Origin of the sequence: Streptomyces sp. ST2-7A (assembly GCF_021390475.1) — a bacterium.
Lineage (GTDB): Bacteria > Actinomycetota > Actinomycetes > Streptomycetales > Streptomycetaceae > Streptomyces.
Window position 1 is genome coordinate 1 of the sequence record NZ_JAJUWS010000038.1, and the last position, 56891, is coordinate 56891.

Genomic DNA, 56891 nt, shown 5'->3' on the forward strand with positions numbered 1-56891 from the left:
GGGGCGTGGCAGATCCACAGCAGGGCCCGTGTGAGGACGAGGTGGGCGCAGGCCGCCAGAACGCACAGCGGGTTGTCGACGAGGTCCCTCCGGTGGGGGGGCCAGGGGGAGTCGCCGCGCCACGGGTGTTGCCGGTGCGGGTGGTGCGGGTGGTGCGGGTGGTGCGGGTGCTAATTCGTACTACAGGAGACCGTTGGCCAGGTGTGGTTGCCGTTGTGTCTGATGGTGACGCCGAAGTTGTTGCCGTTCCCGTTGGGCCTGGCGGTCATCACCTGTGAACTGGGCCAGTTGGCGCTGACGTTCCAGGTGGCGATGATCGATGCCGGTTGTGGCACGTTCATCGTCACGGTCCAGTTACTGGATCCGGAGACCGAGACGTTGAGGTTGTACCGGTCGTCCCACCGGTCCCCGGCCGACAGCGTCGCGGTGCAGCCGTTGTTCCCGCCGCCACCGGTGTTACCTCCGGTGTTGCCCCCGGTGTTCCCTCCGGTACCGCCGCCGGTGCCGCCCACGGTGATGTTGGAGCTGCCGCTGCTCTGGTAACCCTCGGTCGCCATGATCATGTAATCGTGGTTCCCGAGGGGCATTCCGTTCCGGGCCCACGCGTCGAAGTGGTTACCGGTGGTGATGGTGCCGCCGGTCCGCTTGGACTGCCGGACGCTCCAGTACTGCTTGAAGGTCTGGGTGCCGTCGATCGAGGGGGAGTTGTACCGCGTCGTCTCGTAGATGTCGTAGGTGCCGCCGTCGCTGGTCACCGTGCCCTTGAAGGTGCCGGTGGGCCGGTAGGTGCCCCAGTTGTCGACGATGTAGTACTCCACCAGCGGGTTCCTCGCCCAGCCGTAAAGAGCCAGGTAGGCGTTGCCGGAGGGGTTGAAGGTGCCCGAGTAGTTCACGCTCATCCGGCTGCCGGTGCGCCAGCCCTTGCCGAGCACGAAGTTACCGGTGTTGGTCCACGAGGTGCTGTAGTTGCCGCCGGATCCCATGTTCATGGAGACCGACCCGCCGCCGTCGGTCCAGAACGAGTAGAAGTACCCGCCGTGGGTGCCGGTCTGGTTCGAGTTGATGGGGTTGGCGTGGGCGGAGCCCATCGGGAGCATCACCGTGGCCACCAGCGCGGCGCAGACGCCGGCGATGAGCAGGCGGATACGCCCGTTTCCGCGGATTCTCGACCGTCCGAAACGGCCGCCGATGCGGCGCGTCGGACGGGTGGGGTTGCCGTTCATGTGCGTGCTTCCTCCTTGTGAAGGCCGGTGGAGAAGCCCGGGCGACGTCACACGGAGCCGACGGCGCGTCGGTGCCCGGGGAAGCGGGCACCGTGCGTCGGCATCGCACGACGACAGTGGGGGGTTGCCCGGTCGACACAGGTGCGGCGACCGGTGGATCGGAGCACGGGAAGTGTTCCGAATCGATGACTGTGGGGTGTCTTCGATGGCGTTAGTGTTGAGTCGACTCCGATAGTTGTCAACAGTTCACGGAAATATTTCGAGGATTTCGGCGGGAGTAAAGCCCGACGAGGAGAGCATTCTCGCAGTTCAGAGCGGTTCTAAAGAACGACGCCGAGCCGGAGTGCCCACTGATCCGCCGTCACATGATCGTCAACCGGAACGATGGGCTGGAAATTTTCCGGAAATATTCCGGAGACACTTCGAAGATTTCGACACCTGAATCCACCGCTCCGGGGGAGAGCGATCGGTGCCTTCGGCCGACACGACCCGATGTGTCCGCGAGGGGGCGGTCCGGACATCGGGGAGTGGGGCGCGTCTCCCGACAGGGAGTCGCGCCCCGGAGGACCACCCTCGTCCATACCGACTCCACCGATCGGGCGGGGCGGCGGCCGCCAGGGGAACGGGGCCGATGTCCGGGCCCCGGGCGGGGACCCGGAGGGCTCCGGTGGGAACGGCTCGGCCGCCACCCGCGCCCGGAACCGCCCGGGCCCGGGGCCCGTTCCCGTTCGGGACCCGAAACCGCCCACCGGTCAGCGACGGCCGCTCCCCGTCCCGACCGCCCCGTCCCGAGACGCGCCGTCCCGAGACGCGCCGGGGCGAGACGCGCCGGGGCGAGACGCACCGGGGCGAGACGCGCCGGGGCGAGACGCGCCGGGGCGCCCCCTTCCGTCGGAAAGGGGCGCCCCGGGGTCGGCACGGACCGTCCGTCACCCCGCCATCGGTCACGTCACCGGGCGAGCACGGCTATCCGGCGCCCGCCGTCTCCGCCCCGGGCGCGGGGACCTCCGGCTCGCCGATGGTCGCCACCTCGCGGGCGGCGTCCGGCCCCCGCTCCAGCAGGACCGCGAACCCGTCCTCGTCCAACACCGGCACCTTGGCCTGCACGGCCTTGTCGTACTTCGATCCGGGGTTCTCCCCCACCACCACGAAGCCGGTCTTCTTCGACACCGAGCCGGTCACCTTGGCGCCGAGCCCCTGCAACGCCTCCTTGGCACCGTCCCGGGTCCACCGCGCCAGGGTGCCGGTGACCACGACCGTGACGCCCTCCAGCGGTCGGGGACCGACCTCCTCCCCGCCCTCCTCGGCCATGCGCACCCCGGCGGCCCGCCAGCGCTCGACGATCTCGCGCCGCCACGGCTCGGCGAACCACTCCTTCACCGAGGCGGCCACCGTCGGCCCGACACCCTCGACGGCCGCCAACTCCTCCTCGTCCGCCTCCGCGATGCGGTCGATCGAGCGGAACTCCCGGGCCAGTTCGCGGGCCGCGACCGGCCCGACGTGTCGGATGGACAGCCCGGTGAGGATCCGGTCCAGGGGACTGTCCCGGGCCTTGTCGATGGCCTCCAGCATCCCCAGGGTGTTCTTCTTCGGTTCACCCTCCTTGGTGGCGAAGAAGCTGACCACCTTCGGCTCGCCGGTCTCCGGGTCCCGCTTGGGCAGGCCGGTGTCCATGTCCAGCACGTGGGTGCGGATCGGCAGCAACTCCTCCAACCGCAGGTCGAACAGGCCGCCCTCGTCGCGCAGCGGCGGCTCGGCCGGCTCCAGCGGCTGGGTCAGCGCGGTGGCCGCGACGTACCCGAAGTGGTCGATGTCCAGACATTTGCGTCCCGCCAGGTAGAACAGCCGCTCCCGCAACTGGGCCGGACAGGAGCGGGCGTTGGGACAACGCCGGTCCACATCCCCCTCCTTCATGGCCTGCAGCGGCGTGCCGCACTCGGGACAGTCGACGGGCATGACGAACTCCCGCTCGGTGCCGTCCCGCAGATCGGCGACCGGACCCAGGATCTCGGGGATGACGTCCCCCGCCTTGCGCAGCGCCACCGTGTCACCGATCAGCACACCCTTGGCCTTGACCACGTCCTGGTTGTGCAGGGTGGCGAACTCCACCTCCGAGCCGGCCACGGTCACCGGCTCCACCACCGCGTACGGGGTGACCCGGCCGGTGCGGCCCACGCCGACCCGGATGTCCAGCAGGCGGGTGTTGACCTCCTCCGGCGGGTACTTCCAGGCGATCGCCCAGCGCGGCGCCCGCGAGGTGCTGCCCATCCGGCCCTGGAGCGGGATCTCGTCGACCTTGACGACCACGCCGTCGATCTCGTGCTCCACCGAGTGCCGGTGCTCGCCGTAGTACGCGATGAATTCGCGGACCTCCCGCGGGGTCTCCACCACCCGGGCGGCCCGGGCCGTCGGCAGGCCCCACTCCTTCAGCAGGTCGTAGGCGTGCGAGAGCCGGTCGATGGCGAAGCCCTCGCGGGCGCCGATGCCGTGCACGACCATCTGCAGCGGTCGGCCGGCGGTGACCCGGGGGTCCTTCTGCCGCAGCGAACCGGCCGCCGCGTTGCGCGGGTTGGCGAAGGGCTTCTCGCCGGCCCGCACCAGGCGCTCGTTCAACTCCTGAAAGCGCTCCATGGAGAAGAAGACCTCGCCGCGGATCTCCACCAGCTCCGGGATCCGCTCCCCCTCCAGGCGCAGCGGGATCTCCCCGATGGTGCGGACGTTGGGGGTGATGTCCTCGCCGGTACGGCCGTCGCCCCGGGTGGTGGCCCGGGTCAACCGGCCGTGTTCGTAGGTGAGGTTGACCGCCAGGCCGTCCACCTTCAGCTCGCACAGGTAGTGGTACCGGATGCCCCGCAGCTCCTCGGCCACCCGGTCCGCCCAGGCCGACAGCTCCTCGTCGTCGAAGGCGTTGTCCAGCGACAGCATCCGCTCGCGGTGCTCGACGGAGGTGAACTCGGTCTCGTAGCTGCCGGCCACGCGCTGGGTCGGGGAGTCGGGGGTGCGCAGCTCCGGATACGCCTCCTCCAACTCCTTCAACCCGATCATCAGCGCGTCGAAGGCGGCGTCGCTGATGATCGGGGTCTCCACGTAGTAGCGGAAGCGGTGCTCCTCCACCTGCTCGGCGAGGCGGGCGTGCCGCTCGCGGGCCTCCGGGGGCGTGGCCGCGCCGGCGGCGGCCGCGTCGAGGGAGGACGCACCCGCGTCGGTGGCCGGAGACGCCGCCGCGTCCCCCTCGCTGCCGGGGGTCGGCGGGGTGTCCACTCGGTCTTCGGCACCGGTCACGGTCGGCTCTCCCGTCACTCGGGGTTGTCGGCAAGGGATCGGGCGGCCCGGACGCAGTGGGCGAGCGCGGCCCGGGCGTACGCCGGGGAGGCACCCGCCAGACCACACGCCGGGGTCACCACCACCAACTCCGGAAGGAGCGCCGGTGGCAACCCCGGGTTGCGCCAGAGCGACCTGACTCCCATGACGGTAGCGCCGGGGTCCGACAACTCGGTGGGATCCGCGCCGTCGCCGGGCAGGACACCGATGAAGAGGGTGGTGCCCGCCTCCACGCTCTCCGCCACGGCGTCGTACTCGCGTTCCGTGATCAGGGAGAGGTCGAAGGAGACGCCGTGTGCGCCGGCCCGGCGCAGCAGGGCGAAGGGCACCTCCGGCGCGCAGCTGTGGACGACGACCGGGACCCCGGCCGCGTCGATCACCCGCCGCAGGCCCTCCTCGACCTCCTGCCGATCCACCGCCCGGTGGGTGCGGTACCCGCTGGCGGTCGGCACCCGGCCGGTCAGCACCGACACCACGGAGGGCTCGTCGAGTTGCAGCACGGGGCTCGCGCCCGGGACGCGCCGACGCAGGGTTCCCACCAGCTCCCCCGCGGTCTCGGCCAGCGCGGCGACCAGATCGCGGCGGGCGCCGTGGTCGCCGACCATCGCCTCGCCGTTGCGCCGCTCCAGGGTCGCGGCCAGCGTCCAGGGGCCGACCACCGAGACCTTGAGTGCTCCGGACCACCCCTGGGTGAACTCCTCCAGGGTGTCCAGGTCCTCCGAGAACCGGTCCCGGGCACGGCGCGAGTCGCGACCGGGGCGGTCGGCGATCCGCCAGCCGCTGGGTTCCACCCGGGCGTGCAGGTCGGGCAGCAGGCCGATGGTGCGGCCGAGCATGTCGGCGCCGGGGCCCCGGGCGGGCAGCTCGGGGAGGAACGGCAGCGCGGGAAGGGTCTCCAGCACCATCCGGGCGGTCTCCCGGACGTCCGTGCCCGGCATCGAGCCGATGCCGGTGGCGGCGGCCGAACCCCAGGGACGGGGGTCGAACGACCCCCCGTCCCCGTCGGCGGTGTCGGTGGCGGTGCCCGGTGCGGTCCCGGGTGCGGCGGCGGCGTTCACGAGCCGAGATCCTATGAGGTCGGCGGGGTGTGCCGCCGCCGCGGGGCGGCCCGGCGGGTCGACGGCCCCGCTCGGGCGGGAAGGGGGCCGACGGAGCCGGCCCCGGGACCCGGCGCCCGTCCGGAGGTCGGGTTCGGAAGTTCGGGGGCCGGGGGCGGGTCCGGGTCCGGGGGCGGAGTGCGGGGTCCGGTGACCGGGGTCAGGGTCCGGGGCGCACGCTCAGGTCCAGAACCTCCGCCGGCCGCGGCAGGTCCAGGGCCATCAGGATCGTCTCGGCCACGGCGGTCGGCGGCATCCACTCCCCCGCGTCGTACTCCCGCCCCTCCAGCCGATGCACCCGCTCCTGCATCGGGGTGGCGGTGCGACCGGGGTACACGGAGGTCACCCGCACCCCGTGCTCGCGCTCCTCGGCGCGCAGCGCGTCGGCGAGCGCCTTGAGGCCGTGCTTGCTCGCGGCGTAGGCGGCCCAGTGCGGGTTGGCCCGCAGCCCCGCACCGGAGTTGACGAAGACGACGTGCCCGGCGGCACGACGCAGGGCGGGCAGCAGGAGCCGGGTGATCTCGGCGGGAGAGGTGAGGTTGACGTTCAGGGCCGCCTGCCAGGTCGCGACCCTGAGTTCGGCGATCGGCCTCAGGTCCACGGCACCGGCGCTGTGGATCAGTCCGTCGACCCGGTCGGGCAGTTCCTGCTCGGCCAGCGCCCGTTCCATGCGGTCCGGGTGCGCGAGGTCGCAGGCGAGGGTGCGGGCGCCGGGGAAGCGCTCGCGCAGCTCGTCGGCACGGGCGGTGTCCCGGGCCCAGAGCCACAGCTCGTCACCGCGCTCCACGAGCCGTTCGGTCAGGGTGGCGCCGATGCCGGATCCGGCACCGGTGATCACGTGGGTTGCCATGCCGCCATGGTGTCGCACGGCGCCGATCCCCCGGCGACCGCCCTCCGGAGGAGCACGGGTCACCCACCCGTTCGGCGGCGTCGGTCCGCGCTCCGCCGCTCACGGATCCCCGTCGGCCGGACGTCGGGTGAGGAGGAAACCCTGCCGGCCCGCCCGGGGACCGTCGGTCGGGTCCGGTTCGCGGATCCATCGCGCCTCCTCGGACAGCCCGGCCTCCCCCGTGAGGGCGGCCATCCGGTCGGGGTGCGTCCGGTGCACCTCCAGACGGACCTCGTGGCCGTAGGCCCGCTCCAATCGCCGCACCTCTCCCCCCGCCTCCCCGGAGACCTTGAAGCCGAGCAGCATCCGGCCACCGGGCGCGAGGACCCGCCGGAACTCCGCGAACACCCTGGGCAGGTCGGCCGGCGGGGTGTGGACGGTGGAGTACCAGGCGAGGACCCCGCCGAGGGAGCCGTCCGGAAGACCGGTGTCGGTCATCGAACCCACCTCGAAACGGAGGCCCGGATGCCGGCGGCGGGCGACCGCGATCATGCCCGGCGACAGATCGACGCCGAAGACGTCCACACCGAGGTCGCGCAGGTGGGCGGTGACCCGGCCGGTCCCGCAGCCGAGGTCGGTGACCGGCCCGGGGTCCGCCGCCCGCACGAGGTCGGCGAAGGCGGCGAGCACCGCGCGGTCCAGGGGTTGGCCGGCCAACTGGTCGGCGAGCAGGTCGGCGTACTCCTCGGCGACGGTGTCGTACACCGTCCGCACGGTGGACGGCGGGCCGTCCGGCGCGGCCCCGGCTTCGGTGTTCTCGGTGCTCCCGGTCACACCCGCCGACGTTACCCCCGCCCACCGGCGGGGGCGGCCGGATCCGGCCGGCCTCAGCGCACCAGGGGGGAGGCGCGGGTGACGAATGCCTCGATCGCCTCGCGGGACTCCCGGTCGCGCTCCCGGTGCCCGTCCTCCTCCGTGGCGGTGGAGATCTCCCGCGTGTTGACGTAGGCACGGTCGGCGGCGAGGACGACCTCGGCGTCGACGGTGAGCAGCTTGACCCGGTAGAGGGCCTGGCGGGCGGCCGTCCGCAGGTGGTGGGCCCGGTCCCGGACGGCGATGTACTCCGGGCCCCCGGGGTCGCGCCGACTGCCGTACCACCGGTCGGCCTGGCCCCGTCGGTACTCCTCCACGGCGGCGGCGAAGGCGCTGTAGGTCGCGATGCGCTCCTGACGCAGCGCCTCGGAGCGCGCGAACTCCTCACCGCGCACGGTCGCGCGGCGCTGGAAGTGGTGGGTGACCACCACGCCGAGCAGCGTTCCGACGACCGCCACGACACTGGTCCAGATGGCTTCCACCCGCTCAGGGGATCACAACTCGCCGAATTCAGGCGGGTGTTCGGGTCACCTGCCCGGCGGCACGTATCTCTCCGGCCTCTCCGACACCGCCGACCCGGGGCACCTCGGGGATGGGCTCCGACGGGGATAATGCGGGGGGAGGCCCCGACCCGGACCTCCCCGATCCGCCGACCACCATCCGGGAGCACCATGCGCATCGCGCTCGCCCAGACGCTGTCCGGCACCGACCCCGCCGGGAACCTCGCGCTGCTCGCCGAACGGGCCGAGGAGGCCGAGGAGGCGGGTGCGCGGCTCCTCGTGCTTCCCGAGGCCGCCATGGTGCGTTTCGGCGTCCCGCTCGAACCGGTCGCCGAACCGCTGGACGGCCCCTGGGCCGACGGTGTGCGGAAGGTCGCCGAACGCACCGGGCTGCTGATCGTGGCGGGGATGTTCACCCCCACCCCCGACGGTCGGGTGCGCAACACCCTGCTGATCACCGGCGCCGGGGTGGACACCCGGTACGACAAGCTGCACCTCTACGACGCCTTCGGCTTCCGGGAGTCCGACCGCGTGGCGCCCGGCGACCACACGGTGGTCGTGGAGGTGGACGGCCTGCGGATCGGCTTCGCCACCTGCTACGACATCCGGTTCCCCGAACTGTTCCGGAAGTTGGCGGGGGACGGGGCCCAACTGATCGTGGTCCCCGCCTCCTGGGGCGCGGGGACGGGCAAGGTCGAGCAGTGGGAGGTGCTGGCCCGCGCCCGGGCCCTGGACAGCGGGTGCTGGGTGACCGCCTGCGACCAGGCCGACCCGCTCTCCGTCGGCGCGGAGACGGGGCGGGCGCCCACCGGGGTGGGGCACAGCCTCGTCGTGGATCCGTTCGGCGCCGTGCACGCCCGGCTGGGTGCCGAACCGGGCCTGCTGGTCACCGACATCGACCCGGACCGGGTGACCGCCGCCCGGGAGGCGATCGGTGTGCTCGCCAACGCCCGGCTGCCGCTGCCCGACGGGAGGTGAGGAGCGGCGCCCCGAGGGCCCCGACCCGGCCGCCGCCCGGCGACCGGGTCCCCGACGGGACGGGGCGGGGTCCCCGTGCGGCACGACCGCACGCGCACGCCGGCGGCCCCGGGTCCCGCCCGGGCCGGCGGCCTCAGCCGGCGGCGGCCCGGGCGCGGGTGGTGGTCGCGATGGTTCCCGAGCCGACGACCCGGGCCCCGTCGTACAGGACGACGGCCTGCCCCGGCGCCACACCGCGCACCGGCCGCTCGAACCGCACCCGCAGTTCCCCGTCCACCGGTTCGGCGGTGACCGGCACCTCCTCGCCGTGGGCCCGCAGCTGGGCGGTGTAGGCGCCCGGCCCGCTCGGCGGGGTGCCGCACCAGCGCGGACGGATCGCCGTCAGCTCGGCGATCTCCAGCGCCTCCGCGGGACCGACGGTGACGGTGTTGTTCACCGGGGAGATGTCCAGCACGTACCGGGGGCGGCCGTCGGGGGCGGGCCGGCCGATGCGCAGCCCCTTGCGCTGACCGACGGTGAAGCCGGTGGCACCGTCGTGGGAGCCGACCCGGTTGCCGTCCTCGTCGAGGATGTCGCCCTCGGCGGTGCCCAGGCGGTTCGCGAGGAAACCCCGGGTGTCGCCGTCGGCGATGAAGCAGATGTCGTGGCTGTCGGGCTTGGCCGCGACGGCCAGACCGCGCCGCTCGGCCTCGGCGCGGATCTCGTCCTTGGTGGTGAGGGTGTCCCCGAGCGGGAACAGGGCGTGCGCGAGCTGCCGCTCGTCCAGCACGCCGAGCACGTAGGACTGGTCCTTGGCCTGGTCGGAGGCACGGTGCAGTTCACGGCGCCCGTCGACGCCGGTGACGATCGTGGCGTAGTGACCGGTGCACACCGCGTCGAAGCCCAGGGCGAGGGCCTTGTCGAGCAGGGCCGCGAACTTGATCTTCTCGTTGCAGCGCAGGCAGGGGTTGGGGGTGCGGCCGGCGCGGTATTCGGCCACGAAGTCGTCCACCACCTCGGCGCGGAACCGCTCGGCCATGTCCCAGATGTAGAAGGGGATGCCGATGACATCGGCGGCCCGGCGGGCGTCTCGGGAGTCCTCGATCGTGCAGCAGCCCCGGGCACCGGTGCGGAAGGACTGGGGGTTCGCGGAGAGCGCGAGGTGCACACCGGTGACGTCGTGCCCGGCCTCGGCGGCCCGGGCGGCGGCGACGGCGGAGTCCACGCCGCCGGACATGGCGGCGAGCACGCGCAGACGGGGGGCTGGGGTCATCACGCCCTCCAGGGTACGGGCCCGGCGTGCCCGCCCCGGCGGGGCGGTGGCGGCTCCGTCCCCGGGTGGCCGGCGCGGGTCCGGCCCGACGGATGCCGACCGGTGCCGGCCGCGGCTGTTCGGCACGACAACGGTGGGAGACGACCGGTCGGGCCCGGGACCGCGCCGTCCGGCGCCCCCGGCCCGGCACGGTGCGATCCGACACCGTCCGGCGCCCCCGGCCCGGCCGGGCGGACGACCGGAGTCGCACCCGACCGTCAGGACAGGCCGGCGCCCCGGGCACGTTCGACGGCCGGGCCGATCGCCTCGGCGAGCGCCTTGACATCCTCCCGGACCGAGGTGTGCCCCAGGGAGAAGCGCAACGTGCCGCGCGCCAGCTCCCGGTCGGCGCCGGTGGCCAGCACGACGTGGCTGGGCTGGGCGATGCCGGCGGTGCAGGCGGAGCCGGTGGAACACTCGATACCAGCGGCGTCCAGCAGGAGCAGCAGGGAGTCGCCCTCGCATCCGGGAAAGGCGAAGTGCGCGTTGGCCGGGAGGCGGCCGGCCGGGTCGGGGTCCCCACCGAGCACGGCGTCGGGCACGGCGGCGCGCACGGCGTCGATCAGCTCGTCCCGCAGCGCGCCGATGTCCCGCGCGAAGTCGGCGCGACGGGCCACGGCCAGGTCGGCGGCGACCGCGAACCCGGCCGCGGCCGGGACGTCGAGGGTGCCGGAGCGCACGTCGCGCTCCTGGCCACCCCCGTGCAGCACGGGGGTGGGGGTCCAGTCGCGGCCCAGCACCAGGGCCCCGACACCGGGCGGCCCACCGATCTTGTGCCCGGAGACGGTGAGCGCGGCGACGCCGGAGGCGGCGAAGTCAACCGGAATCTGTCCGACCGCCTGCACGGCGTCGGAGTGCAGCGGGATGCCGTGCTCGGCGGCGATCGCGGCCGGCTCGGCGATCGGCTGGATGGTGCCGATCTCGTTGTTGGCCCACATGACGGTGATCAACGCCACGTCGTCGGGGTTCCGCCCGATCGCCTCGCGCAGCGCGTCGGGGTGCACCCGGCCCACGGCGTCCACGGGCAGCCACTCCACGACGGCGCCCTCGTGGTCGGCGAGCCAGTGCACGGGATCGAGGACGGCGTGGTGCTCCACCGGGCTGGCGAGCACGCGGACGCGGCGCGGGTCGGCGTCCCGGCGGGCCCAGTACAGGCCCTTGACCGCCAGGTTGTCGGCCTCGGTGCCGCCGGCGGTGAAGACCACCTCGCCGGGGCGGGCGCCGAGGGCGGCGGCGATGCGTTCGCGCGCCTCCTCGACCGTGCGCCGGGCCCGCCGGCCGGCGGCGTGCAGCGCGGATGCGTTGCCGACCAGCGCCAGCTGTTCGGTCATCGCGGCGATGGCCTCGGGCAGCATGGGGGTGGTGGCGGCGTGGTCGAGATACGGCATGGTGATGCCGATTCTACGTTCCGGAACGGAACCGTCCGCCTGCCGACGGCGTTCTTCCAGCCGGAGGAGAAATGAACTGGACCGGTCAGGACCCCACGCGGAACCCGTACGGCGGCGGAGCGGGTGACCCGCGCCCCGACGGCACGCGCGGGGACGACCCGGCGGCCGGCGAACACCGACCGCCGGCCGGGCCGAGCCGGCGCGGACTGCTGATCGGCGGCGCCGCCGTGGTGGCCGGGGCGGGCGCGGCCTACGCGGGCCGTGAGGAGCTGGGCCGCCTGTGGTGGCGGTACTCGGGGCGGCTGGAACCGCGTGTGGAGGGCGAGGTGGACCACCCGGGCGCCGAGTGGATCCCCGCCGCGAGCGCGAACTACCGGCGGGCCAACCGGCCGCGCGACTACCCCATCGACCGGGTGGTGATCCACATGCCGGAGGCCACCTACCCGATCACGCTGCGGGTCTTCCAGGACTCCTCGCACCGTGCGGCGACGCACTACGTGCTGCGCTCGGAGGACGGCCACGTGGCGCAACTGGCGCGGGAGTTGGACGTGGCCTTCCACACCGGAGACCGGCCGTTCAACGAGCGCAGCGTCGGCATCGAACACGAGGGCTGGGCGGACCAACCGGAGTACCTGACCGAGGAGATGTACGCCTCGTCGGCGCGGCTGGTGGCCGGGATATGCGATCGGTACGAGATCCCCCGCGACCGCGAGCACATCGTCGGCCACAACGAGATACCCGGTATCGCCCGCGTCTGCCCGGGCCCGCACTGGGACTGGGACCGCTACATCGCCATGGTCCGCGAGGTCTGATCGCGGAGGACGGTGGGTCGGCGAAGTCCTCGGAACCCGACACGAGCCGGCTCCGCGAAAAGCGATCCACCACCGATCCGATCGCGAACGGGCGAACCCGGGACGGAACCCACTGCCGGGTCACAGGCTTCGAGAGGGCGGCCATGTGTCGGTCCCGGAACGGGATCCGGGTCGGGCGTCCTCGGCGCCGACACAACCCCGAACCCGCGTGACCGGAACCGTGCCGCGTGGCCTGTCCGGCTCTCGCGTTACTGCTCGTCCCACGCCTGGATCAGGGTGTGGTCGGTGATCCTGCCGTCGCGCAACCTCATCATCGACTGGCCGAGGACCCGGGTTCCGTCCGAGTACTCGCAGGACTCGCTGAAAGCCGCGCGATCGCCCTGGACGACGCACTCCTCCAACTTGTGCGTCATGTCGCGGCTGTACACGTCGTCGAGCATGGCGGCGATCTCGTCGCGTCCGTGCAGCACCCTCGGGTGGCTGGGTTGCGCGGTGTGATCCACGACGCGCAGTTCGGCGTCCTCGGCGTAGAGCGACAGGAGGGTGTTCGGATCGCCTTCGACGCCCCGACGCAATGTCTCGGCGTCGAAGGGTGAACGTGTCGCGGTACCCATGGTGACCTCCTTCGTGAACCGCGACCCACGGGGGCGCGGGCCGCGGAGGGCCTCTCCTACGACTTTACTCCGGCCGGCCGGGCGGGCAGCCGGGCAGTCGCACCCGAGGAGTGAGCATCCGGGGCGAGGGAGGACACCGGCACAACACCGCGAAGGCCCGAACACGACCGGTGCGGCGGAATCCGGTGATCCCCCTGCCACTCGTGCGGTCGGTGGGAGTGGGGCGATCGGAACCTCACCCCTCGCCGGCTATGGTGTCGACGTGCCGGCCGCCTGAACAGGCATGTGGGGGCGGGGTTTCCTGCCTCTCACCGGAAGGAATCGACTCCACCTTGCGCGATCGGTGATCACATGAAGTGGAGTTCATGCGTATGTCCGGGCCCATCCGCGCCGGGCCCGCACGAGGACTGCGACGCCGCGCACCCGAGGGTGACCAGGGACGAACGGAAGGTCCGGGTCCGAGGCCCCAGCCGGGGCGGTGCCGCCCATTCACCGGAGTACCCTGCCCGCATGATTCGTGCCGTGGCCCTGGACGTGGGGGAAACCCTCATCCGTGACGATCGATACTGGTCGTCCTGGGCCGATTGGCTCGGTGTACCCCGGCACACCCTCTCCGCTCTGGTCGGTGCGGTGGTCGCGCAGGGCAGGGACAACTCCGACGCGGTACGTCTGCTGCGGCCCGACATCGACCCGACCGCCGAATACACGGCGCGGGAAACCGCCGGGCGAGGGGAGTACCTGGACGAGAGCGATGTGTACGAGGATGTCCGCCCGGCGCTGACCGCCATGCGTCGGGCCGGGATTCGAGTGGTGGTCGCCGGGAACCAGACGGTACGGGCAGGTGAGCTGCTGCGCGGCCTCGCCCTTCCGGCGGATGTGGTGGCGACCTCCGGGGAGTGGGGTGTGGCGAAGCCGGATCCCGGGTTCTTCCGGAAAGTGGTGGATCTGGCGGGGGTAAGGAGTCCGGGACAGGTGCTGTACGTGGGCGACCACCCCGCCAACGACATTCATCCGGCACGAGAGGCAGGCCTGTTGACGGCCCATCTGCGGCGGGGGCCGTGGGGGCACCTGTGGGCCGACGACCCAGCCGTACGAACTGCGGCCGACTGGTCCGTCGACTCCCTGCACGACCTGATCCCCCTGATCTCGAATACCGAAGGCCGTCCCTCTCTCCGCTGAAAGAACGGTTCACCGCTTCCGGACACACAGCCACTTCGGTTCGATACCATTCGGACACTCCCCCCTCGGAGGTCCGCATGGCGGGTTCGGAACGTTCCCCAAGAATTGGCGAACGCATTGCATATCATCGTCGTATCGCCCGGTTGACCCAGCAACGCCTCGCTGACACCTCGGGCATCGCGCTGGGCACCATTCGCAAAATCGAACGCGGAGAGCGAGGTGCTTCCGAATCCACGCTGGATCGCATCGCCGATGCCCTCCACATCGATCCGGTTCACCTGCACGGCACACCCGAACGCGGTGAAACCCGCGTGCATCACGCCATGCGCCAATTGTCCGGGATCCTGGCCTGCCACGAGGACCCGGACGACAGAGCATTCGACTCACCATCAGCGCTGAGGGCGAGAGTCGAAAAAATGACCGCCCATCGTCTCGCAGCTCGATACACTCCGATCTCGAGGCAAGCCCCTGAACTATTGGAAGAGCTCTTCCGTGCTTTTCACACCTCTTCTCACGGTGATCGAAAATCGACAGGAAAGCTACTCGTCATGGCCCTGAGGTCCGCCGACGCAGTTGCCTACAAGCACCGGGCACTGGACCTCTCGGCCAGATTGATCGATACGATGCGGTGGACTGCGGACCGAGTGGGGGACCCACTACTGGCCGGCATGGTCGCGTATGTACGCACCGAAACCTTTTTCGCGACCGAGACCCACACAGCCGGTTTGCGGGCTCTGGAACGGGCCATCGATCTCTCACCGTCTCCCACGACGGCCGACTCCACCGCGTCCCTGGGAGCCCTCCATATGCGTGCGGCCGTCATCGCCGGACGTTCAAGGAATTCGACCGCCGCAGGGGCACATATCAGCGAAGCTCGCGAACTCGCCGATCGCGTCCCGGAAGGAGTCTACAACGGTACGGCCTTCGGTCCTCACAGTCTGCGTATCCACGAGATCTCACTCGCGGTCTCCCTCGGGGACGGACACGCCCACCGGGCTCTCGAAATCTCCCGGGAGTGGCGCCCACCCTCCGGAACCCTTCCGGAACGACATTCCTCTTTCCATATCGAACTGGCCCGCGCTCAACTGTGGGCGGGCCGACCCGGAGAGGCATTTGATTCCTTGAAGGCAGCACGCCGAGTTGCCCCCCAGCACACTCGAGAGCACCCCTGGGTCCGGGAGGATGTGGCCACTTTGCGCAGACTGCGACGCGGCAGCGCGGAGGAACTGACCCGCTTCGCCACATGGTGCGAAGCCGGTGGATAGCCTGCCGCTACCCCGGAGTGGGGTACTTGTGGCATCGTGCCGGGGCCATCCTCCCAGGAGTCGGTTCCCACGACCACCGGAGGTCACGACATGGGTATTTCAAGGAAAGTTTTCACGCCTCGCAGTGATCGGAGCCTCGATGCCACGCCCCACCCGAACAGCCTCACACCCGGCATCGAGGATTCTTCGACACCTTTGGAAAAGACACTTGAAGGGGATGCTCGTGTGATTCCCGACCCCTGCGAGACGGCACGAATTTTTCATCCGAACATCCCGCATCTCCCGCCACCCCTCCCCATGCCCGGCACACGACCGGTGCGGGCGCTGGTCCGCTGTGGCGGATGTGGCGAACTGACCCGCGACGGACGGCGAGTCCCGGGAGCCGGCACGGAAATGCCAACGTGGATCTGCCCGGAGTGCGTGAAGGAACACAAGCGATGAGGCGCACGACGCTCCGGTTCCGGGAGTACACGATCGAGCCGGATCGGGAGCCGGACGCGGAGGCGATCGGCTTCGCCGGGGAGTGCGCGGTATGCGGGGAGCGCGGTCCCGTGGGTGGACCGGTACAGCACGGGGAGACGGTGATCTCGTGGATGCTCGATCATCTGCGGCGGCACCCGGAGCACCTGTCCTACCGGGAGATCATCACCCGCCCCTACCGGGCCGTCCCCGGGCGGTGGCGATGAGCGCCCCGGCGAGCCTTCCGGAATGGATGGAGACGGTGACGATCACCCGCGCCACCGTCCGCGTCGAGGACCGGGTGGTGGTCGGCGGGGTGCCGATGCGGGTGGTGGACGTGGTGCGGACCCTCACCGGTGTCCGGTTGGACCTGGAAGAGGGCGAGCGCCTGTGGCTGACCGCCCGCACCCGACTGACCGGCTTTCGCGAACCCGGCGACTGAGCGCCCGCCATCCGTCGGACCCACGAGGCCCCGGGACCGCTCGCAGGAGTGGTCCCGGGGCCCTCGACCGTTCCGGATTCTTTCCGATCGGCTGCGGAATTCCGGGGATTTTCCGTCCCGTCCCGACACGTCTCGTCACGCGGTGACACGTCTCGACACGACTGTTTTGGCAGGTCAGCGGCGCTACGAGCCTCTGACCTCAGCTGCCGTCCTCGGCCTGGAACATCCAGTGGTGCTTCTCGAGGGCGGCGGTGATCTGGATGATCAGGTCCTCGGTGACCGGGTCGGCCTTGCCGACCGCCCCCATCCGCTCCCGCATCCGGGTGACGACGGAGGCCAGGGCGTCGACCAGGTGGGCGACGGCGTCGGTGTCCCTCTGCCAGCCCTCGGGGGCGGTGGCGATGCCCGTGCTCTTGGCCACCGTGGCGGCGCGGCCGTCGGGGGCGATGCCCAGGGCGGCGGCCCGCTCGGCGACGGTGTCGGAGTAGGTGCGGGCGGTGGCCACGACCTCGTCGAGCTGGAGGTGGACGGTGCGGAACCGGGGGCCGACGACGTTCCAGTGGGTCTGCTTGGCGACCAGGGACAGGTCCACCAGGTCCACCAGGGCGCCCTGGAGCGCCTCGCCGACGACCTTGAGCGCCTCGTCCGGGAGCGTGCTCTTCACGGCATACATGCTGGAGCCCTTTCGTCCGGTTTGAGAGCTTCCACCGGCCAGGCTAGCGCCGATGCGCCGGTCCCGCCGGGGGTCGGGGTGCCCCTACCCCGGACAATGGGCCCCATGGGTACTTCGCGCCACACGATCCGACTCGCGGGGGCCGCCGACCTGGCGGACATCTGTCGGATGGTGAACCACTGGATCGCCACCTCCCACGTCAACTTCCGCACCGAACCGCAGGAGGTCGGCGAGTGGCTGTCCCTGTGGGAGGCCGGACACGAGCGGTATCCGTGGTTGGTGGCGGTGGAGACCGACCCGCCGAGCACCGACGTGCCGGCCGCCGGGGAGGCGGCCGAACGGGTGGTGGCGGCCTGTTACGCCGTGCCGTGGAGTCCGCGCGGGGCCTACGGCTGGACGGCCGAGTCGGTGATCTACCTGCGCCCCGAGGCGCGGGGCACGGGACTGGGCCGTCGGCTGTACGACCTGCTGCTGACGATGCTGGAGGCGCAGGGCTTCCGGGCCGTGCACGCGGGGGTGGCGCAGCCGAACCCGGGCAGTGACGCCCTGCACCGGGGGGCGGGTTTCGAGCCGGTGGGCGTCTTCACCGGCGCGGGGTTCAAGAACGGCGAGTGGCGCGACGTGGCCTACTGGCGTCGCACGCTCGGACCGGGGACGAGCGAACCGCCGGGGGAGTTGCGCCCGGTGGCAAAGGTGGCCGCCGACCTCGGCGTGCCCGGGCCGCCCACACCTCCGGGCCGGGGCTGACGCGCCGACCGATGTCCGCGGAACGACTCGGGGCGGATCCCGGTGGGGCCCTCGGATCCATCTCGAGTGCGAACGGTTCGCCCCCGATCACGGGGTTCGACCGGTGGATGTTCCGTGACCGGTGGCGGCACCCCGGGCACGGCTACGGCTACCGGGACCCGGGAGACATCGGAAGGTGCCGGGGCCCGGCCGCGTGGTCGACACGGCCGGGCCCTCGTGGTGTCGGCGCGCACGGCGCCGGGGTCCGGCGGGCGATCGGCCCCCGGAGATCTCGACGCTCCTCAGCCGCGCGGGGCGCGGGCGAGCTGACGGGACTGGGCGACCAGGCGGCCGGCGGAGTCCCAGACCTCGCCGTCCTCCTCCAGCAGGCCACCGGCGAGGTTGCGGGTGGTGAGGGCGACGCGCACCGGCCCGGGGGCGGGCAGGGCACGGACGTGGGTGGTCAGCTCGATGGTGGGCACCCAACCGGAGAGGCCGAGGTCGAAGACGGCCGGGGGCAGGGCGTCGCCGACCATCAGGAGCGCCAGGGGGTCGATCGGGCGGCCGTCGGCGAAGGCGAACCAGCCGCGCATACCCGCGCGCCCGGAGGGCGCTCCCACGGCCCAGCCGGCGCAGTCGGGGGCGAGGCGACCGGCGAGGCGGTGCACGATCGGGGTGTCCCGCAGGAACTCCGGCGGCGCGAGGTCCATACCGACGCAGTCCTCGTAGTCGGGGATGTCCGGCATCACGGCCGTGGTGCGGACCTCGTCGGGACCGGCTGCGAGGTCGATGTGGGTGGCCAGGACCCGCAGCCGTTCGACCTCCGTACCGTCGGCGGCGGTCTGCGTCAGGGTGGCGGTGCCGGTGGAGAGGGTGCGGCCCTCGCGGACGGTCTCCACCCGGATCACGGCCGGACCGGGGCGGGGGGCGGTGAGGTAGTGGGCGGTGACGGTCGCCGGGTGCGGGTGCGGCAGCGTCTCGACGAGGGCGCGGCCGACCAGGGCTTTGAGGTAGCCGCCGTTGACGGCGCCGAAGACGGACCAGCCGTCGGCGATCACGGTCTCGAACTCGCCGGGGACGCGCAGCCGGACGGCGGTGTCCCGGTCGAACTCGGAGGGGGGTGCGGGGTGGGCGTCGGGCGTCGCGGTACCGGTGGTCGGTTCGCTCGCTCGGGTCGTCTCGGCCATGGGGGCAGCCTACCCGGCATTACTACTAAGCGGTAGCTCAGTCATGGGTGACGGTCCCGGGCACAGCTCGAAGCTCCCCCCGGGCACCTCGGCCGAGCCACCCGGAGTTCCGGGCGCGTCCACCCGGGTTCGCCGCCGGGACGGGGTTTCCGACGGGGTGCCCTGCGCCCGGTGCCGGACGGGGGGCGCGGCTCCCGACCTCGGGAACGGGTGGTCGGTGGGCGCCCGGCGCCCGTACCGCCGGCGTCGCCGGTGCCGGTCGGTGTCCGCACCGGTGCCGGTCACAGCCGGTCGGTGTCACCCTCGGTGGCCGCACTGCGCCGGTGCCAGGCACGCGGGGCCCGCCAGTTGTACCGCAGCGCCAGCAGTCGCAGCACGAAGGGCACCAGCACCGACAGCGCCATCGTGACATCGCTCAGCGCGTCGTACCGCAGCAGCAGTGCCACCGCGGAGGCCCCCACGATCGCCGGCACCGCGTAGATCTCCCGATCCCAGCGCAGCAGGGCGGGCACCTCGTTGGCCAGCACGTCCCGCAGCACGCCCCCGCCGGCGGCGGTGGCCAGCCCCAGCGCGGCGGCGGCGACCGTGCCCAGCCCGTACTCGTGTGCCTTGATGGTCCCCACCACGCAGAAGAAGCCGAGGCCCGCGGCGTCGAAGACCAACACCGCGCGGTTGATCCGCTCCACCTGCGGATGCAGGAAGATCACCAGCACGGTCACCACCAACGGGGTGAGGAAGTACCCCATGTCGGTGAAGGCCGCCGGGGGCACCGCCCCGATCACCAGGTCGCGGAAGAGGCCGCCGCCCAAACCGGTGGCGAAGGCGAGGACCGCCATGCCGAAGACGTCGAAGTTCTTGCGCACCGCCAGCAGCGCGCCGGAGATCGCGAAGACGGCGATGCCGGCGAGGTCGAGCCACTGCTGGAGGTCGGGGGTCAGGGGGTTCACCGGGGCATTCTCCGGCACCACCGCCCGAGCGCCGTCGGCGGGGGCGAACCGGGCGCCCCACCCCGGGTCGGACGAACCGGACCGGGCCGGGTTCGGCACCGGGTCCGGTCAGCGGGACCCGGTCCACCGTTCCGGTGACGGGCCCGCCGCACCCCGCCCCGGAGTGGGGCGTCGGGCCGGGGAGGGCCGCACGGGTACCGGTCCGGGGCGGGCGGGCGGGGAAGCGGGCACGACCCCGCCGGGAGCCGTTCGGGCCGCGGCTCGGGACGGCCGGACCCGGGGGTCGACCGCGTCGCCCCTCCCGTATCACCGGTTCGGATCCCACCGACCCCGGGGCCGGCGCGGCGCCGGCGCCCTGCTCCGCACGTCCCCGATCAGGCACCGCGCCACCAGAACGGCGTCACGCACTGCCGCATCCAGTGCACCAGCGGGTCGTCCGCCGTGTCCATGAGCAGCAGTTGCACCGGCCACCGCACGGGCACCCGGGCCAGCGCGACCCCCAGCGCCTCCCCGACGGCCGCCGCGACCTCCGGGGGAACCGGTCCCTGCGGACCGCCGAGCACCGTCGGCTCCAGCTCCACTCCCACGCACAACGAGGGCGGGCCGCCCTCGGCGCTGGCCAGGCCGCGCCGGGCGGTGCGCACCGCCGGGATCTCGGACAGTTCGCCCGCCGCCGCGGCGAGGAAGTCGACCGGCTCCTCCTTCCAGTCCGGCTCGAAGAGCCGCATCCGGGCCCCGCTGGGCCGGCCCGGCACCCGCTCGCCCGGGGTGTCCCGGCACAGCTCGGCCACCGCCGCCGGCGGCAGCGGCGCGCCGATGGTGCCACCGGGGTTGATCACGACTCCGGCCTGCGGCGGCAGGCCGCGGGCGAACTCGATCGCCGGGGCCACCGCGAAGGAGAGGTGGGAACCGGCGCCCCTCATGAACTGTTCGGCGGAGCTGAAGACCGGCACGTAGACGCCGCCGTTGATCTCCAGGGTGGGCAGGTTCAGATGCGGGGAGGTGGGCCCGCCACCCTCGGGCAGCGGCACCCACAACGAGCTGCGGGCGATCGCCGTCAGTATCCGTTCCCCGGCGTCCGGCACACCGACCGAGGCGGCCAGCACCTCTTCCAGTTCGTTGCTCGGCCAGGAGGTGCCCGAGGCCCCCGGCGCGGTCGGCAGACCCGTCTGTCCCGTCATGAACGCAGACCCTAGACGAGTCACGGCCTCCGTGGGCACGGGGTCCGCCTCCGGGGTCGGACGGGACGCCGCGCGGAGTCGGATCACCCCTTCGACCACGTACGGCTACGGAGAGGTTGCGGAACGCAGCCGGCGCTTCAAGGCTGAACGGTGTGCGGGAGGTCGTCCGCCGCTCCGGAGCGGTTCGACGTCCGACCGCCCCGGGCGCGCGCCACGGGACGTCGGGGATCACGACCGCCCGGTGACCCGTTCCGTGCCGCGGGGCGTCCCGCACCGCCGTCCGCCACGCCCGCACATCGATCCCGCCGCGCGCAGCGGCCCTCCTGGAGACCCCATGCGCACACCCCGTGTCCATCCGATCCTCGCCACCGCTCTCGCCGCGGGCACCGCCGGCGCCCTGCTGCTGGGCACCACCGGTCCCGCCTCCGCCGTCACCGCCCCCGACATCCCGCTCTCCCCGGGGCTCTCCGCCGAGCGCGCGGGGGTCGGCACGTATCCGGCGGCCTTCGCCGCCGTGGTCCCCGCCCTGGCGGAGGAGGACGGGGTCACGGACGCCGAATCGCGCGTCCTGCCCGTCCCCGACATCGCCGACGCGCTGGAGCGGCTCACCTCCCTGACAAACTCGATCATGGAGTTGGTGGCCGCCCTGCCGGACACCTCCGAGACGGAGACGATCGGGTCCGTCGAGCCCGGCGATGCCACCGAGCCCGGCGCGGAGGTCGAGCCGGTGCTCGAGGACTCCGTGGACGAGCTGCTGACCGATCTGCTGACGGAGATCGACGATTTCGTGGCGGCGCTGCTCTCCGGTCTGCTGCCGAACTTCCCCATCGACGGCATCGGGGGCATCGACGACACGGAGGGCATCGACGGCGGGGGCCTCGACGAGGACTTCCCCATCGAGCCGATCGTCCCCTCCGAGGGGGCCGGGGCGGGCGACGAGGGGCAGGCCGGCGACCTGAACTCCCTCGGCAACCTGATCGACCTGCTGGAGACCACCGTCGACGGGACGGCCGACCCGATGATGAACCCGGCGGCGGCCGGCGCGGACCGCACGGCGAAGATCGCGCCGTTCCTGCGGCCCGCCCTTCCGGTGGCCGAGATCCGCGAACCCTGAGTCCGCGGACCCGGGTCCCGCGAACCCTGAGTCCGCGGGGCCCGGGTGGGCTCTCCTCTCCCCGTCGGGGCCCGCTCCAGCGGGTTCCACACCCTCCCGTCGGCCCGGCGCCGGTTCCCTCCCGGGCGCCGGGCCGACGGGTTCGGCAGCCGATCGACACCGGCTCCCCCGGGACCACCCACCCGCTCGCCTCCGCCCGACCACGGCCGGTCCCGTCGCGACGCGCGCCCCGCGCGCCGCGACGGGACCGGCCGTGCGATGATGACCGCCCAACCGCATACCGGCCGTTCGATCGCGTGCGGGAGAGTCCCCGGTTCCGCCGGGGCGCCGAAGGAGCAAGTCCTCCCTTGAATCTCTCAGGCCCCCATTACCGCGCGCGAGAGGCAGATCTGAAAAGCGGACCGCGCCCGGCCCACCGGGACGGTCCCACCCACGGTGCAAGCCGGGGCCGCACCGGCCCGGCGAACCTCTCAGGTGCAGATGACAGATGGGGAGGGCGTGCCGTACGGCCGTGGCCGCCACCGGCGGACCCCCCCCCCCCCCAGTCGTCCCCGGAGGAACCCCATGACCGCATCCGCAGCGTCCCCCGAGTCCGCCGCCGGACCCCGCCGCACGCCCCTGGACGCGGTGCACCGCGAGCTGGGCGCCGCCATGACCGACTTCGCGGGCTGGGACATGCCGCTGCGCTACGGCAGCGAGCGCGAGGAGCACCGGGCGGTGCGCGAGCACGTCGGGCTCTTCGACCTCTCCCACATGGGCGAGATCACCGTGCACGGCCCCGCCGCCGGGGAACTGCTGGACCACGCCCTGGTCGGTCACATCTCGGCGATCGCCCCCGGCCGCGCCCGCTACACGATGATCTGCGACGCCGACGGCGGCATCCTGGACGATCTGATCGTCTACCGCACCGCCGCCGACACCTATCTGGTGGTGGCCAACGCCGCCAACGCGCGGGGCGTCCTGGACGCGCTGCGCGAGCGGGCCGCCGGCTTCGACGCCGCCGTGCGCGACGACCGCGAGGCGTACGCGCTGCTGGCCGTGCAGGGGCCGCGCGCGGTGGAGCTGCTCTCCGGTCTCACCGGCGTCGAGCTCGACGCCGTGAAGTACTACGCCGGTGTTCCCGGCACCGTCGCCGGGGTCCCCGCGATGATCGCCCGCACCGGCTACACCGGCGAGGACGGCTTCGAACTCTTCGTCGCCCCGAAGGACGCCCCCACCCTGTGGGCCGCGTTGATCACCGCCCGGGTCACCGGCCCCGACGGGGAGCCCGCCGCCCCGGTGCCGTGCGGCCTGTCCTGCCGCGACACCCTGCGGCTGGAAGCCGGGATGCCGCTGTACGGGCACGAACTGAGTCGGGAGACCACCCCGTTCGAGGCGGGCCTGGGTCGTGTGGTGCGCTTCGACAAGCCCGGCGACTTCGTCGGCCGCACCGCCCTGGAGGCCGCCGCCCGCCGCGCGGAGGCCGAGCCGCCGCGTCGACTGGTGGGGCTGGTCTCCGACGGTCGCCGCGTGCCGCGGGCCGGCCACCCGGTGGTGGACGCCGACGGGAAGGTGATCGGCGAGATCACCTCCGGCGCCCCCTCCCCCACCCTGGGTCGGCCGATCGCCATGGCGTACGTGGACGCCGCGCACGCCGAGCCCGCGCCGGCCGGGGAGTCGGGGGTCGCGGTGGACGTGCGCGGTACCCGCGAGTCGTGTGCGGTCCTCGCCCTGCCCTTCTATCGTCGGCGACGGTAGGCCGGCGGGGCGGGTCCCCGGCGCCGGACACCGGCCCCGGCGCCTCCCCGCCCGTCCGTTCCCGATGGGACGGACGACGCCCCCGCGTCGCCGCCCGGCGCCGCCCGTCCCGTCGGGGCTCCCGATCCCGTTCGCCCACCGCCGACACCGCCCCGCCCCGTGAGCCGGGACACCGGCCCGCCCGGCACGGGCCTCCCCGTCCCCGGCCGGTGTCCCACCGGTCGGAACCGTCCCACCCGCCACCCTCGTGACCCGGGAGAATCCACCCATGAGCAACAACCCCCAGCACCTGCGGTACAGCAAGGAGCACGAGTGGCTGTCGCCGGCCGATGACGGCGTCGCCACCGTGGGCATCACCGCGCACGCCGCCTCGGCGCTCGGTGACGTCGTCTTCGTCGAGCTGCCCGAGACCGGGCGGACCGTGACGGCGGGCGAGACCTGCGGCGAGCTGGAGTCCACCAAGTCCGTCAGCGAGCTGTACTCCCCGGTCTCCGGCGAGGTCGTGGAGGTCAACCAGAACGCCGTGGACGACCCGGGTCTGGTCAACTCCTCCCCCTTCGAGGAGGGCTGGCTGTTCAAGGTCCGGCTCGACGAGGCCGCCGGCCTGCCGGGGGACCTGCTCTCCGCCGAGGAGTACACCTCCTTCAGCGAGGAGTGACCCCGGCGGGCACCACCCCGCTTGTCCCGGTCGCCGTCCCCGGCCGGTCCGTCCCGGTCCGCCGGGGGCGGACCGGCCGGGGACGGCGACCGGCCGGCCCGCAGACCGTCCGCAGACCGAAGGACTTCAGACCGCCATGTCTTCCCAGTCGCCCCAGTCGTCCCCGATCTCCCCGTCGCTGTTGAACGGTTCACTGCACGAGGTGGACCCGGACGTCGCCGCCGCCGTCGACGCCGAACTGCTCCGTCAGCAGTCCACCCTCGAGATGATCGCCTCGGAGAACTTCGCCCCGGTGGCCGCGCTGCAGGCGCAGGGCTCGGTACTCACCAACAAGTACGCCGAGGGCTACCCGGGCCGCCGCTACTACGGCGGCTGCGAGCACGTGGACGTCATCGAGACCCTGGCCCGCGACCGGGTGAAGGAGCTGTTCGGGGCCGACGCCGCGAACGTGCAGCCGCACTCCGGCGCCTCCGCCAACGCCGCCGCGATGTTCGCGCTGCTCCAGCCCGGCGACACCATCCTGGGTCTGGACCTCGCCCACGGCGGGCACCTCACCCACGGGATGCGGATCAACTTCTCCGGCAAGCTGTACAACGTCGTCGCCTACCACGTGGACGCGGAGACCGGCCGCGTGGACATGGCCGAGGTCGAGCGGCTGGCCGCCGAGCACCGGCCGAAGCTGATCATCGCCGGCTGGTCGGCGTACCCGCGGCAGCTGGACTTCGCGGAGTTCCGCCGCATCGCCGACGCCAACGACTCGCTGCTGATGGTGGACATGGCGCACTTCGCCGGTCTGGTCGCCGCCGGGCTGCACCCCAACCCGGTGCCGTTCGCCGACGTGGTGACCACCACCACCCACAAGACCCTGGGTGGCCCGCGCGGCGGTGTCATCCTCTCCCGCGCCGAACACGCCAAGAAGATCAACTCGGCGGTCTTCCCCGGCCAGCAGGGCGGCCCGCTGGAGCACGTGATCGCCGCCAAGGCGGTGGCGTTCAAGATCGCCGCCACCGAGGAGTTCCGGGACCGGCAGCGCCGTACCCTGGAGGGCGCGAAGCTCCTCGCCGAGCGCCTGCTCGCCGAGGACGTCGCCGGCGCCGGTGTCTCCGTGCTGTCCGGGGGCACCGACGTGCACCTGGTCCTGGTGGACCTGCGGAACTCGGAGCTGGACGGGCAGCAGGCCGAGGACCGGCTGCACGGCATCGGCATCACCGTCAACCGCAACGCCGTGCCGAACGACCCGCGCCCGCCGATGGTCACCTCCGGCCTGCGGATCGGCACGCCGGCCCTGGCCACCCGCGGTTTCGACGCCGAGGACTTCCGCGAGGTCGCCGACGTGATCGCCGAAGCCCTCAAGCCCGGTTTCGACACCGAGTCGCTCAAGGCCCGGGTCGTCGCCCTCGCCGAGAAGCACCCGCTGTACCCGAACCTGACGGTCTGACCCGCCCCACCCCCGGTGACGGGGAGGGCGCGGACGGCGACCCCGTACCGCCCCTCCCCGTCACCGGCCTCCGGGACCGGCCCCGCGCCCACCCCGCGCGCCGGCCCCCACCCTCCGCCCCCGGCGCTCACCACCCACGAGCAGACAAGGGAGTCCGCCCCGTGGCACTCTCCGCCTTCGACCTCTTCTCCATCGGCATCGGCCCCTCCAGCTCGCACACGGTCGGGCCGATGCGCGCCGCCCGGATGTTCGCCCGCCGGCTGCGCCGCGAGGGGCTGCTCGACGAGACCGCCGGGGTGCGGGCGGAGCTGTTCGGCTCGCTCGGCGCCACCGGCCACGGCCACGGCACGCCGAAGGCGGTGCTACTGGGACTGGAGGGCCACGCCCCCGACACCGTGGACCCGGAGCGCGCCGACGCCGAGGTGGATCGGATCCGCGCCGAGAAGCGGCTGCGGCTGCTGGGCGCGGAGACCGCCGACGGCCCGGTGCTGGACTTCGACCCCGACGCCGACCTCGTGCTGCACCGGCGCCGTTCCCTGCCGTACCACGCCAACGGCATGACGCTGTGCGCCCGCGACGCCGACGGGAAGCCGGTGCTGGAGAAGACGTACTACTCGGTGGGCGGCGGTTTCGTCGTCGACGGGGAGGCGGTCGGCGAGAAGCGGATCAAGCCCGACGACACCGCGCTGCGCCACCCCTTCCGCACCGGGGACGAACTGCTGCGCCTGACCCGGGAGACCGGTCTGTCGGTCTCGGCGCTGATGCTGGGGAACGAGACCGCCTGGCGGCCCGAGGCCGAGGTCCGCGACGGCCTGCTACGCATCTGGGAGGTCATGCGCGAGTGCGTGGCGCGCGGCCTGAGCCGGGAGGGCATCCTGCCCGGCGGGCTGAAGGTGCGCCGACGGGCCGCGCACTCCGCCCGCCAACTGCGGGCCGAGGGCGACCGGGCGCAGCACGCCATGGAGTGGACCACCCTGTGGGCGATGGCGGTCAACGAGGAGAACGCCGCCGGCGGCCGGGTCGTCACCGCCCCCACCAACGGCGCGGCGGGCATCATCCCGGCCGTCCTGCACCACTACACCGAGTTCGTGCCCGGCGCCGATGAGGACGGGGTGGTCCGCTTCCTGTTGGCGGCGAGCGCGATCGGGCTGCTGTTCAAGGAGAACGCCTCCATCTCCGGCGCCGAGGTCGGCTGCCAGGGCGAGGTGGGCTCGGCCTGCTCGATGGCGGCCGGCGGACTGGCCGAGGTGCTGGGCGGCAGCCCCGAGCAGGTGGAGAACGCCGCCGAGATCGGCATCGAGCACAACCTGGGCCTGACCTGCGACCCGGTCGGCGGGCTGGTGCAGATCCCCTGCATCGAGCGCAACGGCATGGCCGCCGTCAAGGCGGTCACCGCCGCCCGGATGGCGCTGCGCGGCGACGGCCGGCACCACGTCTCCCTGGACAAGGCGATCAAGACCATGAAGGAGACCGGCGCCGACATGAAGGTCAAGTACAAGGAGACCGCGCGCGGCGGCCTGGCCGTCAACGTCATCGAGTGCTGAGCGGCCGGGGCCGATCAGAGCCCCGATGAGCCCGGCGCACCGTCGTTTTCCGCCCCGGCGGGTGTGCCGCCGCGCACCGGGGCGAAGGAGGTGCCGGTGCCGACCGAGGAGCGGGGGATGACGCTGAAGGTGCCGTCGGTCTCCAGTACCACCGCCGCCACGTCCTCCACGGCCCCGATGCCCTGGCTGCGGATCGCCTGGCGCACCTCGTCCCGGGGCACCCGGTGGCGCTCCATGGCGTCGGTGAGGAACCGGCCGTCGCGCAGCAGCAGCGCGGGTTCGGACTTGAGCAGTTTCCGGACGCGGCGGGATCTGACGGAGGCCATGGCGCTGACGAACTGTAGGAGGATCAGCATCGCGAGGGCGAGGACACCCTCGCTCAGGGAGACGTCCCGGTTGAGCAGGATGGTGGCCAGGGTCGAGCCCAGTGCCACGGTGACCACCAGGTCGAAGGCGTTCATCTTGGCCAGGGTGCGTTTGCCGGAGAGCCGCAGCAGGGCGATGAGGGCGGGGTAGGCCACCAGTGCCACCACCGCCACCCGCAGCAGGTCCGTCCAGGAGTCGAAGAACATGGGGGGCGGGTACCCGAATCCCGCCCGGGCAGCCGCGCGGCCCCGGTCGGTGGGAACCGATCCGGGGCCGCGGGACGTCGGAGGCGAGCGGGAATCGGCGGGGATCAGCGAGGGCCGCCGGCACCGACGGTGGGGAGGCCGTGCGCGTGCGCGCCGTCGCCGAGGGCGACCTTGGTCCAGCCCTCCTCGCGTCGGTCGAAGGCGCGGTACGCCTCGATGGCGTCCGACATGCCCTCCCAGCGGGTGATCAGCGGGGCCGGGTCGAGTGTGCCACCGGCGACCATGGAGACCAGATCCGGGATGTGGTGCCGGTGGTGGCAGTTGCCCGTCTTCAGCGTGAGGTTCTTCATGAACGCCTCGCCGAAGGGGTAGTGCTCCACCTGCGGCGGATAGACGCCGATGATGCCGATGGTCCCGGCCTTGGCCACCATCCGCACAGCCCGGCGGGAGGCCGGCGAGGGGGCCGGCGAGGGGGCGTTGCCCGGGACCCGGGTGTCGCCGTCGGGGTGCTGCTCGGGAGCCACCTCGTCACGCTCGCGGTCGAACTCCTCGGTCTTCTCCGCCGGCGCCTCGGCGGCGGGGCCGCGTGCGGGGCGCTCGTCGTCCACGCCGACGGCGTCGATGACCCGGTCCACGCCGATGCCGCCGGTCATCTCCAGGACGGCCTGCACGGGATCCTCCGCGTTGAAGTCGACGACCTCGGCGTGTTGGTCGCGGGCGAGTTCGAGGCGGTCGTGGATGCCGTCCACGACGACGATCCGTCCGGCGCCCTCCATGCGGGCGCGGGCGATGGCGGCCCGGCCGACGGGGCCGGCGCCGAGAATGGCGACGGTGTCACCGGCGCGGATCTCGGCGAGCTTCGCGCCGAACCGGGCCGTGGGGTAGATGTCGGAGAGCAGGAGGGCCGCCGCGTCGCTCACGCTGTCCGGCAGCGGTACGGGACCGACGTGCGCGTAGGGGACGCGAGCCTACTCGGCCTGGAGCCCGTCCAGGCCACCGGCGGCCTCGGGCCCACCGAAGAAGACGGTGCCCGCGCGTCGGCCGCCGGGGTTCGCGTTGTCGCACTGGGCGTGGTAGCCGGCGCGGCAGTAGCCGCACACCCCGCAGGCCACCGTGAAGGGGATGACGACGCGGTCGCCGGGGCGCGGGTTGCGCACGCCGGCCCCGATCTCCTCGACGACGCCCACTCCCTCGTGGCCGAGGATCAGACCCTCGCGCAGTCCGGGCATGGTGCCCCGGACGAAGTGCAGGTCGGTTCCGCAGATCGCGGAGGAGGTGATGCGCACGATCGCGTCGTGCGCGTCCCTGATCTTCGGGTCGGGGACGTCCTCCAGGCGGATGTCCCCCACCCCGTGCCACACCACGGCTCTCAGGTGCCCTCCTCTTCCGGATGTCGTCCGGATGCGCCGATCGGGTCTCCTGTCGCGGAAGTCCTCCGCCTACCCGAACGGGTGAGTGAAAAATGACACGAACCGCCCCGCGACGGGCGGTCGGGGGCGGGTCGGTCGGAGATGGTCAGGGGACGGGGCGGGCGAGGAGGACGAGGGTCTCCTCGTATCGGCCGGCCTCCGGGTCGTACCGTCCGGCGCAGGTGACCAGGGCCAGGCGGGGTGGGCCGTCGGCGGCGAAGAGCACGTCGGGGAGGGTGTCGGCTGCGTGGCGGCGGGTGGTGGTGACGGCGTACCGATGGGTGCGGCCGTCGGCGCCGATCACCTCGACGCGGGTTCCGGTCGGCAGGTCGGCGAGGTCGGCGAAGGGGCCGGGGCCGCCGGTGGGGGTGTCGACGTGACCCACCAGCAGGACCGTGCCCGTCGCCCGTCCCGGGCGGGCGCCGGGGGCCCACCAGCCGACCCGGTCGGGTTCGTCGGGGACGGGGACCGAACCGGCCGGGTCGGTTCCGACGGGGACGACCGCGAGGTCCCGCAGACCGGGAACCTCCAGCCGCACGGGGGGTGTGCCGGGGGCCGCGGGTCGGACGGACCGTGCGGGCTCGGCGATCCCGAGGAGACCGGAGAGACCGGGAAGACCGAGGAGACCGGCCGTTCCGGCCCCCGCCGGGGACCGGAACGGGTCCGGTGCGGCGGGGGCCGGGACGTTCGACGCGGCGGCGGGCTCGGCGCCCACCTCCCCGGCGGGGGCCGCCCGGGCCGGCGCCGGGGGCGGGGGGACCGCCTCCGGAGCCGGCGCGGACAGCAGCGGCAGGACCGGTGCCAGGCCGAGCCCGACCCCGAGTCCGCACCGGACGGCGATCGCCGCGGGACCGGGGAGGCCCCGGCGGGGCGGTACGGGCCGGCGGCGTGCCGCGCGCACGACGGTCAGCGGGGACCGAAGCCGGCCGGGACGTGCGCCGGGTCCACCGCCGCGTGGCAGACACCGCCGCGGACCATCTCCAGGTGCGTCTCGACGATCGGCCGGGCGGAGAGGGCGGCGGCGGTGATCTCCTCGTCGGTGCCGTACTCGACCTGCGTGTCGATCAGGTCGAGGGTCTCCAGGTGGGCCGCCTCCTGGGCGAGGAGCCAGGCCGCCTCGTACTCCTCGGTCCCGGCCAGCGCGGAGACCTCCTCGAGGGTGAGCTGCTGGTCGGGGGCGGGGGCGTCGGGCAGGTCGACGCCGCGGGCGTCGGCGAGGGCGGTGACGTCGGCGTCGAGGAGGGTGTGGTCGCGGATCAGCACCTCACCGACGTGGCGGACGCATTCGCTGCGGGAGTTGGCGAGAGCGTCCTCGCCGGCGAGGATCTCGGTCAGGTTCCCCTGGCGGGCCTGCTCCAGGTAGCCCGCGTCGGTCATGGTCTCGTCGGCGAAGGCGGTTCCGGTGGAGGCGCCCGCCACCACGAGGGTGGCGACGGCGACGGCGGTGGCGAATCGGGTGCGCTTCATGTGTGTCCTCCGTGGTTCGGAAGGCCGGCACGGGCGACACCCGAACGGGTGTCGCCCGTCGTCGATGGTTGGGCCGTTCGGGAGGATCCGCATCCGCGTGTGGGCCGATCGGGCGACCCCCGGCCCCGGCCGGCGGATGCCCGGGAGTGCCCCCGGGTGCGAGCGGGCAGGGCTGCGGACATGGCAGCGGACACACCACGGGCGAGCGACGCCGCGGAACACGGGAACGACACCGATGACACCACCGGCACGACCGACCCGGCGGGGGACGGGGCGGGAACGGGGCGCGGGGACGGTCCCGACGCCGCCCACCGCCGACCCGAGGGGGTGGACGACGCGACCGTCGAGGCCACCGGCCTGGTCTCCAAGGCACTGGAGACGATCGAGCGGGCGCGCGGTCACCTGTACTCGTTCCACCAACTCACCGGCACCGCCGACCTGATCCTCGGGGACGCGGTGGAGAAGCTGCGGGAGGCCGGACACACCGCGCAGGCGGAACTGCTGGAGCGGGAGATCGTCGGCCGGAACGTGTTGCCGGGGCGGTGGACCTTCCAGGTGGTGGAGGACTACAACGCCACGTACTACAAGCCGTTCACGGCCGCGGAGGAGCGGATCCGGCAGGAGTTGGTGGCCGGTCGGGATCACCTGTACGAGGCGGAGATGAAGGAGGACCGCCGTACCCGGAACCATCCGGAGCACCGCGCCCTGCCGTGAGGCACCGGGCCCGGGCCCGCCGCGGACACATACCGGGGAGGTGTTCACCGACGCCGGTGAACGGACCTCCGGTCCGGTCAGTGTTCTTCGTCGCCCTCCCGGCCCTCGCGACCTTCCCACTGGCCGCGCAGCCGCTCCAGCTCGCGCCGGTCGCGCTTGGTGGGACGGCCGGTACCCCGGTCGCGGATGCCGGGTGGGGCGATCGCCTCGCGCGGCGGGGGCGGCGGACTGTTGTCGGTCAGGCACTCGGCGGCGACCGGCGCGCCGACCCGTTTGCGCACCAACTTCTTCACTTCCACGATCCGTTCCCGGATGCCCTGGCGCAGCCGGACCTCGTCGCCGGGGCGCAGGGGGTGGGCGGGTTTGACCCGCGAGCCGTTGACCCGGACGTGTCCGGCCCGGCAGGCCGCCGTGGCCTGCGAGCGCGTCTTGACCAGCCGTACCGACCAGAGCCAGGTGTCGGTCCGGACACTACCGCCGACGCCGTCCCCGCCGTTCTCCACCGTCATGCCCCCGACTCTACGCACCCCCGTCCCCGGTTTCCGCCGCGTTTCCCCGCGCCGGTGGTCCGCGCCGGTGACCGGGGACGGCGCGGACCACCGGCGCGGGGCGGCGGGAGCGGTCAGGCGCGGGGCGCCAGCAATTCGGCCCAGCGCTCGAGGACCGGCTCCTCGGCGAGGTCGGGGAAGGCGAGATCCACGCCGTACTCGGTGCGCCAGCGCTCCAGCAGGCTCATCAGCCGGATGGAGTCCAGGCCGTGGTCGGCGAGGTTCTCGTCCACCGGCAGGTCGGCGGAGTCCTCGCCGAGGGCCTCCGCGACGTCGGCACGCAACCGGTCGACGATCGGGACGGCACCGGTGGCGGTGGCGGTGTTCCCGGCCTCCCCCGTCCCCTTGCCCAGGGTCCGGACCAGGGTCTCGGTGTCGGTGACCACGGCGCAGCGCCCGGCGGCCCAGGTCAGGGCGCCGAGGTGTTCGGCCTCGGAGAAGTCGGCGACGGCGTCGGCGACGACGAAGGCCCGCAGATCGCGCATCCACGCCTCGCAGGCGGTGACCTGGACACCGATGTGGGCGTAGACGCCGGTGACGATCAGTTCGTCGCGGCCCAGTTCGCGCAGCCGGCTGTCGAGGTCGGTGCGGGTGAAGGCGCCGTACTTCCACTTGGTCACCACGGTGTCGTCCGGGCCGGGGGCCACGGCGTCCGCGATGGCGGCGGCGTGCGGGTCCCCGGGGATGCCGGGGCCCCAGAAGTCCTGTTGCAGACCGCGCTGTTCGGGTGTCTGGCCGCCGGGCTGCGCGGTGTACAGGACGGGGATGCCGGCCTCGGCGCAGACCGTCCGCAGCCGATCGATGTGGTGCAGCATCTCCGGGACGGGCGGGGCGTCGGCGGTGAAGGCGGACAGGAAGTGGTTCTGCAGGTCGTGGACGAGCAGCACGGCCCGCTCGGGATTCGGGGTCCAGTCCACCCGGTTGGCGGGCAGACGGTCCGGGCCGGGCATGGGGTACGGGGCGATGCGGGGCAGGGCCATCGGTTCGGTTGTCCTCCGGTACGGGGGCGGGTGACGGTGGTGAAGGGCGGGGTGCGGACGCACCCGGACCCCGGGGCCGGCCCCCACCGGGGGGAAGGCCCGCCCCGGGGCGGGGCGTCAGTCGTCGGCGACCGCGTCGCGGACGCGCAGGTCCTTCTTGGAGACCTTGCCGACACCGGTCTCCGGGAAGGACTCCACGATCCGGACGATGTCGGGGATCTTGTAGGCGGCCAGGCCCCGCTCCCGGACGAAGCGCCGCACGGCGGCCGGTTTCGGGGGCTCCTCGCCGGGCCGCAACACCAGGTAGGCGCAGGTGCGCTCGCCCAGGTAGTCGTCGGGCACCGCCACCACCTGCGCGTCGTGCACGGCCGGGTGAGCCAGCAGGACGTTCTCCACCTCGGCGGCGGCGATCTTCTCCCCGCCCCGGTTGATCTGGTCCTTGGCCCGGCCCTCGACGACCAGATGGCCGGTGGGCAGGCGACGGACCAGGTCGCCGGTGCGGTAGAAGCCGTCGGCGGTGAAGGAGCGGGCGTTGTGCTCCGGGGCCCGCCAGTAGCCGCGAATGGTGTAGGGGCCGCGGGTCAACAGGTGGCCGGTGGTGCCGGGCGGCACCTCGCGGTCGGCGTCGTCGACGATCCGGATCTCGTCGTCCGGTGAGATGGGCCGGCCCTGCGTGGTGAGCACGATGTCGGCGGGGTCGTCCGCACGGGTGTAGTTGACCAGCCCCTCGGCCATGCCGAAGACCTGCACGAGGTCGCAGCCCAGCGCCGGACGGACCCGGCGGGCGGCCTCCTCGGTGAACTTGGCGCCGCCGACCAGCAGGGTGCGCAGCGGGGCGAGGCGGGCGCGGACGGCGGGGTCGCGGACGGCCCCGGTCCAGGCGAGGGCCAGCGGGGGGACGACTCCGGTGATGGTGACGCCCTCGCGCTCGATCAGCGGGAAGGCGGTGTCCGGGTTGGGGGCTGGACACATCACCACCCGGCCGCCGGCGTACAGCGCGCCGAGGGTGCCGGGGGAACTGAGCGGGAAGTTGTGCGCGGCGGGCAGCGCGCACAGGTACACGCTCTCCTCCGTGACGCCGCAGATCTCGTTGGAGCCGCGCACGGAGTACAGGTAGTCGTCGTGGGTGCGCGGGATGAGCTTGGGCACGCCGGTGCTGCCGCCGGAGAGTTGGAGGAAGGCGAGGTCCCCGGGTTCCGGTCCGTCGGGCAACCGGCCGGCGGGGAGGTCGGCCGGGTCCCGGGGCACGTCGGCGAGGGCGGTGTGCGGGCCGGGGTCGCCGAGCACCAATACGTGGCGCGGGGCGGGGTCGGCGCTCTCCGCCACCCGGCCGGCGAGGGCGCGGTGGTCGAAGCCGTCGTGCCGGTCGGGCACGATCAGCGCGACGGCGTCGGAGTGGGCGCAGAAGTGCCGGAGTTCGGCCTCGCGGTGGGCGGGGAGCGCGAAGACGGGCAGCGCGCCGATCCGGAAGAGACCGAAGATCGTCTCGAGGAACTCGGCCCGGTTGGGGAGTTGGACGACGACCCGGTCACCGGCGGTGACGCCGAGGGTGAGCAGTCCGGCCGCCATCCGTTCGGCGCTGCGGTGCAACTCGGCGTAGGTGAGGCGACGTTCGCCGTCGACGACGGCGATCCGGTCGGGGTGGGCGGCGGCGCGGTCGCGCAGCACGCCGGCGAAGGTCTCGCCGCGCCAGTGGCCGGCGGCGCGATGGCGGGCGGCGAACTCCTCCGGCCAGGGGGTCCAGTCGCGACCGGCGACCGGTGGTCCGGCGGTGGCGCGCGGCGCGACGACGGGGGCGGGGGACGCGACGACGGGGGCGGGGGACGCGACGACGGGGGACGCGGCGGAGACGACGGGGTTCGCGGGGTTCACGGTGCTCACAGGTCGGCCTCCAGGGCGCGCAGCAGGGTGCGGAACTTGGCGCCGGTCTCGGCGGTCTCGGCCTCGGGGTCGGAGTCCGCGACGATCCCGGCCCCGGCGTACAGCCGCACGCCGTTGCCCTCGGCCTCGGCGCAGCGGATGGTGACCACCCATTCGCCGTCGCCCCGCACGTCCTGCCAGCCGACCATGCCGGTGAACCAGCCGCGGTCGAAGGGTTCCAGTTCCCCGATCACCCGGCGGGCCACCGGGGTGGGGGTCCCGCAGATGGCGGGGGTGGGGTGAAGCGCGCCCGCGAGTTCCAACGAGGTGGGGAACGGTGCGCGCAGGGTGCCGGTGACGGTGGTGGACAGGTGCCACATGCCGGCGGTGCGCACCAGGCCGGGCCGCCCGGGTATCTCCAGGTGCTCGCACCACGGCTCGAGAGCGGCGCGGATGTCGGCGACGACCACGGCGTGTTCGTGCAGGTCCTTGGGTGAGTCCAGGAGACGGGCGGCGCGTCGGACGTCCTCGGCCAGGTCGGGGCCGCGGGGTACGGATCCGGCCAACGGGTTGGCGACCACCCGGTCACCGGTGCGCGAGAGGAGCAGCTCGGGACTGGCGCCCAGCAGGGTGCGGCCGGGCCCGGTGGGCAGGGCGAAGGTGTGGCCGGTGGGATCGCGGCGCGCGAGGCGCTCCAGGACGGCGGGCAGGTCGGGGGGCTGGTCGGCGTCGAGCTCGAGGGTGCGGGCCAGAACGACCTTGTGGAAGTCGCCGGCGCGCATCCGGCGGACCGCCTCGGTGACGGCCGCGGTGTACCGGGCCGGTTCGGGCACGGGGCGCAGGCGCCACTCCCCCCGGAGGACGGGGCGGTCGGCGGGGAGGGCGATCAGGGGGTCGCCCTCCGGTGGGGGCGCGGTCCTCAGTTCGGCGGGGACGGCCAGGGCCGCCGGGCGGTCGGCGTCGAAGGGGACGGCGCCCATGACCAGGACGGGGGTGTTCCCGGGCGGGGTATGGCCCGGGTCGTGGTCGGCTCCGCCGGCGGATGCCCGATCGTCCCCCTCACCCCCACCTCCGGCGTCCCGGTGGCCGCCGAAACCGCCGGAGTCGGTCCCGAGGGTGGCCAGGGTGGCGGCGACGCGCTCGGCGACGGGGCGCTCGTCGTGCGGGACCACGGCGCGCACGCCACGTCCCAGGAGGGTGCGGCGGGGCGAGGCGAGGAAGCGGTCCCCGTCCGGCCGCCAGGCACGGAGCAGTGCGGTGGCCCGGCCGACGGTGTCCGCGCGGTCCGCCCTCGTCCCGGGGGTGTCGCCCGCCGAGCGGCCGGTGGGGGCGGCGGGGTCCCGGGGCGCGGCGGGCACGGGGCCGCGCACGACGACATCGGGTGTGGTCACCTGGTGCTCCTGTTCCTCCGGCCGGCGGGCCGGATCGGTCGGGCGGTGCCGGTGGGGGCGGGATGGTGCCGGTGGGGGCGCCGTGGGGGCGCGGGGATGGTCGGGTCGGTGACGGTGGCCCCGATGCCGGACGGCCGGCGGGCCGGTGCGCGGGGGTCAGACGCGCAGGGTGGCACCGCCGTCGACGTAGAGGTCGTGCAGGGTGATGTGCCGGGCGCGATCGGTGAGCAGGAAGGCGACGGCCTCTGCCACGTCGACCGGTTCGGCGATGCGCCCCAGCGGTATGCCGGTGCGGTAGGTCTCCGGATCACCGTCGACGACGCGGCGGCGGGCGGCGGCGGTCGCGGTGCCGTCGGGGTCCCCCGCCGGGTCCGGCCACAGTTGCCGCTGCATGGCGGTGTCCGTGGAGCCGGGCGAGACGACGTTGCACCGCACGCCGTCCCGGGCGACCTCCAGGCCCAGACATTTGGTGAACTGCGCGGCGGCGGCCTTGGAGGCGGCGTAGGCGGCCATGCCGGTACGCGGTATGCCGGCCGCGTTGGAGCCGACGGTGACGACGCATCCGGAACGGCGCGCGGTCATGCGGCGCGCGACCGCCCGGGAGGTGTGGAAGACCCCGGTGGTGTTGACGGCGAAGGTTTCGGCCCAGTCCCGGTCGGTGAGTTCGGTGGCGGGGGCCACCCGCAGCACGCCGGCGACGTTGACCAGGGCGCCGATGGGACCAAGGACGTCCTCGATGTCGGCGACGACGGCCTCCACGGCACCGGGATCGGTGACGTCCAAGGGGTGGGAGGTGACGGTGTCGGGGCCGAACTCCTTCTCCAGCGCCCGGATTCCGGCCGGGTCGCGGTCGGTGGCGGCCACTCTCGCGCCCATCCCCACCAGGACCCGGACCACGGCTTCGCCGATGCCGCCACCGGCGCCGGTGACCAGGGCGGTGAGGCCGGTGAGTTCGGCGTCGCGGCGGGTGGGCGGTTCGGTGGGGCGGTGGGCGACCTGCGGCACGACGTCTCCCGGTGGGGCGGCTCGGGCATGGACGACCGTCCGGGGACGGTCGAACGGCGCCCATGATCACGGACTCTTAGGTAAGGCTAACCTAATATGTCACACCCCGCACACCCCCGATCGACACCACCCGCCCGAAAGGACCGAGAGGGTGACGAGAGGTCAACCCCGCGACCACGCCGACCCCGTGGGCGTCGACGGGCATGCCGCCACCCGTGGCGGCACCCCGGCGCCGGGGGGTGACATCCGACTTCCGCCGCACCGCGCCCCATCATTAGGCAAGCCTTACCTTATGGTCGGCCCCGCCCTCCGGACAGTCACTCCCCGGCCGTTTCCCCGGCCGATACCGCCGACGCCCCGGGCCGGATGGCGCGTCACCCTCCCCCGGGGGACACGGGGGCGGCGCCGGGGCGCCCCATGGGCCCTGATCGGCCCGAAACCCCCCGCAAGCCCCCGGGTCCACACGGGTCCGCACGCCCCGGCGGGTGAGGCGACACGTTCACCTTTTGAACCTTGTCATGCTCATTGACTTCGCTTCGGAACCTCTGGCTTCATGTTGTGTGTCGCACGGGAGCCGCGGACCGGACGGCGGGTCCGGACATCCGCGTTCGACGACGCCCCCGTCGAACGCCCCGCCGTGACACCGCTCCACCCCGATCCGTGCGGGGTGGAGCACCGACGCACCTCCGGGTGCTGTTTTGGGAGCGCTTCCAGAAGGAGACCCAGCCCGCCTCATCGGTGCGGACCACCGGCGAGGCGGAAGCGAAGGTCAAGTTTTGGGAGCGCTCCCAAAAATCCCCCCGCCCCACCGCGAGGGGAACGACCGGACACGACGGACGGGACGGGAGCGACGGAGCCCGGTCGGGGCACGGCACATCGCCGCCACCCCGCCGACCGCGGGGACGTCCGGGCACCCGTCCCCGTTCACCTCCGATACGCATCCCACCGCCCCGGACGCCCGACCGGCCGGATACCGATCACCCCGCCGGAGCACCCCCCGGATCAGGAAGGACACCCCACATGCCCTCCCGACCGCACCACCGGCGCGGCCGCCCCGCCACCGCGACGGTCGGCCTCGTACTCGCCGCGCTCCTCCCCCTCCACCTCGCCACGGGTACGACCGCGCACGCGAACGCCGATCCGAGCCCCGTGCGGGTCAACCAGGTCGGCTATCTCACCGGCGCCGACAAGATCGCCACCGTGGTCTCCCCCTCGACCGTCCCCCTCCCCTGGGAACTGCGCGACGGGAGCGGGACGGTGGTGGCGAGCGGCACCACCGAGGTGCGCGGCCACGACGCCGCCTCCGGCGACCACGTCCACCACGCCGACTTCTCCGCCGTGACCACCCCCGGCACCCACACCCTGCACGTGCCGGGCGTCGGCACCAGCGTGGCCTTCCGCGTCGAGGGCTCCTCGCTCTACCCCGACCTGGCCGACGAGGCGCTGAACTACTTCTACTTCCACCGCATGGGCACCCCGACCGAGGCCCGCCACCTGCGGTATCCCGCCCACGCGCACGACGCCCTGCACCCGGGCGACGAGTCGGTGCCCTGTTACCAACAGTGGTGCGGGAACGAGCGGCTGAACGTCCGGTACTCCTGGGCCGACGCCGGTGACTTCGGCATCTACGCCGTCAACCACGCCATCTCCGCGTGGACTCTGCTCAACCTCCACGAGCGGTACCCCGACGCCCACCCCGACGGCTCGCTGAACATCCCCGAGAGCGGCAACGGCCGCTCGGACCTGGTCGACGAGGTGGAGTACGGCTCGCGGTTCATGCCCGGTCTGCTGCCCTCCACCGGGTTGGCCTCGCACAAGGTGCACAACCACGTCTGGAGCGCCTTCCCCACCTCCGTCGCGGAGGAGAACTCACAGGCGCGCTCCGCCCAACCGCCGTCCACCAACGCGACCTACGCCGTGGCGCGCACCACCGCCCACCTGGCGCGGGTCCTGGAGTCGGACGACCCGGCCCGGGCCGCCGAGCTGTGGGAGTCGGCGCGGGACGCCTGGCAGCGGGCGGAGTCGCACCCGGTGCTCACCTACCCCCACGCCCCGCAGGCCGACGGCGGAGGCGACTACGGCGACTCGAAGACCACCGACGACCGGTACGCGGCGGCCGTGGAGCTGTACCTGACGGCGGGCGCGCTGGGCGACTCCTCGGTGAGCGCCTACCGCTCGGCGGTGACCGGCTCCCCGCACTACGGGGAGATGGGCCAGTTCGACTGGGCGGAGGTCGCCGGGGCGGGCACTCTCTCGCTGCTCACCGTCGACAACGACCTGCCGGCGGCCGACCTGGCGCGGATGGAGTCGAACCTGCGGTCCTTCGCGGACTCGGTGATCGGCGTGCTGGGGAACGAGGGGTACCCCGCGGCGATCCCCGGCTCCTCGCCCTACCCGTGGGGCTCCAACTCCTTCATCGCCAACCGGATGCTGGTACTGGGCACCGCGCACGACGTGACCGGGGAGGCCGACTACCTGCGGGCGATGCACCGGGCGATGGACTACCTGATGGGCAACAACGCGATGCGCCTGTCGTACGTGACCGGCTACGGCGCCTTCGCCGAGACCGATCTGCACGACCGGCTGGCCTGGGGCGCCTACCCGGGGACCCCGTTCCCGCCCGGCTGGCTGTCCGGCGGCCCCAACAACGAACTGATCAACGACAACGCGACCCCCACCGGGCAGCCGCCCGCCAAGTCGTACGCCGGTCCGGACACCGCGCCGCAGGCGTGGGGGTCCAAGGAGAACACGATCAACTGGAACGCCCCGCTCGCCTGGGTGGCGACCCATCTGGACCGCACCGCCCACGAGTTGGCCGCGGACGACGGGAACGGCCCCGGCCCCGGTCCCGGCCCGGGTGACACCGAGCCGCCGACCGCCCCCGGCACCCCGACCGTCTCGGCCACCACCGCCGATTCGGTGACCCTCTCCTGGTCGGCGGCCACGGACAACGTGGGGGTGACCGGCTACCGGGTACTGCTGCTGGACGGCGGGGCGCGAACCCCGGTCGCCTCGGTCACCGGGACCACGGCCGTGGTCACGGGGCTGGAGCCGGACACCGTCCACACCTTCGCCGTGGAGGCGCGGGACGCCGCCGGGAACGTCTCGCCGTTGTCGGGGAGCGTGACCGCGCGGACCGCGCCGGGCGGGAGCGGCCCGGGGGCCGCGTGCGCGGTGGCCTACCGGTTGACGAGCCAGTGGCAGGGAGGTTTCCAGGCCGAGGTGACACTGACCAACAGTGGCCCGATCACCCTCTCGGGATGGTCTTTGACCTGGGACTTCCCCGGTGGTGAGAGCGTGTCGAACATGTGGGGCGGCACCGCCTCGCAGGTCGGCGGGCGGGTGACGGTCTCACCGATGGACTACACGGCGAACGTGCCCCCGGGCGGGTCGGTGACGGTCGGCTTCGTCGGGTCCGCGTCGGGCGCGACCGGGGTGCCGACCGCCTTCGCCCTCGACGGCTCGGCCTGCGCCGTCGAGTGAGCCCGCTCCCGGGCCCCGATGACGGGGCCCGGAACGGGCCCCGAGCGGCGGGGGTCGCGCGCGCCGGCCGGCCCCGGCACGTGCCGGCCCCCGCCTTCCGCGCCGCCCCGCTCGGGACCCGTGACCCCCCGGGTCGCATCATGAGACGATCACCTCTACGCATCCGCGCATCATCCGCACGCGTCACCCGAACGGTCCATCAGCGGGCGTCGCCCGCGGAGGTGCCCACGGACGCCATGAGGGGAACGGCTGGGGAATGGGGAGCGGATGGCCAGGGGAACCTTCCGGGTATTCGTCGGAAACAAGCGGGTGACCTGCCCGTTCTGCGACCATCAGATCTTCGCGCAGCGCGATGTGAAGCTCAACAGCACCGGGATGTCCCTGCTGGGCCTCGATTGGGCCAACAAGGCGGCCTGCGGCCTGATCTGTGCCCAGTGCGGCTACGTGCAGATGTTCGTGGATCCGCAGATCCGCTACGAAGCGGTGTGAGCCCCGGGCGCGCCGAACCCGTCGGCGCGCCCCCCGCGGGCGCCCGTCCCGACCCCCGTCCACCCCCTGGTAACCGCTTGCCGGAAACGGCGCGGAGGAGCAGGCTCGAGCCGGCGCGGAAGATCTCGCGCCGTTCCGCCACGCCCCCGCCCACCGGAGTACCCCGCTCATGGCACTGCCCCACGGCCACCGGTTCGACGACCACACCCCGAGCACGGTCTTGCCGAACATCTGGATAAGCCGCCGCTAGGAGTCCCAGGCGAAGCGCTCGTCGCCGGCCTGGGTGGCGAGCGCGCGGACCGAGGCGTCGGAGAGGCCGATGTTGAGGACGGTGTCCATCATGCCCGGCATGGAGAACTTGGCCCCGGACCGGACGGAGACCAGCAGCGGGTCCTCGCCGGTGCCGAGCCGCCGGCCCATCCGCCGCTGAAGCGCGTCGAGGTGCGCACTCACCTCGTCGCGCAGCTGCGGCGGCTCCGCTCCGGACTCCAGGTAGGCCCGGCAGGCCTCGGTGGTGATGGTGAAGCCCGGGGGTACGGGCAGGCCGAGCCTGGTCATCTCGGCGAGGTTCGCACCCTTCCCGCCGAGCAGATCCTTCAGGTCCTTGTGCCCCTCGGAGAAGTCGTAGACGTACTTCGGGGACGCGGAGGGTATCGGGCGCTCGGCCAGGCCGAGCGCTGGGGACGGAGGTCTTACTCGTGTTTCCGGCACGGGACTCGACTCCTCGTGAACGGCTGCCCTGACACCGGGAGAGCACCCCGCAATCTGCTCATCTGAGCATTGTGGCAATCATTCGTGGCAGGGGTCACGCTGTTGACGGCCGGCAATGGCCTCATTCCATCCTCAATCCTCCGGCGCACGCCGTCGACCGGACGGGCGGTGGCGAAGCGCGACGACACGTCGCCGCACAGCGGCGGCGCGAACACCGGACGCATCCGGCCGACGAGCGGTGCGGCGCACGTCACGCCGAGCGGCGAGCGGTCGCCGTTCCCGCTCGCCGCCCGGACCAGCGACCCGGTGGGCCGGTGATGGCGGGTTCTGGCGGGTTCCGGCGGTACCGTACGGACCGGCTCAGGCCCGCCGCGCGGGCACCGCCTGCCGGGCCACACCCTCCAGCGTGGAGACGACCCGCTGTGGCACCGGCATGCCGTCCGCCTCCTGTCGCAGGCGGTGCGCGGCCGATCGGTGGGCCGCCTCGGAGGACAGCCGGGACAGCGCCGCACGCACCTCGGACGCGTCTTCCTGAGCCGCCGCGTCGTCGAGGCAGATTCCCGCGCCCGCGTCGACGACCCGGTCGCCGTGCGCAAACTGGTCGGCCATCTGCGGCAGGACGAGCTGGGGCCGGCCGGCGGCGATCGCGGTCATGGTGGTCCCCGCGCCACCATGGTGGACGATCGCCGAACAGGTGGCGAGCAACAGCTGCAACGGCACGGGATCCACCAGCCGCACGTTGGCGGGCACCCGACCGATGGCCTCCCGGAACGCGCTGTCCACCGTGGCGACGGCCTCGACGCCCGCCAGACCCGCGAAGCTCCGCAGGATCGCGCGCATCAACGGCACGCCGTGCAGAGCCAGGGTGCTGGTGCCCAGGCACACGGCCACCCGCCGGCCCGGGGCAGATGCCGCGGTCCCGGTCACGAACTCGGTCGGCACCGCGCCGCTCCCGTTGAACGGCATGGCCCGGATCGGGAGTCCCGGAGCGGCCCCGGGCAGTTGCAGGCTCGGCGGGCACGGATCCACGATCACAGCCGGTTCCGGGAGGTCCTCCAGACCCATCGGGCGCAGCAGGTGCTCCAGGGAACGCCAGGCGGCGACACGTACGGCGGCGGAGACCGGGTCCACCCCCCACCGGTGAAGGACCACGGGGATGTCCAGCAGCCCGCCGACGATCACTCCCTTGGCCTCCATTGGGTCGGCAACGATCAGGTGGGGGGCGTACGCGCGAGTGAAAGTGAGGTACTGCGGCAGCACCTCCTCGGTCTGCGCGACCCACGTGGGGGACATGGAGGTCAGGCTCTCCGGCGTCACCCGGCCCCACGCCGCGAGCGGCCGCTGCCCGGGTGCCAGCGACCTCAGCGTCGATTCCACATGATCGAACCGGCCGCCGTAGCTCACCCCCACGAGCCCGGCGGTCCCGGCGGCTCCCATCACATCCGGCTGGCTCAGCACCGTCACCTCGTGACCCGCGGCCCGCAGCGCCCAGGCCAGCGGGATCATCGGGGTGAAGTGGGTGGGCACCGGACTGCTGATCATCAGGACACGCATCGGGCCCCCTCGTGCTGCTGTGCCGTCCGGCGCTCCAGCTGCACCACGACATCACCCGGGTGCGGGACCTGAAGGGAGTCCCGGTGCAGCGCGTCGGCGCCGGCCTGGAAGGAAGGTTCGTCAAGGAGGCGGCCGAGCAGCGCGCGCAGGCGTTCGCTCGTGTCGGCGCCGCGCCGGGCCGTCAGCCCGGCGCCCCGGTCCGCGACGAAGCGTGCGATGTCGGAGTAGTCGCCGGGTTCCGTCGGGGCGATCAGCTGCGGGACCCGATGCGCGACCGCTGCGGCCAGCGTGCCGCCGCCGCCGTGATGGACGACGGCCGAGCACGACGGCAGGAGTACGTTCAGCGGGAGGTAGTCGATCGTCCGCACGTTCGCCGGAACGTGGGGCACGTCCGCCAGCTGACTGTCGTTGACGGTGGCGATCAGTTCCAGGGGCATGCCGTCAACCGCGCCGAACAGGTCGGCGACGAACGTGTCGCCGCTTTCCGAGGACCGGCCCGCGCTCACCCCCAGGGTGAGGCAGACCCGCGGGCGTCCGGGCGGTGCGTCCAGCCACGCGGGCAGTTCTGCCGCGCCGTTGTACGGAATCCGCCGCATCGCCACATAGTCGAGGTCGACGGGCAGACGCATCCGGGGCGGCATCGTGTCGAGTGTCCACTGGCCCGTCACCAGCTCTTCGCTGAACTCGATTCCGAAGCGCCGCAGCACCGGCCGCATCGCCTCCGCCAGGGGATCGCGGCTGCCTTCCGGCCCAGCGGCATCCGTGCCGGCCTGCCGCGCCAGGAGCATGGACCGCACCCAGCCCAGCTTGTCCAGACCCCACAGGATCCGCGCGTGCGCCGCCCCGCAGACCCGGGCCGCCACCGCGCCGTGGAAGCTGAGGGAATCCCAGATCACGAGGTCGGGCCGCCATCGCACGGCGAAGTCCACCAGGTCGTCAAGCAGCGGGCGCCTGTCCGTCCCCGGCTGCTCGTCGAGGAAGTAGTGGCAGAACGGCATCAGCAGATAGTTGCGAATCCAGGTGTGGAGATGTTCGTCCTCCGTCTGCAGCCACAGCGGATCGACCATGCGGTCGATCGTCTCGTTGCCGGCACAACTGCGCAGCCACGCCCACTGGTCCGCCGGTTCGCCGACCACCACCGCGGGCAGACCGGTGCCGACGGTGTGTCCGGCCAGCTCGGGATGGCTGGCGACCCGGACCTCGTGACCGGCGGTCCGCAGGGCGTGTGCCAGCGGCACCATGACGGCCAGATGCGACACACCTGGAGGCGAGACGAAGAGCACGCGCACGGGTTTCTCCTTCTGATCGGTTGACCGGCATGCCGCCGCCGGACACCAGCCCGCTCACTGGCCGGCCGAGTTGACACGAGGGGGGACGGTGGCTTCGAGGACCGTGCGGTAGTAGCCGGGGCCGAACCCCATCCGGTTCACTTCCGGCACGAGCCGGCGGAGCTTGTCGATGGCTATGTGGTGATGCGTGCCCACGTCCTCGTAGGCGCGCTGCGCGCGCACCCCGAGACGGTGCTCCAGGTGGTCGACGATCCGGTCCGTCGGCACGGCCGTCCCGGACGCCACGTTGACGGTTTCCCCGTGTACCCCGTTGCCGAGCAGGCTGTCGATGATCGTGACGACGTCGTCCACGAGGATCAGGTCCCGCGCCGAGCCCCGGTGGATCAGCACCCGGCCCTGGCGTACCTGCCGGATCAGAGCCGGTATCAGCTGATGAGGCGGCTGGTCACGGCCGACGAGATGACCCAGGCGCAGGATCAGGCTGTCCGCGCCCGAGGCCCGCAGCTCCTCTTCGAGTCGGTACTTGTGTGCTCCGTAGGAGGTGCAGGGCGTGATCTCGCTGTCCTCCCGCCCCGGGCCGTCCACCGCGCCGTACATGCCCGTGGCCGCGGTGGAGAAGAAGACCAGGCGGCGGCCCGTTCGCACACACCGGCGAACCGTCTGCCGTACAAGATCGGCCTCGCGCGCGAAGTCCGCCTCCGATGTGCCGCTCGCCCACGAGACGCCGGCCGCCAAGACGACCGTGTCGGGATGCCGGTGGGCGATCGGCCGCAGGTTCCGGGCGAGAAATCCGTGCCCCATGATGTCCATAGCGATATGTCCTCTTTCTCCAGCGAGCCGTGCACCCGACGGCCCGGCGATCCGGTGTCAGCTGCCGGCGAGGGCCAGCTCTTCCAACGAGGCCACGAGGGCGGCGGGCGAAGGGTTGCCGGCCATCTCCCGGGCCAGTTCGCGGGCCGCGGACCGATACGCCGGATCCGTCAGCAATGCCTTCGCGGAGTCGGCTATGGACGTCGCATCGGCCGCGGAGCAGTGCAGGGTACGCGCGGCGCCCGCCGCCGCCAGCCGGTCGGCGATCACTTCCTGGTCCAGTCCCAGCGGGAGCGTCAGCTGCGGTACCCCGGCCGCCAGGGCGGTCATGGTGCAGCCCCCACCGCCGTGGTGCACGACCAAATCCGCTCCCGCCAACAGCAGATGCAGGGGTACGTTCTCCACAAGCCGCGTGTGGTCCGGGAGTTCGCCGAGCCGCGCTCGGTCGGCGGCGGCCAGCGCAACGGTCACCTCCGCGCCGGCCCCGGCCAGTGCCGCCAGCGCGGCGGGCACCGGAAACGGGCCGTCGCCGTACATGGTGCGCACCGACGTTCCCCATACAACGCAGACGCGGGGCCGGCCGGAGCGCAGGGGCCGATCGTGCAGCCACCCGGGCGCGGAGCCCGACCCGTTGTAGGGGACGTAACGCGCCGGGAGCCGCCGGGCGCGCAGGGGCGGCGCCACACTCGCCGGACTGGGGTCCACGACGTGCTCGAAGATCTCCGGCGTCAGGTCCACACCGGCACCGTGACGCCGGAACACCCCCATACGGTCCGTGGGCAGGAACGTCGCGCCAGGTCCGCCGTCGGCCGCCACGCCTCTGGGGCGGTCGTCGGGACCGAGCGGGCCCCAGAGCGCGAGCACCGCGGGGACCTCGAGTACGCGTCCGACCAGCGGCCCCTCCAGGCTCATCTGATCGTGCACCACGAGATCGGGCCGCCACGCGCGGGCGAAGGTCACGGCTGCGTCAGCGCTCCGCAGGGCGATTCCGGCCGCGAGATCGGTGTTGTCCCTGATGTAGGCGTCGAGATCGAAATCGTCGAGCGACGCCAGTGGCCGCCCTGTCTCCGGGTGGGGTGGCAGCTGGGTGAACGGCCATTCGCCGGCGCGTGCCTTGAGATAGTTGTGGACCCGCACCCGGACGGGCATGTCCACCGCCTCCAGGACAGGGACCGGTGTCAGTCCGGCGTGCGCGGCAGGCGCGCTCTGGCTGCCCGCGCACATCACACGCACCTCGTGACCGGCGGCCTGGAGCGCCCAGCCGTGCGGGACCATGGCCGACCAGTGGGTGGCCCAGTTCGAAACCGTGAACAGCACACGCATGGATGTCTCCTCGGTTGCGCCCGGCCGTCCAGGCCGTGCCGAGTGGCAGGCGGACGGGGCGGGAGGGATGTACGGGCGTACAGGCGCACCAGGCCCGTCGCACGATGTGCGGCCCGGCACACGACGAAGCCCCCGCCGGCCGGACGGCAGGTCAGGCCCGGTCCGGCCGGCGGGAGCTGTGCGGGAGGGGGATGCGCTACGGAGCCACGGCGTTGTCGGCCTGCGGGGCGAACTGGGACTCGTACAGCCGTGCGTAGACCCCGCCGGCGGCCATGAGCCGAGCGTGGGAGCCCTGCTCGACGATGCTCCCGGCGTCCATCACCAGGATGGTGTCGGCGTCCCTGATCGTGGAGAGCCGGTGAGCGATGACGAAGCTGGTCCGGTCCGCACGCAGTGAGGCCATGGCCTGCTGGACGAGCAGTTCGGTGCGGGTGTCGACCGAACTCGTGGCCTCGTCGAGGACCATGATGGCGGGCCTGGTGAGGAACGCCCTGGCGATGGTGACGAGTTGTTTCTCGCCGGCGCTGAGATTGGTCCCGTCGTCCTCCAGAACGGTGTCATAGCCGTCCGGCAGGGTGCGGATGAACCGGTCGGCGTAGGCTTCGCGGGCCGCCCGGACGACACGGTCCCGATCCGCGCCGCGGTCTCCGTAGGCGATGTTCTCGGCGATGGTGCCGGAGAACAGCCAGGTGTCCTGGAGCACCATCCCGATGTTCCCGCGCAACTCGGCGCGCGACATCCGGGATATGTCCGTGCCGTCCAGCCCGATCCGTCCGGCCGTGGGTTCGTAGAACCGCATCAGCAGGTTGACGAGCGTGGTCTTGCCGGCGCCGGTGGGTCCGACGATGGCGACCGTCTCGCCGGGCTGCACGGTCAGGGACAGTCCCTCGATGAGCGGTTTGTCCGGCTCGTAGCGGAACGACACCTGGTCGAAGGTGACCTGCCCCCGGACCTTGTCCGGCCGGATGGGTGACGCCGCGTCGGGGCGCTCCTCCTCGCTGTCGATCAGCTGGAAGACCCGTTCGGCGGAGGCCACGCCCGACTGCATGAGGTTGGCGTACGCGGCGACCTGCGTGATGGGGTTGTTGAACTGGAGGGTGTAGCCGATGAACGCCTGGACCTCGCCGATGGTCATCGTCCCGGACGCGACCCGCAGCCCCCCGATGACGGCGATGAGGACGTAGTTCAGATGGCCGATGAAGGCCATGGCGGGTTCGATGGCGCCGGAGAGGAACTGCGCCTTGGCACTCGACCGGTACACCTTCTCGTTGTGGTCCTCGAACGTGCTGATGGCCTCCGCCTGCCGGCCGTGGGTCGTCACCACGGCGTGACCGCTGTACATCTCCTCCACGTGGGCGCTCAGCGTGCCGGTCGCGGCCCACTGGTCGACGAAGTGGGGCTGCGCCCGCTTCGCGATCTTCTTCGCCACCAACCCGGCTACGGGCACCGTGACCAGAGCGACCAGCGTGAGGACCGGTGAGAGCACCAGCATCATCGCCAGCGCTCCGATGATGGTGAGAACGGCCGCCACCAGTCCGCCGAGGGCATGCTGAAGCGTCTGCGAGATGTTGTCGACGTCGTTGGTGATGCGCGACAGGATCTCGCCACGGGGCTGCCTGTCGAAGTGGCTCAACGGCAGTCGGGTCAGCTTGGTCGCCGACTTCTCCCGGAGGCGGTAGGCCACGCGCTGGGAGATCCTCGCCGTCAGCCGGCCACGGATGACGGCGAAGAAGACGGCACACAGGACGAGCACGCCCACGACCCACAGGGAGCGGGCGACCCGGTCGAAATCGACGCCGTCCGACCGCGCCCCGTCCACGATGATGTCGGTGACTCTGCCGAGCAGCAGCGGCAGCGACATGGTCAGCGCGATCGTCACCACGCCCGAGAGGACGGTGGCGATCAGCAGGAACCGGTCCGCTCGCATCTCCCGCAGCAGCCGCAGGGCGGACGCACGGAAGTGCAGGGCCTTGTCCGCCGGGGCGTCGGTGCTCTCGTCACTCATACCGCATCACCTTCTTTCCGGCCCGCCGCGCCCTTGGGTACGGTCGTTGTGTCCATGCGGTGCCACCGCGTCATGAGGCCGCCTCCTCTTCACTCAGCTGCGAGAGGACGATCTCCCGGTAGACGGCGTTGCCCGCCAGCAGTTCGCGGTGGGTTCCGGTGCCGACGACCCGCCCCTGGTCGAGCACGACGACGCGGTGGGCGTCGCGGATGGTGGCCACACGCTGCGCGACGATGATGACGGTGGCGTCGCCCAGGGTGTTCGCGAAGGCCGCCCGCAGCGCTGTGTCGGTGGCGTAGTCCAGGGCGGAGAAGCAGTCGTCGAACAGATAGATCTTCGGCCGGGTGACCAGCGCGCGGGCGATGGACAGCCGCTGGCGCTGGCCGCCGGAGAGGGTATGTCCCCCCTGGCCGACGGGCGCGTACAGCTGGTCGGGCAGCGCCTCGATGAAGTCCCGTGCCTGGGCGATGTCGAGAGCCGTCCAGAGATCCTCGTCGGTGGCCCGGGGGTTTCCGTAGCGCAGGTTCGCCGCGATGGTGCCGGAGAACATGTGGGGTTTCTGCGGTACGTGGCCGACCGTCCTCGCGAGGACAGCCGGATCCAGGTCGCGGACGTCCACGCCGCTGATCCGGACGGTGCCTCGGTCCGGGTCGAACAGGCGCGGCACCAGGTCGAGCAGGGTGCTCTTGCCGGCCCCGGTGGAGCCGATGACTGCGGTCGTCTCGCCGGGCCGGGCTGTCAGGTCGACCCGGCGCAGCACGGGCTCTTCGGCTCCGGGGTAACGGACCTCCACGCCCTGGATGTCCAGGCTGCCCCCGCCGCGCGGCAGCGGAACGGCCTGGACAGGAGCGCGGACGCCGGGTTCGGTCTCGAGGACTTCCGTGACGCGCCCGGCGCAGACCACGGCGCGCGGCGCCATCATGAAGGCCGCTGCCGCGATCAGCACCGACTGGAGGATCTGTAGCAGGTAGTGCAGGAAGGCAATGAGTGACCCGACCGCCATGCCGCCGTCGTCGACACGGTGGCCGGCGAACCACAGCACGGCGATGCTGGACCCGTCCATGACCAGGATGACCGCCGGCTTCATGAGGGCCATCAGCCGTCCCAGACGCAGCGAGGCCGCGGCGAGCTCGGTGTTGGTCTCGGCAAAGCGGGCCCGTTCGTCCTTCTCGCGGGCATAGGCCCGGATGACCCGGATGCCCGAGATCTGCTCCCGCACGACGCGGTTGACGCGGTCGACGTAGTCCTGAAGGACCCGGGAAACGGGCCCCATCCGCATGATGATGACGGTCAGGATGCCGATGAGCACCGGCAGGATGGCGAGCAGGAGCAGCGACATCGGTACGTCCTGGTTGAGCGCCAGGACCAGGCCCCCGACACCCATCACCGGAGCCACCACCATCATCGTGAGCGTGACCAGCACCAGCATTTCGATCTGCTGGATGTCATTGGTGGTGCGCGTGATCAGCGACGGCGGCCCGAACCGGCCGACCTCCCGGGCGGACAGCCCCTGGACCTTGTGGAAGACCTCGGAGCGCAGGTCACGGCCGACTCCCGTCGAGATGCGGGCGCTGACGTAGACCGCGACGATGGAGCAGGTGATCTGCACGACGGTGACGGCGAGCATCACGACCCCGTTACGGAGGATGTAGTCGCTGTCACCCCGAGCGACGCCGGTGTCGATGATGTCGGCGTTCAGGGTCGGCAGATAGAGCGTGGCGAGGGTCTGCGCCAGCTGGAGCACCATCACCAGTGCGATGAGTCCGCGGTAGGGGCGCAGGCGTACCCGTAAAAGCCGGTAGAGCAAGGGATACCCCCCAGGGTTCGGCAGCCGCATGGAAAATTGCCATCGAGGCGACTATGCCACATATGGCTAAGTAAACCCAGTGGCTATTTACACCGACTGGCAGCTGGCTACACTGGGGGCATGGTCTCGGACTCGCCTTCTCCGCTGTCCCAGCTCCCGCTCCGCGAGCGGAAGAAGCTGCGCACCCGGAACTCCCTGGCGGAAACGGCCCTGGCCCTCTTCTCCGAGCACGGCTTCGACGAGGTCTCCCTCAACGAGCTCGTCGACCGGGTCGAGATCTCCAAGCGGACGTTCTTCCGTCATTTCGCCTCGAAGGAGGACGTGGCGATCGCCGCCGAGGCGGAGCTGTGGGATGCCTACGTCGAGGAGCTGGCGAGCACCGAACTCACCGGCTCCGTGCTCACCGCGCTGCACACGGCGCTGATCTCCACGATCACGGGCATGGGCGACGACTGGGACAAGCGCTTCCTGGCCACCCGCAGACTCATCGCCGGCACCCCGGCGCTGCGCAGGCACAGCACCATGCTCTCCTTCCAGGTCCAGGAGCGGCTGGTCGAGGAGCTCGAACGGCAGCTCGGGGTGGACAGTCGGTGGGATGTGCGGCTGCGCCTCCTCGGCGAGTTCACCCTCGGCATCTACCGGTGCGGGGCGAGGAACTGGTCCGCCGGCCGCGGCGAGGGAGGCGACACCGGCTACGGCCGCCGGGTCACCCTCGCCCGTCGTGTGCAGGAGGCCTTCGAGCAGGTCACGCCCGCCCTCGACCTGACGGTCGCCCGCTGACGGTCGCGCCGAACGTCAGCGTGCCGCCGAGGTGGGCTCACCGCCGGTGCCGGGCGACCAGATTCTCCAGCGAGGGCACGATGTCGTGGGGACTCGGGATCTCCTGAAGGGCGCGATGGAGCCCCTCCGCTCCCGCCCTCAGCGACGGGTCCGACAGTGACCGGGCCACCCCCCGCCGCAGGTTCTCCGCGGAGAAGCTCCCGGGGTCGATCACCAGCCCGGCGCCGCGCCCGGCGACGTACGCGGCCGTGGCCGCCTCTCCCCAGAAGGCCATGGGAACGACGACCTGCGGTACCCGGTGCGCCGCCGCGGCAGCGAAGGTCCCGCCGCCGCCGTGGTGGATCACCGCAGAGCAGCTGGGGAGCAGCACATCCAGCGGCAGGTAGTCGATGAGGCGCACATTGTCCGGCACGGTGGACGTCGTACGGAGCCGGGACGCCTCAACCGTGGCGATCAGCTCGACGTCGAGTTCCGCCACGGCCGCAAGCACGTCGTCGAACGACGTTCCGCTCACCCGGAACAGCTGCCGTCCCCGTCCGCCCACCCCCAGCGTCAGACAGACCCGGGGCAGCCGAGGCTCCGTGCGCAGCCAGTCCGGCACCACGGCCGATCCGTTGTACGGCACCCGGCGGACCGCGAGGTAGTCCACGGCGGCCGGCAGCCGCAGGCCGGGCGGCATCGGGTCGATCGTCCACTGCCCCACCAGCAGCTCGTCCTCAAGCTCAAGGCCGGTCGCCCGCCGCATCGGGTCCATCAGCTTCCGCAGCGCGGCGTCCGCCCCGTCCTCGCCGAGCTGCCGGGAACGTTCCCCGGCCCGCTCCCACAGCCACGCCACATTGTCCTGGCCCCACAGGAACCGGGCGTGCGCGGCCCCGCTGACCCGCGCCGCGAACGCGGCGGACACACAGAACGGGTCCCAGATCACCAGCTCCGGCTCCCAGTGCCGGCAGTACGCGACGAGATCGTCGAGCGCCGCGGCGGAGATGGCCAGCGCGTCGGTGATCCGCTCCCACTTGGCCGCCCAGTCACCGGCACCCTCCCCTCCGGCGCCGAGCGCGAGACTGTCGTCCAGTACGTCCAGATTCTCCGTCCTGGACCCGAACTCCACCACGCGCCTGAGCACGTCCCGGTCTCCGAGGGGCACCGCCGTGAGCCCTGCCGCGCCGACGGCGTCGGCCAGCCCCGGGTGCACGGCCACCCGCACCTCGTGCCCGGCGCCCCGCAGTGCCCACGCCAGTGGCACGACGGGATGCAGATGAGCCACTGCGGGAAAGATATTGAACAGAACGCGCATCAGGCCCTCCTCACCCCGGCGCCCGCGGCCGCTCGCGCGTCCGCGCCGCGCCCGTCACCGACCAGGCGGGCGTACCGGCGGATGTCGTCGATCAGACCCGCCGTCCGCAGCGACTGCTCGCCCGGTGCGGCGCCCCGCCGCACCGCCCGGACGAAGGCGTCGACGGCGTTGCGGACCTGATCGTCGCACGGCAGCGCGAGCTGTTCCGCGCCGCTGTCGCGCTCCAGTGTCACGCTGGGCGGACGGTCGGCAGGCAGGGTGAACACCCGGTCGGCGACGATCCGCCCGTCGGTGCCGCAGAACTCGTAGCGATTGGCGTAACCGTGATCCAGACCGAAGACGAGATCGACCGCCGCCCCGGCCGGAGTGGTGAGCAGCGCGGCACCGGAGGTGTCCACGTCGAAACCGCAACCGTGGGTGAGCACGGCGCCCACCACACTCTGCTCGGGGCCGAGGAACTCCACTGCCGCGCGGACGGGGTAGACACCCACGTCCCACAGCGCGCCGCCGGCGAGCTCGGGCCGATAACGGATATCGGAGTCCGGCCTGCGGGGCACGGTGAACTGAGCCCGGAAAACGCGCAGTTCCCCGATCGCTCCGTCGGCGAGCAGCTCCCGGATCGCCGCATGCTGGGAGTGGTGCACAAACATCATGTTCTCCATCAGGACCACCCCCCGCTCGCCGGCCAGCGCCATCAGGTCGGCGGTGCGCTTCCGGTGTGTGGTCATGGGTTTCTCCACCAGCACGTGCCGGCCGGCGCGGAGCGCCGCTTCGGCCCACTCGGCGTGCAGGGCCGCGGGCAGTGGCAGGTACACCGCCTCCACTTCGTCGTCCTCCAGCAGCCGCTGATATCCGTGCACCGCGCGGCATCCGTAGCGGCGCGCGAGCGATTCCGCCTTGCCCGCGTCCCGGCTCGCTATGGCCGTGAGCTGAACGCCGTCGGCCGCGGCGAACGCCGGCAGCATCCGGCGGCGCGCGAACGACGCGCACCCCAGAACACCGACTCGTACCGGTCTCATCGCCTCGGTCTCACCCATGGTGCCTCCATCGTGTCGTGCTGATCTCAGGGACGGGTCGGGCGATGCCCAGCGCCTCGCGCCTGGCTCCTGGCTCCCGCTTGACGCTCGACGGCACGGCGAAGCGCAGCTGCCACCGAGCGAACGTCGTCGTCGGCGAGCCCCTGGTGCAGCGGCAGCAGCAGAGTGCGGTCGGAGGCTGCGTCGGCACCGGGCAGCTCCCGTTCGTACGCGCGGTACGCGGGCACCCGGTGCAGCGCGGGATACCGGCAGGTGGTGTACACGCCCTGTTCGAGCATGTCCGCGGCGACCAGGTCGCGAAGCGAAGGATCGAGCTGCACCCAGTAGAAGTAGTGAGACGTGACGTGACCAGCCGGGAGCGGAGGCGGCAGGGCGACCCCCTCGCAGCCCGCGAGTAGCCGGTCGTACATCGCCGCGATTTCACGGCGGCGCTCGACGAATCCGGGCAGCCGGCGCAGCTGCACGCTGCCGATGGCGGCGGCGATGTCGTTGCCTATCACCCGCCGCCCGAAAGCCCGCACATTCGGCTCCCACCACCGCTGGGACCGGCCGGCCGTGGTGAACCCGCTCTCCTGGTCGAGCCCGTGATAGGCCAGTAGCCGGGCCTTTCGCGCGAGGGCCTCCTCGCGTGCGTAGAGCATCCCGCCGTCCCCGGTGACCAGAATCTTCATCGAGTCGAAGCTCCACATCGCGAGGTCGCCGAACGCACCGCACGCCGTACCGTCCGCCCGGGAGGCCACGGCGCAGGCGGCGTCCTCGACCAGCTTGATCCCCCGCTCGCGGCACAGCGCGGCCACTGCGGCGACATCACCCGGGTATCCGCCGTAGTGCAGCAGCACTACGGCCTTCGTGCGAGGCGTAAGGGCGCTCTCCACCTGCTCCACCACCGGGTTGAGCGTGCGGGGATCCACGTCGCAGAAGACCGGCCGTGCGCCGGTGGAGGCGATGGCGTTACTCGCTGCCACGAAGCTGGTGGATGGGAGCACCACGTCGTCCTCGGGTCCGAGTCCGAGCAGTTCGGCGGTGAGAAACAGGCCGGAGGTCGCCGAGTTGATGAACACCAGGCGCTCGGCCGGCACATCGATATGGGCGGCGAACTCCTCCTCGAACAGCTTGGTGCGCGGTCCGTGCCCGAGCCAGTTGTCCGCGAAGACTCGCGCGACGGCCTCGACCTCTTCTTCGCCCAGGCTGGGCTGGAAGACATTGATCATCAGTGCTTGCACCCCGACTCACTGTCGATACTGCTCGGTCAGGCGTTCGAGTACGGGTACGGTGTCGCGCGGCGTCGGCGCCTGCCGGACCTCCGCGTGCAACGCGGCAGCGCCCGTCCTGAAGGACGGGTCCTCCAGCAGCCGCGTTGTCTGCCGTTGGACGACGTCCGCCGTCAGCTCGGACACCGGCACGACCAGTCCGGCGCCGCGAGCCGCCACGTGCCGAGCGGCGTTGGCCTCCCCCCAGAAGGCCATGGGAACGATCAGCTGCGGCACCTCGTGGACGGTGCTGGCCGCGATGGTCCCGTCCCCGCCGTGGTGGATCACAGCCGAGCAGGTCGGCAGCAGTTGGTCCAGGGGCACATAGCTCACCGCGCGCACATGCGGGGGGAGAGTCCCCAGGGCGGCTCGCTGGGCCGCGTCGACCGTGGCCACCAGTTCGATGTCGAGCTGTGCCAGCTTGTCGACGAGCTGCCTCAGCTCCACACCGCTCTCCCGGAACAGCTGCCGCCCCCGGCCACCCAGCCCCAGGGTCAGACACACCCGGGGCCGGCCCGGGCTCTCGCGCAGCCAGGCCGGCAAGGCGGTGGCTCCGTTGTACGGCACCCAGCGCATCGGGACGTACTTCTCGTCGACGGGCAGCCGCAGGCCGGGCGGCAGCGGGTCGATCGTCCACTGGCCGTGCAGCATCTCCGCGTCGAACCGCAGCCCGTGCTCCTTCAGCATCGGTTCCATCAGCCAGCTCAGGGGCTCCGCGAGCTGGGCCCCGTCACCGCCCAGCCGTTCCCGGGCCTTCGCCCACAGCCAGGCCACGTTGTCCTGGCCCCAGAGCAGACGGGCGTGCGCGGCGCCGCAGCTCCGGGCCGCGAGTGACGCCGGGACACAAAGCGGATCCCAGATCACCAGCTCCGGCTGCCAGTGCCGGCAGAAGCCGACCAGATCGTCCAGGGCGGGACGGTAGACCATCAGCGTACCGACCAGCTGCTCCCAGGTGGACGCCCAGTCCTCGTCGTCGTCGCCGTCGACCACCAGCGCGTCGGTGAGGGAGTTCAGCTTCTCCAGGTCGGAGTTGAACTCGACGACGCCGCGCAGCAGCGGATGGTCGCCGAGCGGTACCGGGGTCAGACCCGTCGCGCTGACCGCATCAGCCATGTCGGGGTGGACGGCTACCCGCACTTCGTGGCCCGCACCCCGCAGCGCCCAGGCGAGCGGCACGACGGGATGCAGATGCGCGGTAGCCGGGAAGATTGCGAAGAGGACTCGCATCGCGGCCTTTCTTGTTCTGGTCGCCAAGAGAAGGGACAGGAAGGGGATCCGGGCACCCGGCTCGGCGCGGCACGGCCGTGGGCCGCAGGCAGGCGTGCAGCCGGCCGGACGCCGCTGGGGCCCAGGACATCGTCATGACCGTCGAACGTCGCGCGGCATCGTCTCGGCGAGCAGGTCCCGCAAGGACGCGTCGGCACCGACCGCCGGCTGCCAGCCCAGCAGTTCCCGGGATCGAGAAATGTCCATCTGCTGCCACGCGGCCCGTGTCTGCGCGGCCCCGCCGCCGACCGCGTCGACGGCCTCCACCCGGCAGGGCACGTGACTGAGTTCGATGAGCCGGTCGACCAGCTGCCGCACCAGCACCGTGCGGCCGCTCCCAACGTTGATGATCCGGCCGCGGACCACTTCGC

At 72.6% G+C, this 56891-nt stretch carries 51 protein-coding genes, 2 pseudogenes and 1 riboswitch (1 of these 54 running past the window's edge); of the genes and pseudogenes, 17 read left to right on the plus strand and 36 right to left on the minus strand.

Annotation, left to right across the window (positions count from 1 at the left end):
• Positions 1-170: 170 nt before the first annotated feature.
• The 6 genes from LZF96_RS20265 to LZF96_RS20290 all read right to left on the minus strand — a co-directional run bounded on the left by LZF96_RS20265 (position 171) and on the right by LZF96_RS20290 (position 7825).
• The gene (locus LZF96_RS20265; protein WP_233874749.1) at positions 171-1223 is read right to left on the minus strand and encodes a glycoside hydrolase family 11 protein; all 1053 of its coding nucleotides are present in this window, start codon (positions 1221-1223) and stop codon (positions 171-173) included.
• 966 nt (positions 1224-2189) lie between these two features.
• Entirely contained in the window at positions 2190-4505 is a 2316-nt protein-coding gene (gene ligA, locus LZF96_RS20270; RefSeq protein ID WP_308294247.1) for an NAD-dependent DNA ligase LigA, read from the minus strand.
• Positions 4506-4519: 14 nt separating this feature from the next.
• Positions 4520-5482, minus strand: a complete 963-nt coding sequence (locus tag LZF96_RS20275) for a methionine synthase (protein WP_233874950.1) — start codon at positions 5480-5482, stop codon at positions 4520-4522.
• A gap of 319 nt (positions 5483-5801) precedes the next feature.
• Positions 5802-6491 carry an SDR family oxidoreductase gene (locus LZF96_RS20280; protein WP_233874752.1) on the minus strand — a complete coding sequence of 230 codons (690 nt, stop codon included), beginning with the start codon at positions 6489-6491 and terminating at the stop codon, positions 5802-5804.
• 99 nt (positions 6492-6590) lie between these two features.
• Positions 6591-7304 (minus strand): class I SAM-dependent methyltransferase, encoded by a 714-nt coding sequence (locus LZF96_RS20285; protein WP_233874755.1) that lies wholly within the window; start codon positions 7302-7304, stop codon positions 6591-6593.
• A gap of 53 nt (positions 7305-7357) precedes the next feature.
• Complete coding sequence (locus LZF96_RS20290) at positions 7358-7825, minus strand: hypothetical protein (RefSeq protein WP_233874759.1); 468 nt, start codon at positions 7823-7825, stop codon at positions 7358-7360.
• 189 nt (positions 7826-8014) lie between these two features.
• Between LZF96_RS20290 and LZF96_RS20295 the strand changes: the two genes are divergently transcribed.
• On the plus strand, positions 8015-8821 hold the full coding sequence (locus tag LZF96_RS20295; RefSeq protein ID WP_233874762.1) for a carbon-nitrogen hydrolase family protein: 807 nt from the start codon (positions 8015-8017) through the stop codon (positions 8819-8821).
• Between the two features lie 133 nt (positions 8822-8954).
• Here the strand turns inward: LZF96_RS20295 and mnmA are convergent, their stop codons facing one another.
• Both mnmA and LZF96_RS20305 read right to left on the minus strand, forming a co-directional pair.
• Positions 8955-10073, minus strand: coding sequence for a tRNA 2-thiouridine(34) synthase MnmA (mnmA, locus tag LZF96_RS20300; RefSeq protein ID WP_233874765.1), 1119 nt, complete (start codon positions 10071-10073; stop codon positions 8955-8957).
• Positions 10074-10330: 257 nt separating this feature from the next.
• Positions 10331-11500, minus strand: coding sequence for a cysteine desulfurase family protein (locus LZF96_RS20305; protein WP_233874768.1), 1170 nt, complete (start codon positions 11498-11500; stop codon positions 10331-10333).
• Between the two features lie 71 nt (positions 11501-11571).
• Here LZF96_RS20305 and LZF96_RS20310 point away from each other — a divergent pair, with 71 nt between their 5' ends.
• Complete coding sequence (locus LZF96_RS20310; protein ID WP_233874771.1) at positions 11572-12312, plus strand: N-acetylmuramoyl-L-alanine amidase; 741 nt, start codon at positions 11572-11574, stop codon at positions 12310-12312.
• A gap of 248 nt (positions 12313-12560) precedes the next feature.
• Here LZF96_RS20310 and LZF96_RS20315 read toward each other — a convergent pair whose 3' ends face one another.
• Positions 12561-12926 (minus strand): nuclear transport factor 2 family protein, encoded by a 366-nt coding sequence (locus LZF96_RS20315; RefSeq protein WP_233874774.1) that lies wholly within the window; start codon positions 12924-12926, stop codon positions 12561-12563.
• A gap of 510 nt (positions 12927-13436) precedes the next feature.
• On the opposite strand from LZF96_RS20315, the gene LZF96_RS20320 reads away from it, so the two are divergent.
• From LZF96_RS20320 to LZF96_RS20335, 4 genes are all read left to right on the plus strand, one after another.
• Complete coding sequence (locus LZF96_RS20320) at positions 13437-14105, plus strand: HAD family hydrolase (protein ID WP_233874776.1); 669 nt, start codon at positions 13437-13439, stop codon at positions 14103-14105.
• Positions 14106-14182: 77 nt separating this feature from the next.
• A complete protein-coding gene (locus tag LZF96_RS20325) occupies positions 14183-15370 on the plus strand; it encodes a helix-turn-helix domain-containing protein (RefSeq protein ID WP_233874778.1) in 1188 nt (395 codons plus the stop codon).
• Positions 15371-15807: 437 nt separating this feature from the next.
• Positions 15808-16056 (plus strand): hypothetical protein, encoded by a 249-nt coding sequence (locus tag LZF96_RS20330; protein WP_233874780.1) that lies wholly within the window; start codon positions 15808-15810, stop codon positions 16054-16056.
• A 35-nt stretch (positions 16057-16091) separates the two neighbouring features.
• Positions 16092-16271: a hypothetical protein gene (locus LZF96_RS20335; protein WP_233874782.1), complete on the plus strand. Its 180-nt coding sequence runs from the start codon at positions 16092-16094 to the stop codon at positions 16269-16271.
• A 199-nt stretch (positions 16272-16470) separates the two neighbouring features.
• On the opposite strand, the gene LZF96_RS20340 is transcribed toward LZF96_RS20335, so the two are convergent.
• Entirely contained in the window at positions 16471-16944 is a 474-nt protein-coding gene (locus LZF96_RS20340) for a Dps family protein (protein WP_233874784.1), read from the minus strand.
• A 105-nt stretch (positions 16945-17049) separates the two neighbouring features.
• Between LZF96_RS20340 and LZF96_RS20345 the strand changes: the two genes are divergently transcribed.
• On the plus strand, positions 17050-17691 hold the full coding sequence (locus LZF96_RS20345; RefSeq protein ID WP_233874786.1) for a GNAT family N-acetyltransferase: 642 nt from the start codon (positions 17050-17052) through the stop codon (positions 17689-17691).
• A gap of 281 nt (positions 17692-17972) precedes the next feature.
• Here the strand turns inward: LZF96_RS20345 and LZF96_RS20350 are convergent, their stop codons facing one another.
• From LZF96_RS20350 to LZF96_RS20360, 3 genes are all read right to left on the minus strand, one after another.
• Positions 17973-18857, minus strand: coding sequence for a thioesterase family protein (locus LZF96_RS20350; RefSeq protein ID WP_233874795.1), 885 nt, complete (start codon positions 18855-18857; stop codon positions 17973-17975).
• A 281-nt stretch (positions 18858-19138) separates the two neighbouring features.
• Positions 19139-19804 (minus strand): trimeric intracellular cation channel family protein, encoded by a 666-nt coding sequence (locus LZF96_RS20355; protein WP_233874802.1) that lies wholly within the window; start codon positions 19802-19804, stop codon positions 19139-19141.
• A 374-nt stretch (positions 19805-20178) separates the two neighbouring features.
• Positions 20179-20985 (minus strand): enhanced serine sensitivity protein SseB, encoded by an 807-nt coding sequence (locus tag LZF96_RS20360; protein ID WP_233874804.1) that lies wholly within the window; start codon positions 20983-20985, stop codon positions 20179-20181.
• A gap of 334 nt (positions 20986-21319) precedes the next feature.
• Between LZF96_RS20360 and LZF96_RS20365 the strand changes: the two genes are divergently transcribed.
• The 5 genes from LZF96_RS20365 (at position 21320) to LZF96_RS20385 (ending at position 27476) form a co-directional block, all read left to right on the plus strand.
• Positions 21320-22099, plus strand: a complete 780-nt coding sequence (locus LZF96_RS20365; protein WP_233874806.1) for a hypothetical protein — start codon at positions 21320-21322, stop codon at positions 22097-22099.
• Positions 22100-22388: 289 nt separating this feature from the next.
• Positions 22389-22482: riboswitch (glycine riboswitch) on the plus strand.
• A gap of 181 nt (positions 22483-22663) precedes the next feature.
• Complete coding sequence (gcvT, locus tag LZF96_RS20370; protein ID WP_233874808.1) at positions 22664-23836, plus strand: glycine cleavage system aminomethyltransferase GcvT; 1173 nt, start codon at positions 22664-22666, stop codon at positions 23834-23836.
• A gap of 268 nt (positions 23837-24104) precedes the next feature.
• Positions 24105-24494, plus strand: a complete 390-nt coding sequence (gene gcvH, locus LZF96_RS20375) for a glycine cleavage system protein GcvH (RefSeq protein ID WP_233874810.1) — start codon at positions 24105-24107, stop codon at positions 24492-24494.
• Positions 24495-24630: 136 nt separating this feature from the next.
• On the plus strand, positions 24631-25932 hold the full coding sequence (gene glyA / locus LZF96_RS20380) for a serine hydroxymethyltransferase (protein WP_308294248.1): 1302 nt from the start codon (positions 24631-24633) through the stop codon (positions 25930-25932).
• Positions 25933-26093: 161 nt separating this feature from the next.
• On the plus strand, positions 26094-27476 hold the full coding sequence (locus LZF96_RS20385) for an L-serine ammonia-lyase (RefSeq protein ID WP_233874812.1): 1383 nt from the start codon (positions 26094-26096) through the stop codon (positions 27474-27476).
• A gap of 14 nt (positions 27477-27490) precedes the next feature.
• Here the strand turns inward: LZF96_RS20385 and LZF96_RS20390 are convergent, their stop codons facing one another.
• The 5 genes from LZF96_RS20390 to LZF96_RS20410 form a co-directional block, all read right to left on the minus strand.
• Positions 27491-28048: a DUF421 domain-containing protein gene (locus LZF96_RS20390; RefSeq protein WP_233874814.1), complete on the minus strand. Its 558-nt coding sequence runs from the start codon at positions 28046-28048 to the stop codon at positions 27491-27493.
• 104 nt (positions 28049-28152) lie between these two features.
• Positions 28153-28968 (minus strand): zinc-binding dehydrogenase, encoded by an 816-nt coding sequence (locus LZF96_RS20395; protein WP_233874818.1) that lies wholly within the window; start codon positions 28966-28968, stop codon positions 28153-28155.
• A gap of 48 nt (positions 28969-29016) precedes the next feature.
• Positions 29017-29412, minus strand: a complete 396-nt coding sequence (locus LZF96_RS20400) for an alcohol dehydrogenase catalytic domain-containing protein (RefSeq protein WP_233874827.1) — start codon at positions 29410-29412, stop codon at positions 29017-29019.
• Positions 29413-29563: 151 nt separating this feature from the next.
• The gene (locus tag LZF96_RS20405; protein ID WP_233874829.1) at positions 29564-29995 is read right to left on the minus strand and encodes a class F sortase; all 432 of its coding nucleotides are present in this window, start codon (positions 29993-29995) and stop codon (positions 29564-29566) included.
• A gap of 368 nt (positions 29996-30363) precedes the next feature.
• On the minus strand, positions 30364-30924 hold the full coding sequence (locus LZF96_RS20410; protein WP_233874837.1) for a DUF4142 domain-containing protein: 561 nt from the start codon (positions 30922-30924) through the stop codon (positions 30364-30366).
• 180 nt (positions 30925-31104) lie between these two features.
• Here LZF96_RS20410 and LZF96_RS20415 point away from each other — a divergent pair, with 180 nt between their 5' ends.
• Positions 31105-31638, plus strand: coding sequence for a hypothetical protein (locus tag LZF96_RS20415; RefSeq protein WP_233874840.1), 534 nt, complete (start codon positions 31105-31107; stop codon positions 31636-31638).
• 77 nt (positions 31639-31715) lie between these two features.
• On the opposite strand, the gene LZF96_RS20420 is transcribed toward LZF96_RS20415, so the two are convergent.
• From LZF96_RS20420 to LZF96_RS20445, 6 genes and pseudogenes are all read right to left on the minus strand, one after another.
• Entirely contained in the window at positions 31716-32147 is a 432-nt protein-coding gene (locus LZF96_RS20420; RefSeq protein WP_233874850.1) for an RNA-binding S4 domain-containing protein, read from the minus strand.
• A gap of 113 nt (positions 32148-32260) precedes the next feature.
• The gene (locus tag LZF96_RS20425) at positions 32261-32572 is read right to left on the minus strand and encodes a phosphopantetheine-binding protein (protein ID WP_233874955.1); all 312 of its coding nucleotides are present in this window, start codon (positions 32570-32572) and stop codon (positions 32261-32263) included.
• Positions 32549-33166 (minus strand): annotated as a pseudogene (locus tag LZF96_RS20430) (isochorismatase family protein); the annotation flags it as partial. The gene LZF96_RS20425 and the pseudogene LZF96_RS20430, both read right to left, overlap by 24 nt.
• A gap of 117 nt (positions 33167-33283) precedes the next feature.
• A complete protein-coding gene (locus LZF96_RS20435; RefSeq protein ID WP_233874853.1) occupies positions 33284-35047 on the minus strand; it encodes a (2,3-dihydroxybenzoyl)adenylate synthase in 1764 nt (587 codons plus the stop codon).
• Positions 35044-36417, minus strand: a complete 1374-nt coding sequence (locus tag LZF96_RS20440) for an isochorismate synthase (protein ID WP_233874857.1) — start codon at positions 36415-36417, stop codon at positions 35044-35046. The genes LZF96_RS20435 and LZF96_RS20440 overlap by 4 nt, the downstream gene beginning before the upstream one ends.
• 156 nt (positions 36418-36573) lie before the next feature.
• A complete protein-coding gene (locus tag LZF96_RS20445; protein WP_233874859.1) occupies positions 36574-37422 on the minus strand; it encodes a 2,3-dihydro-2,3-dihydroxybenzoate dehydrogenase in 849 nt (282 codons plus the stop codon).
• 1020 nt (positions 37423-38442) lie between these two features.
• Between LZF96_RS20445 and LZF96_RS20450 the strand changes: the two genes are divergently transcribed.
• Complete coding sequence (locus LZF96_RS20450) at positions 38443-40905, plus strand: glycoside hydrolase family 9 protein (protein WP_233874861.1); 2463 nt, start codon at positions 38443-38445, stop codon at positions 40903-40905.
• A 267-nt stretch (positions 40906-41172) separates the two neighbouring features.
• On the plus strand, positions 41173-41394 hold the full coding sequence (locus tag LZF96_RS26715) for a zinc ribbon domain-containing protein (protein WP_267941154.1): 222 nt from the start codon (positions 41173-41175) through the stop codon (positions 41392-41394).
• 249 nt (positions 41395-41643) lie between these two features.
• Here LZF96_RS26715 and LZF96_RS20460 read toward each other — a convergent pair.
• A pseudogene (locus tag LZF96_RS20460) lies at positions 41644-42048 on the minus strand (PEP/pyruvate-binding domain-containing protein); the annotation flags it as partial.
• Between the two features lie 141 nt (positions 42049-42189).
• Here LZF96_RS20460 and LZF96_RS20465 point away from each other — a divergent pair.
• Entirely contained in the window at positions 42190-42423 is a 234-nt protein-coding gene (locus LZF96_RS20465) for a hypothetical protein (protein ID WP_233874865.1), read from the plus strand.
• A gap of 42 nt (positions 42424-42465) precedes the next feature.
• Here LZF96_RS20465 and LZF96_RS20470 read toward each other — a convergent pair whose 3' ends face one another.
• The 6 genes from LZF96_RS20470 to LZF96_RS20495 form a co-directional block, all read right to left on the minus strand.
• Positions 42466-43659: a nucleotide disphospho-sugar-binding domain-containing protein gene (locus tag LZF96_RS20470; RefSeq protein WP_233874867.1), complete on the minus strand. Its 1194-nt coding sequence runs from the start codon at positions 43657-43659 to the stop codon at positions 42466-42468.
• Positions 43647-44948: a nucleotide disphospho-sugar-binding domain-containing protein gene (locus tag LZF96_RS20475; protein ID WP_233874882.1), complete on the minus strand. Its 1302-nt coding sequence runs from the start codon at positions 44946-44948 to the stop codon at positions 43647-43649. The genes LZF96_RS20470 and LZF96_RS20475 overlap by 13 nt, the downstream gene beginning before the upstream one ends.
• Positions 44949-45002: 54 nt before the next feature.
• Positions 45003-45758: an NAD(P)-dependent oxidoreductase gene (locus tag LZF96_RS20480; protein WP_233874885.1), complete on the minus strand. Its 756-nt coding sequence runs from the start codon at positions 45756-45758 to the stop codon at positions 45003-45005.
• A 57-nt stretch (positions 45759-45815) separates the two neighbouring features.
• On the minus strand, positions 45816-47081 hold the full coding sequence (locus LZF96_RS20485; RefSeq protein WP_233874888.1) for a nucleotide disphospho-sugar-binding domain-containing protein: 1266 nt from the start codon (positions 47079-47081) through the stop codon (positions 45816-45818).
• A 196-nt stretch (positions 47082-47277) separates the two neighbouring features.
• Positions 47278-49086, minus strand: a complete 1809-nt coding sequence (locus tag LZF96_RS20490; protein WP_233874891.1) for an ABC transporter ATP-binding protein — start codon at positions 49084-49086, stop codon at positions 47278-47280.
• A gap of 70 nt (positions 49087-49156) precedes the next feature.
• Positions 49157-50893, minus strand: coding sequence for an ABC transporter ATP-binding protein (locus tag LZF96_RS20495; RefSeq protein ID WP_233874894.1), 1737 nt, complete (start codon positions 50891-50893; stop codon positions 49157-49159).
• A gap of 120 nt (positions 50894-51013) precedes the next feature.
• Here LZF96_RS20495 and LZF96_RS20500 point away from each other — a divergent pair, with 120 nt between their 5' ends.
• The gene (locus tag LZF96_RS20500; protein ID WP_233874898.1) at positions 51014-51673 is read left to right on the plus strand and encodes a TetR family transcriptional regulator; all 660 of its coding nucleotides are present in this window, start codon (positions 51014-51016) and stop codon (positions 51671-51673) included.
• 37 nt (positions 51674-51710) lie between these two features.
• On the opposite strand, the gene LZF96_RS20505 is transcribed toward LZF96_RS20500, so the two are convergent.
• The 5 genes from LZF96_RS20505 to LZF96_RS20525 all read right to left on the minus strand — a co-directional run.
• On the minus strand, positions 51711-52937 hold the full coding sequence (locus LZF96_RS20505; protein WP_233874901.1) for a nucleotide disphospho-sugar-binding domain-containing protein: 1227 nt from the start codon (positions 52935-52937) through the stop codon (positions 51711-51713).
• 29 nt (positions 52938-52966) lie between these two features.
• The gene (locus tag LZF96_RS20510; RefSeq protein ID WP_233874904.1) at positions 52967-54004 is read right to left on the minus strand and encodes a Gfo/Idh/MocA family protein; all 1038 of its coding nucleotides are present in this window, start codon (positions 54002-54004) and stop codon (positions 52967-52969) included.
• A 26-nt stretch (positions 54005-54030) separates the two neighbouring features.
• On the minus strand, positions 54031-55227 hold the full coding sequence (locus LZF96_RS20515; protein ID WP_233874907.1) for a DegT/DnrJ/EryC1/StrS aminotransferase family protein: 1197 nt from the start codon (positions 55225-55227) through the stop codon (positions 54031-54033).
• 6 nt (positions 55228-55233) lie between these two features.
• Positions 55234-56481, minus strand: a complete 1248-nt coding sequence (locus LZF96_RS20520; RefSeq protein WP_374203286.1) for a nucleotide disphospho-sugar-binding domain-containing protein — start codon at positions 56479-56481, stop codon at positions 55234-55236.
• Between the two features lie 132 nt (positions 56482-56613).
• On the minus strand, positions 56614-56891 hold the final stretch of the coding sequence (locus LZF96_RS20525) for an NAD(P)-dependent oxidoreductase (protein ID WP_233874921.1). The gene runs 682 nt beyond the window's last position; the window shows 278 of its 960 coding nt (coding positions 683-960); its start codon lies beyond the right edge, outside the window; it ends in the stop codon at positions 56614-56616.

Excerpts from the sequence above, each read along its gene's own strand:
- LZF96_RS20265 (WP_233874749.1), bottom strand. The coding sequence starts at position 1,223 with ATGAACGGCAACCCCACCCGTCCGACGCGCCGCATCGGCGGCCGTTTC.
- LZF96_RS20275 (WP_233874950.1), bottom strand. The coding sequence starts at position 5,482 with ATGCCGGGCACGGACGTCCGGGAGACCGCCCGGATGGTGCTGGAGACC.
- LZF96_RS20280 (WP_233874752.1), bottom strand. The coding sequence starts at position 6,491 with ATGGCAACCCACGTGATCACCGGTGCCGGATCCGGCATCGGCGCCACC.
- LZF96_RS20295 (WP_233874762.1), top strand. The coding sequence starts at position 8,015 with ATGCGCATCGCGCTCGCCCAGACGCTGTCCGGCACCGACCCCGCCGGG.
- mnmA (WP_233874765.1), bottom strand. The coding sequence starts at position 10,073 with ATGACCCCAGCCCCCCGTCTGCGCGTGCTCGCCGCCATGTCCGGCGGC.
- LZF96_RS20305 (WP_233874768.1), bottom strand. The coding sequence starts at position 11,500 with ATGCCGTATCTCGACCACGCCGCCACCACCCCCATGCTGCCCGAGGCC.
- LZF96_RS20310 (WP_233874771.1), top strand. The coding sequence starts at position 11,572 with ATGAACTGGACCGGTCAGGACCCCACGCGGAACCCGTACGGCGGCGGA.
- LZF96_RS20315 (WP_233874774.1), bottom strand. The coding sequence starts at position 12,926 with ATGGGTACCGCGACACGTTCACCCTTCGACGCCGAGACATTGCGTCGG.
- LZF96_RS20320 (WP_233874776.1), top strand. The coding sequence starts at position 13,437 with ATGATTCGTGCCGTGGCCCTGGACGTGGGGGAAACCCTCATCCGTGAC.
- LZF96_RS20325 (WP_233874778.1), top strand. The coding sequence starts at position 14,183 with ATGGCGGGTTCGGAACGTTCCCCAAGAATTGGCGAACGCATTGCATAT.
- LZF96_RS20330 (WP_233874780.1), top strand. The coding sequence starts at position 15,808 with ATGAGGCGCACGACGCTCCGGTTCCGGGAGTACACGATCGAGCCGGAT.
- LZF96_RS20340 (WP_233874784.1), bottom strand. The coding sequence starts at position 16,944 with ATGTATGCCGTGAAGAGCACGCTCCCGGACGAGGCGCTCAAGGTCGTC.
- LZF96_RS20345 (WP_233874786.1), top strand. The coding sequence starts at position 17,050 with ATGGGTACTTCGCGCCACACGATCCGACTCGCGGGGGCCGCCGACCTG.
- LZF96_RS20350 (WP_233874795.1), bottom strand. The coding sequence starts at position 18,857 with ATGGCCGAGACGACCCGAGCGAGCGAACCGACCACCGGTACCGCGACG.
- LZF96_RS20360 (WP_233874804.1), bottom strand. The coding sequence starts at position 20,985 with ATGACGGGACAGACGGGTCTGCCGACCGCGCCGGGGGCCTCGGGCACC.
- LZF96_RS20365 (WP_233874806.1), top strand. The coding sequence starts at position 21,320 with ATGCGCACACCCCGTGTCCATCCGATCCTCGCCACCGCTCTCGCCGCG.
- gcvT (WP_233874808.1), top strand. The coding sequence starts at position 22,664 with ATGACCGCATCCGCAGCGTCCCCCGAGTCCGCCGCCGGACCCCGCCGC.
- gcvH (WP_233874810.1), top strand. The coding sequence starts at position 24,105 with ATGAGCAACAACCCCCAGCACCTGCGGTACAGCAAGGAGCACGAGTGG.
- glyA (WP_308294248.1), top strand. The coding sequence starts at position 24,631 with ATGTCTTCCCAGTCGCCCCAGTCGTCCCCGATCTCCCCGTCGCTGTTG.
- LZF96_RS20390 (WP_233874814.1), bottom strand. The coding sequence starts at position 28,048 with ATGTTCTTCGACTCCTGGACGGACCTGCTGCGGGTGGCGGTGGTGGCA.
- LZF96_RS20410 (WP_233874837.1), bottom strand. The coding sequence starts at position 30,924 with ATGAAGCGCACCCGATTCGCCACCGCCGTCGCCGTCGCCACCCTCGTG.
- LZF96_RS20415 (WP_233874840.1), top strand. The coding sequence starts at position 31,105 with ATGGCAGCGGACACACCACGGGCGAGCGACGCCGCGGAACACGGGAAC.
- LZF96_RS20420 (WP_233874850.1), bottom strand. The coding sequence starts at position 32,147 with ATGACGGTGGAGAACGGCGGGGACGGCGTCGGCGGTAGTGTCCGGACC.
- LZF96_RS20450 (WP_233874861.1), top strand. The coding sequence starts at position 38,443 with ATGCCCTCCCGACCGCACCACCGGCGCGGCCGCCCCGCCACCGCGACG.
- LZF96_RS26715 (WP_267941154.1), top strand. The coding sequence starts at position 41,173 with ATGGCCAGGGGAACCTTCCGGGTATTCGTCGGAAACAAGCGGGTGACC.
- LZF96_RS20470 (WP_233874867.1), bottom strand. The coding sequence starts at position 43,659 with ATGCGTGTCCTGATGATCAGCAGTCCGGTGCCCACCCACTTCACCCCG.
- LZF96_RS20480 (WP_233874885.1), bottom strand. The coding sequence starts at position 45,758 with ATGGACATCATGGGGCACGGATTTCTCGCCCGGAACCTGCGGCCGATC.
- LZF96_RS20485 (WP_233874888.1), bottom strand. The coding sequence starts at position 47,081 with ATGCGTGTGCTGTTCACGGTTTCGAACTGGGCCACCCACTGGTCGGCC.
- LZF96_RS20490 (WP_233874891.1), bottom strand. The coding sequence starts at position 49,086 with ATGAGTGACGAGAGCACCGACGCCCCGGCGGACAAGGCCCTGCACTTC.
- LZF96_RS20500 (WP_233874898.1), top strand. The coding sequence starts at position 51,014 with ATGGTCTCGGACTCGCCTTCTCCGCTGTCCCAGCTCCCGCTCCGCGAG.
- LZF96_RS20510 (WP_233874904.1), bottom strand. The coding sequence starts at position 54,004 with ATGGGTGAGACCGAGGCGATGAGACCGGTACGAGTCGGTGTTCTGGGG.
- LZF96_RS20520 (WP_374203286.1), bottom strand. The coding sequence starts at position 56,481 with ATGCGAGTCCTCTTCGCAATCTTCCCGGCTACCGCGCATCTGCATCCC.